Below are 57,363 nucleotides of genomic sequence, written 5' to 3' on the forward strand. Positions count from 1 at the left end.
GATTGCAGGACTGCAGGATGCGCTGGTCGAGACCTGGGATGCGCTCGGCATTCCCTACGGCTCCGCCGGACGGCCCGCTGTCGCCAAGAGCGACCGGATTGTTCCGCTGTTGGTGCCGAAGTCGGGCGGCTGAAGCCGCCGCCTGCTCAAACGGTCTTCATCCACCCCGCCAGCCGGTGTGCCGCTTCCTCGAGCTGATCGAGGCGGCGGTGGAAACACAGCCGCAAAAACGCTTCGCCGCCCGGGCCGAAGGCCGTTCCCGGGGCCAGGCCGACATTGGCCTTGTCGACGATGTCGAAGGCGGCCCGGCGCGGGTCCGTAAGGCCGTCGACCGTGAAGAACAGATAAAACGCGCCCTGCGGTACGGTGAACCGTGCCTTGCCGGTGGCGCCGATTATGTCGCAGACGAGATCGCGCGCCGCGTGCGCGCGCTCCACCTGCTCGACGATGAAGGCATCGCCGTGGTCGAGGGCGGCGACCGCGCCGCGCTGCATGAACTGAGCGACACCCGAGGTCGAATACTGGATCAGGTTCTCGAACACCTGCTGCAGGTCGGGATGGGTCTTGATCCAGCCGATGCGCCAGCCGGTCATCGCCCAATTCTTGGAAAAGGAGTTGACGAACAGGATGCGGTCTTCCGCGGCCGAAATGTCGAGGAAGGACGGCGCGCGGCCGTGGCCGTAGTGGAACAGCGAATAGATCTCGTCGGCGATGATCCACAGGCCCTTTTCGCGGGCGAGGTCGAGGATCGCCTGCAGCGTTTCCCTGTCGGCGGTCCAACCAGTCGGGTTGGACGGCGTGTTGACGAACAGGGCTTTGGTGCGCGGTGTCACCGCGGCAGCTATCTTGTCGACATCGCAGGACCAGCCATTGCCGGACTGGTCGAGCGTGACAGCTACGGGAGTAGCGCCGGAGACACCGGCGGCAGCGGCGAAATTCGGCCAGGCCGGCGACAGATAGACAACCTCGTCGCCACTGCCGGCGACGGCGGCAAGCGCCAGCTGGATGGCATGCATGCCGGAGCCGGTGGCGATGAATTCCTCCTCGGCGAAATTCTTGCCGAAATGCCTGGCATAGTAGCGCGAAAGCGCTTGCCTGAGCTCCGGAATGCCCTTCTGCCAGGTGTAGAAGGTCTCGCCATTGGCGAGCCCCTTGGCAGCAGCCTCCGAGATGAAGGCAGGCGTCGGCAAATCGCCTTCGCCGGCCCAGAGCGGGATCATGCCCTCGCGCGTACGGCCGTAATTGACGACGGCGACAATGCCGCTTTCGGGTGCGGCCACGGCTTCGGCGCGCAAGCTATCGATCAGGGTCATGGACAGGTCCGTTTTGATATCGAGCGAGTGCTCATAGAGCGGTTCATCGTCTGAAGGAACGCCGAACCGCTCCATGTCTTTGTTTTTACGCAACTCCGGACGGAAAACCGTTTCACACTTTTCCTGGAATTGCTCTTAGCAGAAGCGAAAACAGAAAACCCCGGCCGCGGACGACCGGGGTTTTGGTCCAGGAGCCTGCCTCGCAGCTATTTCCTGGCGAGGAGATCGCGAATTTCGGTGAGCAAAGCGACATCGGCCGGCGGTGGAGCAGCCGGGGCGGCGGGCTTCTCGCGCTCAAGCCGCTTGCGCAGGTTGTTCACCGCCTTGACCATCAGGAAGATGATGAAGGCAAGGATGAGGAAGTTCAGCGTCGCGGTGATGAAGCTGCCATAGGCAAGGACCGCGCCCTGCCCCTTGGCCGCATCCAGAGTCGGGGCGTTGACGGCCGAGGAAAGTCCCAGGAAGTAGTTGTTGAAATCCAGTCCGCCGAAGATCGCGCCGACGATCGGCATGATGACGTCGTCGACCAGCGAAGTGACAATCTTGCCGAAGGCAGCGCCGATGATGACGCCGACGGCCAGGTCCATCACATTGCCCTTGGAAATGAATTCCTGGAATTCTTTCAGCATTCGACCCTCCTTGTCATGGCAGGCCGCGTCCTCCGGCGCCGGCCCGCGCATACCATAACAAAAACCTGCGGTTGCAACAGAAGCAAAAGCCGGAAAACACCGCTTTCTCCTTACCTTAGGTCACGAGCTCCACCGGGCGGCTCGTCTTAGCCATGCGCCGAAAGCCGCGATGGACTCGACCCCAAAGCTGTGATTGCGTCAGGCCAAGTTGCATGAATACTGGCTGGAGGAGGACTTTCGAGCCGTGCAGGGCTGGTTCATCGTCATCATTGCCGTCGCCTATGTGACGCTGCTGTTCGTCATCGCCAGTCTCGGCGACCGGCGTTCGGCGGCTTCCGGGCCCGGTCGTGCCCGGCCCTTCATCTACGCGCTCAGCCTTGCCATCTACTGCACGTCATGGACCTTCTTCGGCTCGGTCGGCCTGTCCTCCGAGCGCGGCCTCGAATTCCTCGGCATCTATACCGGCCCGGTGCTGGTGTTCGTGTTCGGCTTTCCGCTGCTCAACCGCATCGTGCGGCTGGCCAAGAGCGAGAAGATCACCTCGATCGCCGACTTCCTCGGCGCCCGCTATGGCAAGAGTTTTGCCGTCTCGGCGATCGCCACGCTGATCGCCACCATCGGCGCTGTGCCCTATATCGCGCTGCAGTTGAAGGCGATTTCCGGTTCGGTCGGCCTGATGGTCGAGCACTATACGGGATCGCCGCCGTCCTTCGATCCGTTCGTCAGCGACATCTCGCTGGTCGTGGCCATGCTTCTGGCACTGTTTGCGGTGCTGTTCGGCACCCGCCACGCCGATGCTACCGAACACCAGGATGGACTGGTGCTGGCCGTGGCGGTCGAGACCGTGGTCAAGCTCGCCGCCTTCCTGGCGATCGGTCTGATGGTCACCTTCCTGATCTTCGGCGGACCGGGCGACATGATCGACAAACTGGCCGAAAACAACCAGGTGCGGCAGGCGATGGGCTACAACACTTCGCTCGCCACCTGGCTGGTGCTGACCTGTTTGAGCGGCTTTGCCATCATCATGCTGCCGCGCCAGTTCTACGTCACCATCGTCGAGAACCGCGGCGAGGCCGAATTGCGCACTGCGACCTGGGTGTTTCCGCTCTATCTCGTGGCGATCAACCTGTTCGTGCTGCCGATTGCCTTCGCCGGCCTGGCGCTGGTCGGCACCAGGACCAGCAGCGATCTCTATGTGCTGTCGCTGCCGCTGTTCAGCGGCCATGACGTGCTGGCCATGGCGGCCTTTATCGGCGGCCTGTCGGCGGCGACTGCCATGGTCATCGTCGAAAGCGTGGCACTGTCGATCATGATCTCCAACGATCTCGTCATCCCGCTGTTCGTGCGCCGGCTGCTCAAGACCACGACGTCTGAGAACGAGGACTGGTCGACGCTGATCCTCAATGTGCGGCGCGGCGCGATCTTCATCCTTCTGTTCATCGCCTTCCTCTACTACCGCGAGAGCACCAACGCGGCGCGGCTGTCGTCGATCGGCCTGATGTCGTTCGCGGCCATCGCCCAATTCGCGCCGGCGCTGATCGGCGGGCTGATCTGGCGCGGCGCCAACGGCCGTGGCGCTGCACTCGGCATGGTCGCCGGCATCCTCGTCTGGGGCTACACGCTGCTTTTGCCTTCGCTGTCGGCGCCCGATGCCGACATCGTCGTGCAAGGGCTGTTCGGCTTCGAGGCGCTGCGGCCGCAGGCCTTGTTCGGCACCGTCGCCGAGCCGTTGAACCACGGCGTGCTCTGGAGCCTGTCCGTCAACACGCTGTTTTTTGTCCTCGGCTCACTGTCGCGCGCGTCGGTGCCGCTGGAGCGCATCCAGGCGTCAATCTTCGTGCCGCGCGAGTCCGGCCCGATGCCCAGCCTGCGCCGCTTCCGCACCGCCATTACCGTCAACCTCCTCAAGGACACCATATCGCGCTATCTCGGCGTCGAGCGCACCGAGCGCTCCTTCCAGTCCTTCGAGAAAAGCACCGGCGTCTCGCTGCACGGCAATGAGCAGGCCAGCATGGATGTCATCCGCTTTTCCGAGCAGCTGCTGGCGAGCGCGGTCGGCTCGTCGTCGGCGCGGCTGATCCTGTCACTTTTGTTTCGCCGCAACGACCGCGAATCCAAGGATGCCTTCCGCCTGCTCGACGACGCCACCGAGGCGTTGCAGCACAATCGCGACTTGCTTCAGATCGCGCTCGACCAGATGGAACAGGGCATCACCGTCTTCGACCGGGATTTCCGCCTGATCTGCTGGAACAGACAATATCGCGCGCTGTTCGACCTGCCCGACGAGATGGGCCAGGTCGGCGTCTCGCTCGACCTTATCCTGCGCCACCTTGCCGAGCGCGGCGATATCCCGGCCGACCAGCGCGTGGCGATGCTCAACCGGCTGACCAGCTTCGTCAGCCCGTGGCAGATGGAATTGAAGACCAGCGGCCGCATCATCGAATTGCGCTCCAACCCGATGCCGGATGGCGGCATCGTCGCCACCTATGCCGACATTTCGGGACGCGTCGAACAGGATCTGGCGCTGAAGCGGGCCAATGAATCGCTGGAGCAGCGGGTCAAGACGCGCACCATCGAACTGACGCGCGTCAATGAGGAGCTGGCGCAGGCGCAGATGCTGGCCGAGGAGGCCAATCTCGGCAAGACGCGCTTCCTCGCCGCCGCCGGCCACGACATCCTGCAGCCGCTCAACGCCGCCAGGCTCTACTGCTCGTCGCTGATCGAAAAGGCCGGCAAGGGCCCGGCCGGCAAGGCCGCCGTCAACATCGAATCCTCGCTGGAATCGGTCGAGACGATCCTGGGCGCCGTGCTCGACATTTCGCGCCTCGACGCCGGCGCCATGAAGCCGGATAACAGCGCCTTCCGCCTGGACGGGCTGCTGCGCCAGATCGGCAACGACTTCCAGCCTCTTGCCGCAGAAAAGAAACTCGACCTGACGATCATGGCCTCGTCGCTCAGCGTGATGACGGACCGCAACCTGTTGCGCCGGCTGATCCAGAACCTGGTCTCCAACGCCATCAAATACACGCGCCATGGCCGCATCCTCGTCGGTGTGCGGCGGCGCGGCGAGCTCGCCGAAATCCAGGTGATCGACACCGGCATCGGCATTGCCGGCGACAAGCTGAACACGGTCTTCAACGAGTTCACCCGGCTCGACGAAGGCGTGCGCGAGGCTGAGGGCCTCGGCCTCGGCCTCTCCATCGTCGACCGTATCGCGCGGGTGCTCAGGCTCGAGATCCGGATCTTTTCCAACCCGGGCAAAGGCACGCGCTTTTCCGTCATCCTGCCGGTTGCGGCGGTTGAGGCGCCGCGGCGCGAAGTTGAGCCCAAGGCGCCTTCTCGCGTCGCGAACTCGCTGGCGGGGCTGCGCGTCATGTGCATCGACAACGACGCCCGCATCCTCGACGGCATGCGGCTTTTGCTCGAAGGTTGGGGCTGCAGCGTCGGCACGTTTTCCGGCTCGGAGGATTTCGCCAGGGCCGACATCCATCGTCCCGACATCGTGCTTGCCGACTATCATCTCGACGGCAGGAGTGGTCTCGACGTGATCGCCAGGCTGCGTGACATCCACGGCCGGGACCTGCCGGCCGTGCTGGTCACCGCCGACCGCTCCACCGAGGTCCGCGCCGCCGCCGCGGCGCTTGACGTGCCGGTGATCAACAAGCCGCTGAAGCCGGCCGTGCTGCGCTCGATGATGGCCAGGGTCAGGCCGCTGGCTTCGGCGGCCGAGTAATCGCGGCGACCAGTCTCAGCTATGTCCAAGGCTCGCAATATAGGCGCAGAACATGTCGGCCATCGCATCGGCATAGGCTTCGATCTCCGCGTCGGTGCGGGGGCTGCTTGAAAAATCCTTTCCCACCGAACTCAGCGTCGCGCCGATCAGGCCGCCGGCCAGTGCACGGACGGTTTCCGGGGCCTCGGGCAAGGCTTCACGCAGGAAGTTCTGAATGGTGCGCTCGCCGGCGTCCCTTGCCTCATGCGCCTCGGGCGCGTCACGGTAGAGCGGAGCGGCGTCATTGAGCGCCCCGCGCACGGCAGCCTCCTCGCACTCCGAGCGGATGAAGGCGTGGACCAGTCTGCGCAGCCGTTCGAGCGGCGGCCGCTGGTTGTCCTCGAGTATGGTGCGCAGCAGGCCGCCCGTCTGCTGCCACTCGTCGCTCTGCAGCCGGAACAGCAGAGCGGCCTTGTTGGGGAAATACTGGTAGAGCGAACCGACGCTCACGCCGGCCCTTTCGGCCACGCGCGTGGTGGTGAAACGCTGCGCGCCTTCGCTCGCCAAAACCTGAACAGCAGCTTCCAAAATCGCCGAGATAAGCTCGACCGCACGTGCCTGCTTGGGCTGTTTTCGCGAGGAAATAGAAAGGCTTGGACATTCGGCCATGGTGCTGTCCGGCAATGCGAATTGGAAACCTGAAGGACTATTCGTATTTTTGGCACGACACAAGAACGCAATGATTTTTGATTGGAAACTTCGATGACCACCCTCACCAGCGCCCCACTCGCACCTCTGCTTGCCCGCCTGTTCAAGGAAGCCGAGGCAGCGACCAGCCCGGCAGCAGCCGGCCTCTCGCCTGACGAACGAGCACGCCTTCTCGGCAGCAAGACCGAGTATGTCGACTTCTACGGACGGCTGAAGGACCTCTGGCTCGCGGTTTCGCCGGAGACCGGCACGCTGCTCTACATGCTGGCGCGCAGTTCAGGGGCCCGCGTCATCATCGAGTTCGGCACCTCGTTCGGCATCTCGACGCTCTATCTGGCGGCAGCGCTGAGGGACAATGGCGGCGGCCGCCTGATCACCACCGAGTTCGAGCCATCCAAGGTGATGCGGGCCAAGGCCAATCTGACCGAGGGCGGCCTCATCGACCTGGTGGAAGTCCGCGAGGGCGATGCACTGCAGACGCTGGGCGACGATCTTCCTGAAACGATCGATCTCTTGCTGCTCGACGGCGCCAAAGCAATCTACCCGGAGATATTGAGCCTGGTCGAAAGCCGGCTCAGGCCCGGCGCGCTGGTGATCGCCGACAACGCCGATTTCAGCCCCGAATATCTGGAGCGCGTGCGCTCCCCGGCATCGGGCTACATGTCGACGCCTTTCGGCGACGACGTCGAACTGTCGGTGCGGCTGAGCTGAAGCCGCCGGCGGACTGGTTGCCCGCAACCGAACAAAGCTGAGCGCTCCGGCGCTCAACTCACCGGCTGCAGCGGGTCGTTGCCGATCTTGGACAGCTGGATCACCGCCTGGGTGCGGCTGTCTACGCCGAGTTTTTGCAGGATGGCCGAGACATGCGCCTTGACCGTCGCTTCGGAGACGCTGAGCTCATAGGCGATCTGCTTGTTGAGCAGGCCTTCGGCCAGCATGCCGAGCACGCGCGTCTGCTGCGGCGTCAGCGCCTGCAGCCGCTTGATCAGGTCCGATATCTCGGGGTCGCGCTCGACGCCGAGATCGATGCCGACGGGCGCGGCGATATCGCCGGCCAGCACCGTCTGCACAGCGCTGCGGATCTCCTCCATGCTGGCCGATTTGGAGATGAAGCCGGAGGCGCCGAGATCGAGCGCGCGTCGGATGGTCACCGGGTCATCATGCGCCGACACCACCATCAGCGGCACAGCCGGATGAATGCCACGCAGCGAGATCAGGCCGGACAGGCCGCTGGCGCCCGGCATCGACAGGTCGAGCAGCACCAGGTCGACATCCTCATTGGCCACGACCAGCGCCTTGGCGCTCTCGAAATCGCCGGCCTCATGGATGGCGGCAACATCGCCGACGCCGGCAAGCGCCTCTTTCAGCGCGCCGCGGAAAAGCGGATGATCGTCGGCGATGACGAAGGTGTAGCCCGACGGCAAATATTCCTCCCCAAATCCCGCTGTTGATTATCGGCTTCTACGGGACCGGACGATTATGCGGCGAAGCGTTCTGTTTTCAAGCGGCAATGGCCGGATGCGGCTCAGGTCTTTTGCGAATTGAGCTTGGCGCCGTCGCCATTATCCTTATCCATCTCCTTGACGATGCCCATGAAGCCACGCAGCATGCGCTCCATGTAATTCATCGTCTTGTCGAAATCCTCCTCGCTCGGCAATTTCGATTCGAGGCGGGCGGACAGCGAGTTCTCCAGCTTGGTGACGCGCTCATCCATGGCCTTCATCGAGGCCTGCAAACGATCGACTTCGTCCTGGAAGGCGGCGCGCTCGTCGGCCGCCATCTTGCAGACGAGCTGGCCGGAGCGTTCCTCGCAGATCGACATGGCGCCGGTCTGGGTGTCCATGCGGACATAGCCGTTGGCCGATTTTTCCAGCCGGTAGCGATCGGTCTCCTCGGACCAGGCCGATGCCGCGACCAGCGAGACCAGTGCGGCGGGGATCAGTATGTGCTGCAGACGCATGTTCCATCCTCCACGAGCCAGTGTACGTGAATCTATCACAGCTTTGCGCCATAAATGCGGAAGAGTTGCCCTTCCCCGCATGAGCCATCCGGATTATAGCGCAGCCATGTCTCAGATTATCTACAAGATCGCGCCCGAAGCGCTTTGGCGCGAGGCCGAGAAAAACGGGCGCTTCACCGGCGCTCCGATCGACATCGCCGACGGCTTCATCCATTTCTCGACGGCCGACCAGGCCAGGGAAACGGCGGCGAAGCATTTCGCCGGTCAGACCGGGCTGCTGCTGGTCGCTATCGACGGAGACCGGCTGGGCGAAGCGCTGAAATACGAGGTCTCGCGCGGCGGCGCGCTGTTCCCGCATCTCTATGGCGCGCTCGACATGAACACCGTGCTGTGGGTGCAGCCATTGCCGCTCGGACCCGACGGCGCGCATCAATTCCCGGCGCTGGAGGCCGAATGAGCGTGCTCGACCGCATCGCCCAGAAACTGCTGTTCAGCTTCGATCCGGAAACGGCGCATGGCATGTCGATTGCGGCATTGCGCTGCGGCCTGCCGGTCGGCGCGCGGGCAGTACGCGACGACAGGCTGAAGGTCAGCCTATGTGGCCTCGCCTTTCCCAATCCGCTCGGCATGGCCGCCGGCTATGACAAGAATGCCGAAGTGCCCGACGCGCTGCTTGGCCTCGGCTTCGGCTTTGCCGAGGTGGGCACCGTGACGCCGCTGCCGCAGGCCGGCAATCCGAAGCCACGCATCTTCCGGTTGACCGAGAATGACGCGGTGATCAACCGGCTGGGCTTCAACAATGAGGGCCACGACGCGGCGGAAAAGCGCCTTGCCGCGCGCAAGGGACGCGGCGGCATTGTCGGCGTCAACATCGGCGCCAACAAGGACAGCGCCGATCGTGTCGGCGACTATGAATTGGGCGTCTCGCGCTTTGCGAAATATGCCAGCTATCTCACGGTCAATATCTCGTCACCCAACACGCCAGGCCTGCGCACCATGCAGGCGCGCGAACAGCTCGGCGAGCTTTTGGCGCGCGTCGTTGCCGCGCGTGCGGCAGCTTCGGCAAAGCCGCCGGTCTTCCTCAAGATCGCGCCTGACCTGGTCGAGGCCGAGCTGGAAGACATCGCCGCCGAAGTCAGCGAAAAACAGATCGACGGCGTCATTGTTTCCAACACGACGCTGGCGCGGACGGGATTGCGCAGCACGACCGGCGCAGGCGAGACCGGTGGTCTCTCGGGAAAACCGCTGTTCGAGCGCTCGACCATCGTGCTGGCGAAGATGCGCAAGTTGCTTGGTCCGGAGCGCGCCATCATTGGCGTCGGCGGCGTCGATTCTGCCGAGACGGCGCTGGAGAAAATCCGCGCCGGCGCCGATCTGGTGCAGCTTTACACCGGCATGATCTATGCTGGCCCGGCGCTACCCGGCCGCATCCTTGCCGGCATGGTGCGGTTTACGGACAAGGAGCGGCTGAAGGCGCTGCGCGAACTACGCGATGCCGGCCTCGACCGGTGGGCTGTCAAGCCGCTCTAAAACGCCTCCCGTACCCTCACCCGCAAAATCGTCAGCAGGCTGAGGCCGCGCACCAGCAGGAAGACGTGCAGCGCCGCCCACAGGCCGTGATTGCCCAGGGACGGCGCCAAGGTGAACAATGCGGCGCTGAAGGCCAGGAAAGACAAGAGCATCATGTTGCGCATGTCGCGCGACCAGGTCGCACCGATGAAGACGCCGTCCATCTGGAAGGCCAGCACGCCGCTCAACGGCGTCAGCGCCGCCCATGGCAGATAGACATCCGCGACGTCGCGAACGTCCTGCGACGTGGTGATCAGGGCGACCAGGCCGGAGCCGCCAAGCCAGAAGATCAGCGTCGCGGTTCCCGCCAGGCCGAAACCCCAGAACAGGGTCAGCCGCACCGCCCGGCGAAACGAGGTTTCGGCGCGCGCGCCAATGGCGCGTCCCGCCAACTGTTCGGCCGCAGTGGCAAAACCGTCGAGGAAATAGCCGGCGACAAGGAAGAAGTTCATCAGAACGGCATTGGCTGCCAGCATCAGCGTGCCGAACTGCGCGCCCTGGCGTGTAAACAGCGCGAAGGCGGCAAGCAGCGAGAACGAGCGGATCATGATATCGCGGTTGAGCGACAGCATGCGCAGGAAGGCGCCCATGTCGAGCAGGCGATGTCGCGGCAGGCGCGGTGCGGCCCGGAACCGCCAGATGATGATAGCGAGGCCCAGCAGCATGGCCAGCAATTCGCCGGTGACCGTCGCCCAGGCGACGCCGGCGACGCCCCAGCCGAGCTTCAGGCCGAGCAGGATGCAGAGCACGATGTTGATGCCGTTGAGCACCGCCTGCAGCATCAGCCCGAGCCCGCCCTCGCCGCGCCCCAGCACATAACCGAGAATGGCGTAGTTGATCAGCGCAAAGGGGGCGGCGAGCATCCTGATGCGGATATAGACGCCCATCGCCTCGCTGACGCGCGGTTCGCCGCCGATGAATTTCTGGCCGGCGATGGCTATCAGCGGCGCAAGGGCGACAAGCGCGATGCCGGCGGCGACCGCGATCAGCACGGCGCGCCAGAACACCGCCTGTTCTTCCAGTTCGTCGCCGGCTCCGAAAGCCTGGGCGACGAGGCCGGTGGTGCCGGAGCGCAGGAAATTGAAGGTGTTGAAGACGACGTCGAAGACCAGCGCGCCGGCCGCCAGGCCGCCGAGCAGGGCGGCGTCGCCAAACTGCCCGACCACTGCCGTGTCGACGATGCCGAGCAAGGGCGTCGTCAGATAGGCGAGCGTCATCGGCACGGCGATGGCAAGCACCGAACGGTTGGTGACGGCGAAGGGCTTCGCGTCGGCTGGTGTTGCACCCGTGTCCAGGGATTTCTGCCTTGCTGATTGCGGCTTGATCGAACAGCCGATGTGCCCCATTTTCCGGCCACCGCGCAATGACCTTTGCCCCGACGGCCAACCGAAATCCCGGTCTGGCGAGCTCGCCGGATCCAGCCCATGCCCCTGCAGATCGTCCACCATTCCGACTATGACGCCGGCTTTGCCGTCAATCATCGCTTTCCGATGAGCAAATATCCGCTGCTGATGCAGGCCCTGCACATCAGGGGTCTGATCCAGGCCGAGGCGCTGTCGATGCCCGAGCCGGCGCCGGCCTCCTGGCTGAAGCTTGCCCATGCGGCTGATTATGTCGACCAGGTCATCACTTGTTCGGTGCCCGAAAAGATCGAGCGCGAGATTGGCTTTCCCGTGGGTCCGCGCGTGTCGCTCAGGGCGCAGCTCGCCGCCGGCGGTACGGTGCTGGCGGCGCGGCTGGCGCTAGTCAACGGCATTGCCTGCAACAGCGCCGGCGGCAGCCACCATGCGCGGGGCGCACAAGGCGCGGGCTTCTGCACGTTCAACGATGTTGCCGTCGCTACGCTGGCGCTGCTCGCCGAAGGTGCCGCCCAAAACATCCTGATCGTCGATCTCGACGTGCACCAGGGTGACGGCACCGCGGACATTCTGAAAGACGAACCACGCGCCTTCACCTTCTCCATGCATGGCGAGCGCAATTATCCCGTGCGCAAGATCGCCTCCGATCTCGACGTCGCGCTGCTGGACGGCACCGGCGATGCTGCCTATCTCGAACGGCTGGGCGCCATCCTGCCGGAGCTCTCGGCCAAGGCGCGCTGGGACATCGTCTTCTACAATGCCGGTGTCGACGTCCATGCCGAGGACCGGCTTGGCCGGCTCTCGCTCAGCGATGATGGCTTGCGCGCCCGCGACCTGATGGTGATCGGCCATTTCCGCGCGCTGGGCATTCCGGTCTGCGGCGTCATCGGCGGCGGCTATTCAACCGACGTGGCAGCACTGGCGGCGCGCCACGCCATCCTGTTCGAGGTGGCGGCGACCTTCGCCTGAGGAACGAAAGTTACTTCCGGTAGTTGGCAATCCTCAAGAAGATAAAGACCGGCACGACGATCGCGGCCCCAAGCAAGATATAGCCGAGGAAGCGGTCAATGGCGTGGAAACCCAGGTTCCACAGGTCGATGAAGAATTTCTGGACGCCATAAAAGACGTCCATCGGCGTCCAGCCGAACGCGTTCATCACCAGGCCGACGAGGAACGATACGACCAGCAGCTTGACGATCACCCTGACGGGCGAGTCGCCGAGAAAGCGCGTCACTGCGGACAAGGGCCTGCCTCCAGATTCGTGTGCCCGGATTCGGGGTACAGGTCCACGAATACGCACTTGCTGCGCCCGTATCAAGGCAGGCGGGACGGTTCGTGGCGCGGCGCACGCGTGCGCATGGAACTGCCCGTGCGGCATTGATACCGCCGCCAATCGGTTTCCAACAGCCGTTTCCGAAGAGCTGTCCAAGAGCGATTGCCCGAAGCGGGCCCATCATGATATCGAGGGGCCGACGCGGGTATGATGTAATGGTAGCTTGTCAGCTTCCCAAGCTGAACGCGCGGGTTCGATTCCCGCTACCCGCTCCAGCAAAAATCAATGATCTAGACGGAGTTCGCCGGCGCCTGCCGCAGGCCTGCGCATTGCGACCCTATTCATGCCTGCACCTCGGCGCAGATGGGAACGTGCATTGCCACCTCATCGGCGTCCATCCGCATCAGGGTGTGCGACAGGCCGCCATGCTCGTCGATCCACTGCCGCACCCAAGCGGGGTATTGAGAGAGCAGGTAGTTGGCAGCGACGGCGTTCTCATGAGCGCCGACGCCGTACGGCAGATGGAAGCCGAAGGATGCACGCGGGGTAACGCAAAGCTGCTCGACGGGCAGGGACAGATAGAGCGTGCAGGCGCTGTCGCGAACGAGATCCCCTCCACCCGCTCCAACCTGGGGCGCAGGGCTGGGCGCTTGACCCGTTGTCCAATTTTCTTGGGGGCCGCAAAGGATCACATTGGCGGGCCACGCCAATGCCGCCCCATCAGTGTGGCCGCACCAGGTCCGGCTATAGTCCCGTTCCGCGCAAGCATGGAGTTCCCGGCCGCTATCCCACTTCGCGCAGGATGAAGTCGTGCAGCATTTTGGCGGCAGGCGACAGCGCGCGGTTCTTCACCGTGATCAGGCTGTAGGGGCGGACCTCGATGTCGAACTCGGTCTGGACGACGTCGATGGCGCCAGCGAGACCGTCGGGGTTCTGGATGAATTTTGCCACCTGGATCGACACCGGGGCGATGGCATCGGACTGGGCGACCATGACCAGGGTCAGCAGCAAAGAGCTGGTGTTGAGGATGCGGTCCGGCAGCGCGATATTGCGGTTCAGGAAATTGCTTTCCATCGCCTGGCGCAGCGGCGAACCGCCGGACTGGAAGACCCAATCATAGGCGGCCGTATCCTCGAGCCGCACCGCCTTGCCATTGCTCAGCGGATGGCCGCGGCGCACGATCAGGCAAGCCTTCTCGACGCCGATGACGCGCGATTCGAACAGCCGCGGATTGAGGTCGTCGGGGACGCGGGCAATGATGAAATCATGGCGCGTGGCGATCAGTTCGCGTGCCAAAACGTTCGACGTTTCGACCTGCATGGTGATCTCGATGCGCGGATAGAGGCGGCGGATTTCGCGGATCGCCGGCACCGCCAGTTCGATCGCCGGCGCGGTCACCGCGCCGAGGAACACTGAGCCGCCCTTGCCCGCCTTGAGCTCTGAAATCTCGCGGTCGGCCTCGCGCATCTCGAGCAGGATAGAGCGCGCGCGCCTCGCCAACGCCTTGCCGTAAGGGGTGAGCGTGATCCCGCGCGGCAGCCTTTCGCAGAGCTTGACCTCGAGCACCGCTTCCATCTCGGAAATCATGCGCGAGGCCGCCGGCTGCGAGATATTCATCACCTGCGCCGCCGCACTCACCCGACCGTGATCGTCGAGGGCCGCGATCATGCGCATGTGGCGCAGGCTGAGCCCACTGCGCAGAAGTGTTTCGCCACCGCCCGGCAATTCATCGTAACTAACTGAAATTTCTTGAGGATTTTGCAATGCCGCCATGCTTGCACCCGCTCCCGCCAATGTCCCGGCCTGCTCTAGTCATATACCGGTTTCGGTATAGCAACCACCGAAGATCGCATTTGACAGTTATGGCAAAGCGACACACCCTTCGCGCGTCCTCAAGACTTGACGGTCGATGACGAGCAGAATCGTATCGATTGAAATCAGGCGACTGAGGGCCGATTGGGAGGATACCGGAGATCGATATGACGGCGGCGGCGCTTTGGCGCTTCCGCCCGACTGCGCGGCCCGCGAAGCCCCGAGGTGTCGCGTCCATCAACCAGGGAGAGTTTTACGTGAAAATCATCAAGACACTGGCCGCCGTCGCGGCCCTTGGCATCGCTGCCATGACCTACTCGGCGCACGCAGCCGACAAAGGCCTTGTCGGCGTGCTGATGCCGACCAAGACCTCGCAGCGCTGGATCAATGACGGCGACGCCGTCAAGTCCCAGCTCGAAGCTCTCGGCTACACGGTCGACCTGCAGTACGCGCAGGACGATATCCCCAACCAGCTCAGCCAGCTGGAAAACGAAATCACCAAGGGCCCGAAGGCGCTGATCATCGCCTCGATCGACGGCACCACGCTGTCGGACGCGCTGCAGAAGGCCGCTGACGCCGGCGTCGTCGTCGTCGCCTATGACCGCCTGATCAAGAAGACCGCCAATGTCGACTACTACACCACCTTCGACAATTTCGGCGTCGGCGTGATCCAGGCGAACTCGCTGGTGAAGGGCCTCAAGGAGCGCTTCCCGAACACCAAGCCGTGGAACGTCGAGCTGTTCGGCGGTTCGCCGGACGACAACAACGCCTTCTTCTTCTACAACGGCGCCATCTCCGTCCTGCAGCCGCTGATCGATGACGGTTCGATCAAGATCAAGTCCGGCCAGACCGGCATGGACAAGGTCGGCACGCTGCGCTGGCTCGCCGCCACGGCCCAGGCCCGCATGGACAACCTTCTGTCGGCCAACTACTCGGACGGCAGCCGCGTCGATGGCGTTCTGTCGCCCTATGACGGCCTGTCGCGCGGCATCACCGCCTCGCTGCGCGCTGTCGGCTACGGCACCGACGCCCAGCCCTGGCCGATCGTGACCGGCCAGGACGCCGAGACCGCCTCGGTCAAGCTGATCATCACCGGCGAACAGTACTCGACCGTGTTCAAGGACACCCGCGAACTGGCTAAGGCCACCGTCGAACTCGTCGACAAGGTGCTCTCGGGCGGCAAGCCGGAAGGTCTCGATGAAAAGACCTACAACAACGACGTCAAGGTCGTTCCCTCGATCCTGCTGACGCCGCATGACGTCGACAAGTCGAACTACCAGGCGCTGGTCGTCGACTCCGGCTACATCAAGGCCGACGAGCTGAAGTAAATTCGGTTGTAAAATCAGGGGTCCTGCGCAACGCAGGGCCCCTTTTCGTTCACCAGCGAGCCCGGTATTGTTGCCGACCTCGCCGGCAGTGTTTGCCGACCTCTCAAGGAGCGGTAGTTCCCATGGCCTCGACAATTTTGGAGATGCGCGACATCACCAAGACGTTCCCCGGCGTGAAGGCGCTGTCGAACGTCAACCTCCGTGTCGAGGAAGGCGAGATCCATGCCGTGGTCGGCGAGAACGGCGCCGGCAAATCAACGCTGATGAAGGTGCTGTCGGGCGTCTATCCTGCAGGCACCTATGACGGCCAGATCATCTTCCAGGGCCAGGAATGCCAGTTCAAGGGCATCCATGACAGCGAACACAAGCGCATCGTCATCATCCACCAGGAGCTTGCGCTGGTGCCGATGCTGTCGATCACGGAAAACATCTTCCTCGGCAACGAAAACGCCCGGTATGGCGTCATCGACTGGGATGCCAACGAGGCGCGCACCGCCGCCCTGTTGAAGAAGGTGGGCCTCAAGGAGGACCCCAAGACACTGATCACCAATATCGGCGTCGGCAAGCAGCAGCTGGTCGAGATCGCCAAGGCGCTGAGCAAGGACGTCAAGCTTCTGATTCTCGACGAGCCGACCGCGTCGCTGAGCGAGAAGGACAGCCAGGCGCTGCTCGACCTGTTGCTAGAATTCAAGCGGCAGGGCATGACCTCGATCCTCATCTCGCACAAGCTGAACGAGATCAACCGGGTCGCCGACAAGGTCACCGTCATCCGCGACGGACGCACCATCGAGACGCTGGCCAAGAAGGACATCTCCGAAGACCGCATCATCACCTCGATGGTCGGCCGCTCGCTCGACGACCGCTATCCGCCGCGCGAGCCCAATATCGGCGAGGTCGTGTTCGAGGTGAAGAACTGGTCGGTCTATCACCCACTCCATGCCGAACGGCAGGTGATCAAGGGCATCGACATCAATGTCCGCAAGGGCGAGGTGGTCGGCATTGCCGGGCTGATGGGCGCCGGCCGCACGGAATTCGCCATGAGCCTGTTTGGCCGCTCCTATGGCCGCCGCATCACCGGCGAGGTGCTGCTCAAGGGCAAGCCGGTCGATGTCACATCGGTGAGCAAGGCGGTCCAGCACGGCATCGCCTACGTCACCGAGGACCGCAAGACCTATGGTCTCAACCTCATCGACCATATCAAGCACAACATCACGCTCGCCAATCTCGGCGGCGTGTCGCGTCACAGCGTGATCGACGATATGCGCGAGCTTGCCGTCGCCAACGACTATCGCAAAAAAACCAACATCCGCGCCTCCAGTGTGTACCAGATGACCGGCAATCTTTCCGGCGGCAACCAACAGAAGGTGGTGCTGTCGAAATGGCTGTTCGCCGACCCCGAAGTGCTGATCCTCGACGAGCCGACACGCGGCATCGATGTCGGCGCCAAATACGAAATCTACACGATCATCGCGCGTCTTGCCTCGGAGGGTAAGGCGATCGTGGTCATCTCGTCGGAAATGCCGGAATTGCTTGGCATTACCGACCGCATCTACGTGATGAATGAAGGGCGCATCGTCGGCGAAATGCCGGCGGCGGAAGCAAGCCAGGAAAAAATAATGCGCGCCATCGTTCGGGGAGAAGGAAAAGCAGCATGAGCACCGAAATTGCCCCCGCCCCGCAGGGCAACGTCGCCGAAGAACAGCGTCCACGCATCGCCGTCTCTGCGCTGACGACGAACCTGCGCGAATACGGCCTGATCATCGCGCTGATCGTCATCATGCTGTTCTTCCAGTTCACCACCTCTGGAACGCTGTTCAAGCCGGTCAACCTCAGCAATCTGGTGCAACAGAACTCCTTCATCATCGTGATGGCGCTGGGCATGCTGCTGGTGATTGTCTCCGGCTATATCGACCTCAGCGTCGGATCGGTCGCCGGTTTCATCGGCGCGCTGGCGGCAAACATGATGGTCATCTGGCAGCTCGGGCCGCTCAGCAATCCGCTGGTGGTTTCGATCGTCTGCCTGATCATCGGTGGTGCGATCGGCGCCGCGCAAGGCTACTGGATCGCCTACCATCGGATACCGAGCTTCATCGTGACGCTTGCCGGCATGCTGATCTTCCGCGGCATCTGCCAGGCGTTGCTGGGCGGCGGCTCCTCTGTCGGCCCGCTTCCCGACGACTTCAAGATGCTGAGCTCCGGCTTCATCCCTGACATCATCGGCCCGCTGACGCTCGTCCCGCCGGTAGTGAACGCGGCCGGCAAGACCATCCTGGGCAGCGGCGTGACCCTGCACATGACGACGGTCGTGCTGGGGCTGATCGCCGTGCTGGCCTATGCCTATTTCGGGGTGAGGACGCGGCGCAAGCGCGAACGCCACGGCTATGAGGCCGAGCCCTTCCCTCTGTTCATCGTCAAGACGCTGGTCGCCAGCGCGCTGGCGCTGTTCCTGGTCTATGAGTTCGCCAGCTACAGGGGCCTGCCGGTGGTGCTGCTGGTCATGGGCGTGCTGATCACGCTGTTTGTCTTCGTCACCAAGCGCATGACCATCGGCCGGCGCATCTACGCCATGGGCGGCAACCCCAAGGCGGCGCAGCTGTCGGGCATCAACACCGAGCGGCTGACGCTGATGGTGTTCATCAATATGGGCGTGCTGTCGGCGCTGGGCGGCCTGATCATCGCGGCCCGCCTTGGCCAGGCAGTGCCGGCGGCAGGTCTCGGGTCAGAGCTCGACGTCATCGCGGCCGTCTTCATCGGCGGCGCTTCGGCGATGGGCGGCGTCGGCCAGGTCATCGGCGCGGTGGTCGGCGGGTTCATCATGGGCGTGATGAACAACGGCATGTCGATCATGGGCGTCAATGTCGACTGGCAACAGGTGGTCAAAGGCCTGGTGCTGCTCGGCGCTGTGATCTTCGACGTCTACAACAAGAACAAGGCCTGACAGGCCGGCGAGGCAACGAGGAAGGCATACGATCGCGGCGCTGCCGGCATAAGAAGTTCCCTCAGGGGAACGGGCCCGCGAGCGCAATCCGGACGAAGAGTTCAACCCGTGGCACGGCGAGGTCCGAGCCGCGCAGGTCAAGGTTTGCCAAGACGCAACCGGGCCAAGGCACATGAGAGAGGGTTTCATCATGCTGATTTCCCAGATCCTCGACGACGCCGAGACGATCCGCGTCGTTGCCCGCAATGGCGGCGGCAAGACCAGGGTCATCAACGGCGCCCGCAGCGTCTATTCGCTGGCGATGGAAGCCGCGCGCACCGGCACCGGGCTGGCCGCACTGATCGAGCGCAAGGGATACGGTGAGGCCGTCGACCTCGACGCCGCCTACAAAAAGGGCCGGCTGGTGTCGCCGATCAACCATCCCGATCCCGCGCATCTGCATCTGACCGGCACCGGGCTGACCCATCTCGGCTCGGCGGCGACGCGCGATTCCATGCACAAGAAGCTCAGCGACGGCGGCGAGGAACAACTCACCGATTCCATGAAGATGTTCCGTATGGGGCTCGAAGGCGGCAAGCCGGCCAAGGGCCAGACCGGCGTGCAGCCGGAATGGTTCTACAAGGGCAACGGCACCATGGCGGTGGCGCCGGGCGCGGCGCTGATGTCGCCGGCTTTCGCGCAGGACGCCGGCGAGGAGCCGGAAATCGCCGGCATCTATGTCATCGGCGATGACGGTGCGCCCTTCCGCGTCGGCTTCACGCTGTCGAACGAGTTTTCCGACCACGTCACCGAGCGGGTGAACTATCTGTTCCTGGCGCATTCCAAGCTGCGCAACGCCTCGTTCGGACCGGAGATCCTGATCGGCGATCTGCCGGCCGACATCAGAGGCGCTTCGCGCATCCTGCGCGACGGCAATCTTTTGTGGGAAAAGCCGTTTCTGTCGGGCGAAGCGAACATGTCGCACACCATCGCCAATCTCGAGCACCACCACTTCAAATATTCGGCCTTCCGCCAGCCCGGCGACGTGCATGTGCACATGTTCGGTACGGCGACGCTGTCCTTCGCCGACGGCATCAGGACGCAGGCCGGCGATGTCTTCGAGATCGAAGCCGGAGACTTCGGCCTGCCGCTGCGCAACCCGCTGGAGATCGAGCAGCCGGTGAAGGTGGCAGTGAAGGCGTTGTGAGCGTGATCTCCCCCTTGTGGGGAGATGTCGCCGAAGGCGACAGAGGGGGTCGTCGCGCGTGGAGCGCCGACGTCTTCCGCGGGCACCAGACGGCGTTGGCGTTCTACGCGCAGCGACCCCCTCTGGCCTGCCGGCCATCTCCCCCTCAAGGGGGGAGATTAGCAGCCTCAATAAATATCAAAATCGAAATACTTCGCCTGGATCTTCTTGTAGGTGCCGTCGGCAACAATCGCGTCTATCGCCGCGTTGAGCTTGTCGCGTAGCGCCGTGTCTTCCAGGCGGACGGCAATGCCGGCTTGCGTCTCGGTGCCCTTGACGTCGCCGACCAGCTTGCAGCAGCCGTCGCTCGCCTTCTTCAGCCAGTCCATCAGCACGAACTTGTCTGAAATCACCGCATCGAGACGGCCATTCTGCAGGTCGGTGATCGCCTCCTCCTGGGTCGGATAAAGTTTTGCCTCCGCACCGGCCTTGCCGTAGGCATTCTGGGCGTAGTCGGCCTGGGTGGTCGACGCCTGCGCGCCCACCGTCTTGCCGGCAAGGGCGGCCGGTTCGGTGGACGTGAGGTCGCTGTCCTTCGGCGCCACCAGCGCCAGCGGCGTGGTGTAGTATTTGTTGGTGAAGGCGACCTGCTTCTTGCGCTCCTCGGTGATGCTCATCGAAGCGATGATGGCGTCGAATTTCTTCGCCTGCAGCGCCGGGATGATGCCGTCCCAGTCCTGGGTGACGATCTCGCACTCGACCTTCATTTGCGCGCACAGCGCATTGGCAATGTCGATGTCGAAGCCTTCGACCTTGCCGTCAGATGTAATGGTATTGAAGGGCGGATAGGCGCCTTCGGTGCCGATCTTCAATTTCTCCTGCGCCTGCGCCAACGAGCCGGCCGCCATCACCAGCATGGCAGCGCTGGCTGCCGATATGATCCATTTTGACATCTGCATCTTCTGGTTCCCCTTACGCGCCGGTCTGTTGCCGGCCACCAACAGGCAGCCAAGCATGGCAGGCCAATACAGGCAAGTATTTTGCCTGACCGTGATCGCGGTTCAGCCGGCGGTGCGGAAATGCTTGGAGAGTTTCAGGCCTTGCGCCTGGTAGTTGGAGCCGAGATCGCTGCCGTACAGCGCCTGCGGCCGCTTCAGCATATGCTCGTAGACCAGCCGGCCGACGATCTGGCCATGGTCGAGAATGAACGGCACTTCGTGGCTGCGCACTTCGAGCACTGCCCGGCTGCCCGTACCGCCGGCGGCTGAATGGCCGAAACCCGGATCGAAGAAGCCGGCATAGTGGACGCGGAACTCTCCGACCAGCGGATCGAAGGGCGTCATTTCGGCGGCGTAGAGCGGCGGCACATGCACCGCCTCGCGGCTGACCAGGATGTAGAACTCGTCCGGGTCGAGCACCAGTTCGCCGGCGCCGCTCTTGTGGAGTGGCTCCCAGAAATCGACGGCATCCTGGGCGGCGCGCTTGTCGACATCGACGAGGCCGGTGTGATGCTTGCCGCGATAGCCGACCAGCCCGTTGTGATCGCCGTCGAGGTCGATGGATAGCGCAATGCCGCCGCCGGAAATGTTGGGGGGCTCGGTGGCGACCAGCATCTCGGCCCGATGCAATTCATTCAGCTCTGCCTCCGACAACAGCGCATTGCCGGTGCGGAAGCGGATCTGCGACAGGCGCGAGCCGGCGCGCACGACGATCGGGAAGGTGCGCGGGCTGACCTCGAGGTAGAGCGGTCCGTGATAGCCGGCGGCGATCTTGTCGAACTCGTGGCCGCGATCGGTCATGACGCGGGTGAAGATGTCGAGCCGCCCGGTCGAGCTCTTCGGATTGGCGGAGGCGGAAATATTGGCCGGCAGGGCGAGGCTCTCGAGCAGCGGTACGATGTAGACGCAGCCGGTCTCCAGCACCGCGCCTTCGGTCAGGCTGATCTCGTGCAGCTTCAGCCGCTCGAGCTTCTCCGACACCTTATGGTTGGGGCCGGGCAGGAAGGAGGCGCGGACGCGAAAAGCCTTGTCGCCGAGCCTAAGATCGAGGCTGGCCGGCTGTACCTGGTCGGAATCGAGCGCGCGCGGCGACTTCAGCGCGCCGGACTGAAACAGCGCGGAAATATCCTGATCGGGAAGAATGCCTGTCTGCCGCAAAGGCTGGCTCCGTTCCAAGGCCGCTCTTTGAGGCAGGTTCTTGCCCGCAAAACCGCTGGACACTTTTGCGGAACCTGCCTTGGTACAAACCTCTTAATGAAGCCGGCAATTGACGCAAGCATGGCTGAGGTCTAAAGGGTCGTTATCCCGTGGTGATTTGGCCGGTCGGCTTGCAGCCACGTTAAACAAGTCGCTAAAGGACCGTCGGGCCGCAAGGCCGTATGGACCGGTTGCGACTTTCGCGGCCGGTTTTTTTGTGTCTGGAACAAAAGCGATGAGCACCAAGAAGCGTAACTGGAAGCCTCAGACCGCACTCGTGCACGGGGGAACGCTGCGTTCCCAGTTCGGCGAAACGTCGGAAGCGATGTACCTCACCCAGGGCTATGTCTATGAGACGGCGCAGGCCGCCGAAGCCCGTTTCAAGGGCGAGGAACCGGGCTTCATCTATTCGCGCTACGCCAACCCGACCGTCGACATGTTCGAAAAGCGCATGTGCGCGCTGGAAGGCGCGGAAGACGCGCGCGCCACCGCGTCCGGTATGGCTGCGGTGACGGCGGCCCTGCTGTGCAGCGCCAGGGCCGGCGACCACATCGTTGCGGCGCGCGCGCTATTCGGTTCCTGCCGCTGGGTGGTCGAGACGCTGGCGCCGAAATACGGCATCGAGGCGACGCTGGTCGACGGCACCGACATCGCCAACTGGGAAAAGGCGGTCAGGCCGAACACAAAGCTGTTCTTCCTGGAGAGCCCGACCAACCCGACGCTGGAAGTGGTCGACATCGCCGCCGTCGCATCACTGGCCACTTCGATCGGCGCCAGGCTGATCGTCGACAATGTCTTTGCCACGCCCTTGCAGCAGAAGCCCTTGCAGCTCGGCGCCCACATCGTCGTCTACTCCGCGACCAAGCACATTGACGGCCAGGGACGCTGTCTCGGCGGCATCATCCTGTCGGACAAGAAGTGGATCGACGAGAATCTGCACGACTATTTCCGCCACACCGGCCCGAGCCTGTCGCCGTTCAACGCCTGGACGCTGCTGAAGGGCCTGGAAACGCTGCCGGTGCGGGTGCGCCAGCAGACGGAAAGTGCCGGCAAGATCGCGGATTTCCTGGCCGGACAGCCGCAGATCGCCCGCGTCATCTATCCCGGCCGTGCCGATCATCCGCAGGCCGATATCGTCAAGAAGCAGATGACGGGGGGCTCTACGCTGATCTGCCTCGACGTCAAGGGCGGCAAGCAGGCGGCTTTCGCCTTGCAGAACGCGCTCGACATCGTGCTGATCTCCAACAATCTCGGTGACGCCAAGAGCCTGATCACCCATCCGGCAACGACAACACACAAGAACCTCAGCGACGAGGCACGTGCCGAGCTCGGCATCGGGCCGGGAACGCTGAGGCTGTCGGTCGGTCTTGAGGATACGGACGATCTGCTCGAGGACGTTGCACAGGCGCTGAAGGCGGCGAAGTAGCGGCCTGCGAAAGCAAGGCAAAGGCCCGGGCGTCGATCAGGCGCCCGATGAGGCCTCTTCCAGTTCCGTCATCGCCTTGGTGCGGATGGTCATGGCATTGCCGCGCCATTCGACCGCGCCGCCGAGCCAACCGCGCGACCAGATGGCGGGAAGCATCACATCGCGCACGATCATGGCGGTGACGATGCGCGGTGACAAATACCAGCCCTTGACCCAGGCGAGCAGGCATTCCGGCACATAGGCAAAGGCCAGGACGCACAAAGCCGTGGTGGGCATGCTGACGCCGGCGCTTGCCGCCGCGACCAGCGCCAGCAGCAGCGGCACCGCCACACCCGTCAGGATCTCGGGCGTGTAGAACAGCGGGAAGGTGACGCGGCGCAGCCGCGACCAGCGCGTCTGGCGCGACCAGATCTCGGCAAAGGTGCGCTGGCCGAGCGGCTGTTCGAAGGGCGAGGCGACGAGATTGACGCGCAGGCCGAGCCCATTGACCAGCTTGGTCGCGGCGGCATCCTCGGCGATCTCGGCGGCAAGCGCCTCGATGCCGCCATTGGCGTCGAGCATCGGCTTGTTCCACAGCATGCTCTTGCCCTGGGCAAAGCCGAGACCAAGGGCTTCGCCGGCATATTGCCAGCGCGCCTGCAGCGTGTTGAGGAAGGCGCATTCGACCTCGGCCCAAAAACCGTCCGGCCGCGAGCCGATCGGGGTCGAGCAGACAAGCGCGGTGTCCGGCCGCCAGGCCGCCATCAGATGCTGGACATAGTCGACAGGCATCAGCACGTTGGAATCGGCCAGGATGACCCAGTTGTGCTGCGCCGCCACCCAACCCTTGACGCAATTGTTGAGCTTGGGGTTGGCGCTGACCCGGTCATCGCCGATCAGCAGTTGCGCCGGCACCTTTGGAAACCGGGCAATCGCCCGGTTTATCAGTTTGACCACCGGATCGTCGGCATGGGCGACGCAGAAGATCAGCTCGTAGCGCGGCCAGTCGAGCGAGAAGGCACGGGCAAGCGTCTCCTCGGTAAACGGTTCGACGCCGCGCGACGGCACCACGATCGACACCGGCGGCGCCTTTCTGGCCGGCGGAGCAATCTGGCGCGGCCGCCTCAGGCTGAGCGAAGCGAGCACAGTGCTGGCGAGATTGGAAAGAAGCAGGAGTGTCGAAAGCAGCGCTGCTATGACTGTCAGTTCCATCGAGATCTGGTCACTCCGGGAAAAAGCGGCCAGGAATGGCCGTTTTCAACAGTTCGACAGAGCGCTGAGTCGCCCGACACGGTTTGTGCACACCACCATTGTCATGTGTCACTTAAATGACATTGTTGTTCGGCACCTGCGCATGAGACCCTAATCGGGAGTAGAGCAAGAGCGCCGACAGGTCCGTTGGTGTCGTTTGGAGCAGCCTATGTACCGCGCCGTCACGCGCAATATCGAAGTGCAGGTCAGACCGTTCTATCTGGAGGATCGCTCCGATCCGTCGGAGAACCGCTATGTCTGGGGCTACCAGGTGACGATCGACAACCAGTCGGACGAGTTCGTGCAGCTTATGTCGCGCTACTGGCACATCACCGACGGCAGCGGCCGGGTCGAAGAGGTGCGCGGCGCCGGCGTTGTCGGCGACCAGCCCGAGCTCAATCCCGGCGACAGCTATCAATACACGTCCGGCTGCCCGCTCTCGACACCGTCGGGCTTCATGGTCGGGCATTACACCATGCGCAACAAAAGGGGCGAGACGTTCGACATCGCCATTCCCGCGTTTTCGCTGGATCTGCCGGGAACGAGGCGGACGGTGAACTAGCGTCTTTCTCCCCCGTTTACGGGGAGTTGAGGAACGGTCCGCAAAGCGGGCGAAAAGCTAATTGCTTGGCTTTTCGAGTGACGAACGCCCGGCAGCGCAATGAGGAGCGGCGCTGGCTCGTGAGGTTATCTTCTACGCATATGACGGAGACTAGGCGCGCGACCATTCACCAATAGTCGCGCTGCCCCTCATCCGCCCTTCGGGCACCTTCTCCCCATGAAACGGGGAGAAGGAAGAGGCCTTACTGAGCCGCGAACTCCGCTGGGTCGAAGTCGTACTGCGTCGAGCAGAACTCGCAGGCGACGTGGATACCGCCATCCTGGGTGCTCTCCTTGATCTCTTCGGCGGAAAAGCCTTCGAGGATGCCGCGGATCTTGTCGCGCGAGCATGAGCACTGATCAGTGACCGGCACACCGCCGAAGACGCGCACGCCATGTTCGTGGAACAGCCGGTAAAGCAGCCGCTCGGCGCCGATGGTCGGATCGATCAGTTCGGTCGGCTCGATGGTGCCGAGCAGCGCCACCAACTCCTGCCAGGAATTGTCGGCCGGTTCATGCGTCACGTCGCGCGGATCGCCGTCGCCGCCCGAAATGTCGGGCACGCGCATGCGCTCGGGCGACTGCGGCAGGAACTGCGCCAGGATGCCGCCGGCGCGCCACTGTTCGCGCGCACCGCCAAGGCCCGGCGTCAGAAGCTTGGCCACCGAAAGCCTGAGATCGGTCGGAATCTGCTCCGACTGGCGAAAGTAAGTGCGCGCGGCGTCTTCCAGCGTCTCGCCGTCGAGCTGGACGATGCCCTGGTAACGCTGGGTGTGCGCGCCCTGGTCGATGGTCAGCGCCAGCACGCCGCTGCCCAGCAGCGTCTGCTGCGAGGTCTCGCCGGCGGCCACAAGGGCTTCCAGTCGATCGGCGTCGAAGCGGGCATAGGCGCGCAATGCCGAGGGCGTGGAGAAGTCCGCCACCAGCATGTCGACCGGCCCGTCGGTGCGGGTCTGCAGGATGAACTTGCCCTCGAACTTCAGCGAGGTGCCGAGCAGCACCGTCAGCACACAGGCTTCGGCCAGCAGGCGGGCAACCGGCTCGGGATAGTCGTGACGGCCGAGGATGGCGTCGAGCATCGGCCCGAGCTGCACGGTGCGGCCGCGAACGTCGAGCGGGCCGACCTCGAACGGTACGACGTGATCGTCGCCGGCATAGCCGAACTCGCCGAGTTTGGGGTGATGTTCAGTCACTTGATGCGTTTCCAACATGACAAAGCTCCAGGGCGCGGCCATGCCGCCCTCTGGGGTGCATGCGTCCAAACGCGCTTGATTTGCGTGATGCGGCGCAGATAGGCATCTCGCCGCCCCAGATCAAGCGCGCAAGCACGTCAGGCACCAAGGCACTTCAAGCTCCAAGACACCAGGCGAGCACGGCCTTCTGCGCGTGGAGCCGGTTCTCGGCCTCGTCGAACACCACAGAATGCGGCCCGTCGATGACCTCGTCGGTCACCTCCTCGCCACGATGCGCCGGCAGGCAGTGCATGAACAGGGCGTTGGGCTTGGCCCTTGCCATCAGCGCCGCATTGACCTGATAGGGCGAGAAGACATTGTGGCCGCGGGCGCGATGTTCCTGGCCCATCGACACCCAGCAGTCGGTGACGATGCAATCGGCTTGATCGACGGCTTCCTCGGGCGAGCGGGTGAAATGCAGCTTGCCGCCATTGGTCTTCGACCAGTCGATATGCTTCTGCGCCGGCTCGCTGCCTTCCGGCACGGCGACATTGAGGTTGAAGCGGAACCGCGCCGAGGCTTCGAGCAGCGAATGCAGCACATTGTTCCCGTCGCCGGTCCAGGCGATGGTCTTGCCGGCAACCGGACCGCGATGCTCCTCGAAGGTCATGATGTCGGCCATCAGCTGGCAGGGATGGGTGTCGTCGGTCAGGCCGTTGATGACGGGAATGGTGGCGTTCTCGGTCAGCTCCAGCAGCCGGTCATGCGACGTGGTGCGGATCATGATGGCGTCGACATAGCGCGACAGCACCTTGGCGGTGTCGGCGATGGTCTCGGAGCGGCCAAGCTGCATCTCGGTACCGGTCAGCATGATGGTCTCGCCGCCGAGCTGGCGCATGCCGACGTCGAAGGAGACGCGCGTGCGCGTCGACGGCTTGTCGAAGATCATCGCCAGCACCTTGCCTTCGAGCGGCCTGGTGCGCTCGCCGGCCTTGAGGCGCGCCTTGCGCACCACCGCGTCGTCCAGCATGAACCGCAGATCGCCTTCGGAAACGGCGGAAAGATCGGTGAAATGGCGAAGTGACATCAGGAATGGTTCCGGGGTTACTTCGCGGCGGCCGCGGTGATGGCGTCGGCCAGGCCCTTGGCGCCGGCGCGGATGCGGTCGAGCGCCTCGCCGATTTCGGCATCGGTGACGGTCAGCGGCGGCAGCAGGCGGATGACGTTGTCGCCGGCCGGTACCGCCAGGAGATGCTGGTCGCGCAGCGCCATATTGACCTTGGTGTTGGGCATGGCGCATTTCAGGCCGAGCATCAGGCCGGTGCCCCTGATGCCTTCGATGACATCGGGAAATTCGTCGGCGACGGCCGCCAGGCCCTGTTTCATCAGCAATGCCTTGCGCTGGACGTCTTCCAGGAAGCCGTCTTCCAGCACCACATCGAGCACGGCGTTGCCGACCGCCATCGCCAGCGGATTGCCGCCGAAGGTGGTGCCATGCACGCCTGCCGTCATGCCGACGGCAGCTTCGTCGGTGGCCAGGCACGCGCCCATCGGGAAGCCGCCGCCAATGCCCTTGGCGATTGCCATGATGTCGGGCGTCACGCCGGTCCATTCATGCGCGAACAGCTTGCCGGTGCGACCGATGCCGCACTGGACCTCGTCGAAGATCAACAGCAGGCCGTGCTGGTCGCAGAGCTGCCGCAGCCGCTTAAGAGATTGCGTCGGCACCGGGCGGATGCCGCCCTCGCCCTGCACCGGTTCGATCAGGATCGCGGCGGTCTCTGATGTGATGGCCTTCTCGGCGGCGTCGATGTCGTCGAAGCCGACCTGGTCGAAACCCTCGACTTTGGGGCCGAAGCCTTCGAGATATTTGTACTGGCCGCCCGCGGCGATGGTCGCCAGCGTACGGCCATGGAAGGCGCCCTCGAAGGTGATGACGCGGAAGCGCTCGGGGTGGCCCTTGACGAACTGGTAGCGCCGCGCCGTCTTGATCGCGCATTCCAAGGCCTCGGCGCCGGAATTGGTGAAGAACACCTTGTCGGCGAAGGTGGCCTCGACCAGCCGCTCGCCCAACCGGGTCTGAGCCGGAATCTCATAGAGATTGGAGACGTGCCAGAGCTTGGCCGCCTGTTCGGTCAGCGCCGAGACCAGATGCGGATGGCTGTGGCCCAACGAATTGACCGCGATGCCGCCAGCAAAATCGAGATATCGCTCGCCCTTGTCGGTAACCAGCCATGTGCCTTCACCGTGGTCGAAGGCCAGGGGTGCGCGAGCAAAGGTCTCGTAAAGCGCCGAACCGCTCATTATATGCGTCTCCGGTACCGGAAAATCAAAAAAGCCGCCCAAGCGGCGGCCTTGTGCGGCTTATCGTGTTTTTCGGCCATGAAGTCAACGAAAACGTCGTGCAAAGGCGCGCGGCAAGCTCCCGACGAGACGCCGGCTCATAAGCGACCGGGCAAGTTGGGGAAAACCGAAAAAACCGATTCGTGTTGCACCTGGGACTCTTGTCACCGAGTCAACACATGAGGTAATTGTAGTCGGGAAATAACTAGATTTCGTGCGGCGGACCTAATCACCTAATATATGTGGTGTCTGCCCCGGCAAAGGTTGCCGGGCCAGGAATGGATTCCGGCTGCCGCACGCTTAGCAGGAGCGCGGTCTCATGAACTGGACTGACGAGCGGGTCGAACTTCTCAGAAAACTGTGGTCGGAGGGCTTGAGCGCAAGCCAGATCGCTGCCCAACTCGGCGGGGTCAGCCGCAACGCCGTCATCGGCAAGGTGCATAGGCTGAAGCTGTCGGGCCGTGGACGCTCGACCGCAACGCCGGCGCGCCAGAAGAAGACGGCGCAGGGATCGTCCATCCAGAAGTCGGTGTCGCGCGCCGCAACCACGCAGCGCCACGTCACCACCTCGATCGGCGCCACAGCGTTGCAGACGCAGTTCGACGCCGAGCCAGTGGCTCGCCACTACATCCGCCCGGTCGAAAACGTCGTCGTACCGATCTCGCGTCATTTGCAGCTCACCGACCTCACCGAGCGCACCTGCAAATGGCCGAATGGCGACCCGCTGTCGGAAGACTTCAACTTCTGCGGCAATGAGGCCGCCGAAACCGGCCCCTATTGCAAGTATCACGCAAGGGTTGCGTTCCAGCCGGCTTCGGAGCGGCGGCGAAGCAGGTAAGGTATTAGGGGAATAGGGCAGTAGGGCAGTATGTTTTTGAACTGCGCTCGTGAGGCGTCGTCTTAACCTACTGCCCTACTGCCCTACTGCCCTACTGCCCTACTGCCCTACCCTCACAGCCAGCCATTCTTGCGAAAACGCCAATACAAAAACGAGCAGATGCAGGCGATCGCGACCAATACGACGGGATAGCCGTATTCCATCTTCAGTTCCGGCATGTCATCGAAATTCATGCCGTAAATGCCGGCGAAGGCCGTCGGCACCGCCAGGATGGCGGCCCATGAGGCCAGCTTCTTGGAGATTGCCGTTTCCTGGCTCTGGCCGACCAGCAGGCTGGCTTCGAAAGCGAAGGCCAGCACCTCGCGCAGGCTGTCGATCTTTTCCTGGACGGTGCGAATGTGGTCAGTCACATCGCGAAATAGCGGGTGCATGGCGGTATGGATCTGCGGCAGGTCGGCGCTGGTCAACCGGCGGCACACCTCGACCAGCGGCAGCGCCGCATTGCGCAGGCGCAACAGGTCGCGGCGCAGCATATAGAGGCGCTCGATGTCGGGGCCGGTCATCGGCTTCAGCAGAACCCTATCCTCGATCGCCTCGACCTCGTCCTCGATCTGCTCGAGCACCGGCATGTAATTGTCGACGATGAAGTCGAGAATGGCGTAGAGGACGAAGTCCTCGCCCTTGGCCAGCGAATGCGGGCAGCTTTCCCAGTGCTGACGGACGGCAGCATAGGAGGTCGAGGGACCATGCCTGACGCTGACGATATAGCCTGAACCGACAAACAGATGGGTTTCGCCGAAGGTGACGCGGCCGTCGATCAACTGGGCGGTGCGGGCGACGATGAACAGGGCATCGCCATACTGCTCGATTTTCGGCCGCTGGTGCGGATGCTCGGCGTCCTCGATCGCCAGTTCATGCAGATGGAACTGTGCCTTGACGCGCAGCAACAGCTCGCGGTCGGGCTCGAGCAGGCCGATCCAGACGACATGTCCCGATTTCCTAGCCCATTCGCCGGCCTCTTCGATCGGGATGTCGGCGATGCGCTTGCCGGCGGTGTAGACGCTCGACGCGATGATGCCGGACGATGCCGGCGCCGGCTTGAACTCTCGGACATATTCCATCGCAGCCTCCGGAGCAGAACCTGAGAAGCTTAATGCTGCGATAGTTTAGCGCAATATGATTAAGCGTTCGAGGGGCGCGCGATCACTTCACCGGCAGCGACGGAAGCGCCACCTTGTCGGTCTTGTCGCCTTTGGGACGCTCGGCCGGCATCTGGTCGCCGGTGACGATGTAGTAGATGGTCTCGGCGATGTTAGTGGCGTGGTCGCCGATGCGCTCGATGTTCTTGGCGCAGAACAGCAGATGGGTACACGGCGTGATGTTGCGCGGATCTTCCATCATGTAGGTCAGGAGCTCGCGAAACAGCGAGGTGTACATGGCGTCGATCTGGTCATCGCGATCGCGCACGAAGCCTATCCTGTCGACCGAGCGCGAGGCATAGACGTCGAGCACTTCCTTGAGCTGGGTCAGCGCCAGATCGGCGAGAGCCTCGAGGCCGCGAAACAGGCTGGTCGGCTGGCGTCCGTCGATGACGCTCACCACTCGCTTGGCGACATTCTTGCCGAGGTCGCCGATTCGTTCGAGGTCGGCGGAAATACGGATCGCGCCGACAATCTCGCGCAGATCCGTCGCCATCGGCTGGCGTTTGGCGATGATCACTATGGCCTTGTCGTCGATTTCGCGTTGGCCCTCATCAAGGACAATGTCGTCGCGGATGACCTTCTGGGCGAGGCCGGGATCGGCATTGACCAGTGCCTGGATCGCCTGCTCGACCATGCGCTCGGCGTGCCCGCCCATCGCAGCGATGCGTTTCGACAGGTATTTCAGCTCTTCGTCATAGGCGCTGACGATGTGTACGGACTGCATGGATGAAATGCCTTCCTAGAATCCTTGGCCTTTTGAGTCGTTTCCTCGAATCCTGTGCTGATACGCTAACCGGATGACAGAAAGAAGAAACAGGCAGTTAGCAAATAGTACTGCCTCAGCGCGCTGGCAAATGGACCGTGAACGCCGCGCCCTTGCCGACTTCCGACTTGATCGAAAGCCTGGCGTTGTGACGCGTCAGTATGTGCTTGACGATGGACAGGCCGAGGCCGGTGCCTTTCTGGGTACGGCTGCTCTCGACGTCGATGCGGTAGAAGCGCTCGGTGATGCGCGGAATGTGCTCTTCGGGAATGCCTGGACCGTAGTCCCTGATGGTGACGTCGATGCCCGGTTCGGGACCGGCCTCGCCGCGCGCAATCGACACCGTGACACGTCCGCCCGGCTGGCCGTATTTGCAGGCGTTTTCCACCAGGTTCTCGAAAACCTGGAACAGCTCATCGCGGTCTCCGGGCACGTCGAGCGGCCCTTCGGCATAGTCGCGCTCGATGACGACGCTGTTCTCCCTGGCAAGCGGCCCTAGCGAGTCGATGACGCTGTCGATGGTCTGGCGCAAATCGACCTCGGTTCCCGGCTTCAGATAGGGCTTCATTTCCAGCCGCGACAACGACAGCAGATCGTCGATAAGGCGCGCCATGCGGCCGGTCTGGTTCTGCATGATCTGCAGGAACTGCTCGCGCGCCGCCGGGTCGTTGCGGGCCGGGCCGCGCAACGTCTCGATGAAGCCCGAGATCGAGGCCAGCGGGGTGCGCAACTCATGGCTGGCATTGGCGATGAAGTCGGCGCGCATGCGGTCGATGCGGCGCGTCTCGCTCTGGTCCTTGAACACCAGCACAAAGAGATCGGTGGCGTGGCCGACCGAGGACGCACTGACCCGGTAGGCCCGTTCGACCGGCAGTTTCTCGGTGTAGTCGACGGCATCGGAGGCGACCGTTCCCGACAGCACGCTGTCCAGAAGTGCTTGCATCTCAGGGGCGCGGAATTTCAACGACAGCGACAGGCCAGGTGCGATCCCGCCAAAGGCGGCGAAGGCGGCGGCGTTGGCATGGACGATGGTGGCGGTGCGGTCGAAGATGATCAGCGGATCGGCAACGGCGGCCGCAAGATATTCGCCGGAAAGCCGCTGCAGCCCGCTCGCCTCGATCGCGGCATCGCTTTGGATGGACTGGCTTGCGCCGCCGGTCGGCAGCATCGCGGCAGCAAGCAGCACCGCACAGGCGAGCAGAACGACATAGACGGACATGCCAGCGAAAGCATAGACGGCCGCCACCGCAACGACACCGGCCGCAAGCAGCCAGCGGCCGTTCCACACCCTGGCCCTTAGCGCCTGCGCCGTGGTTATCCGCTCTGGGCCGGTGTCAGCCATTCGCGCGTCCCGCACCTTGCGCCGGCCGAACGAAACTTCCGCTGGACCGGCTTCAGGGCCCCCCATAGCATGAGTCCGCAAGCTGAAAAGGTTCGTCTCGATGAAAAAAACCAAGGAAAGCCCCGCCGCAGAGCCGGCAAAGGGTCCGCTGAAGATCAGGATCGACGGCAAGGAGCGGGAGTTCGATATCGAGAATCCCGAGCTTCCGGCCTGGATCGAGGACAACAAGCTGACCGCCGGCGGCTATCCCTACGACAAGAAAATGAAGGGCGAGGAGTATGACGAGACGCTGGAGCGGCTGCAGATCGAGCTGGTCAAGGCGCAGGCATGGCTGCAGGCGACCGGCAAGCGGGTGATGTCGCTGTTCGAAGGGCGCGATGCCGCCGGCAAGGGCGGCACCATCTTCGTGCTGCGCCAGTATCTCAATCCTCGGACCGCGCGCAATGTGGCGCTGACCAAGCCGACGCCGACCGAAGTCGGGCAGTGGTACTTCCAGCGCTATGTCGACCATTTCCCGACGTCGGGCGAGTTCGTCACCTTCGACCGCTCTTGGTACAATCGCGGCGGCGTCGAGCCGGTGATGGGCTTCTGCACGCCGGAACAGCAAGAGAAGTTCCTCGACGAGACGCCGCATTTCGAGCGGATGATCTCCAACGAGGGCATCTATTTCTTCAAATTCTGGCTGAACATCGGCCGCGAAACCCAGCTCGAACGGTTTCACGACCGTCGCTGGTCTCCGCTGAAGAACTGGAAGTTCTCGCCGATCGACATTGCCGGCATCACCAAATGGGACGACTACACCAAGGCCCGCGACCAGATGGTCGAACGCACGCACAAGGAATTTGCGCCCTGGATCATCGTGCGGGCGAACGACAAGCGGCGCGCGCGGCTGGCCGTCATGCGGCGCATCCTGCTGTCGTTGCCTTATGATGGGCGTGATCTCGACGCCATCGGCAAGGAAGACAAGAAGATCATCGGCGAAGGGCCGTCATTCCTCGAGAAGTAGACGCCGAGGCACAGAGCCCACCCCTGATATCGGGATGGGCTCTGTTTTCTTCATCGTCCGCGACTATACGGCTGCCGTCATGCCGCCAGGCGGGCGATCCGCTGCAGGCGCTTCAGCGTGGTGTCGTCCTGCAGCGCCTGCTGGAACAGCGTGATCTCGCGATCGATGCGGTCGCAGAGCACACCCGTATCGCCCTTGAGCAGGCCTCGCGTCTGCAGAAGGGCTGCAACCGGCTTCTTGGCCAGTTGCCTTGCCCTGCCGATCGCTGCCTCCTCGGCACTGCCGTCGGCCACGATCTCGGCGACGAGGCCAAGCGCCTTGGCGTCTTCGGCGCCGAGCGTATCGCCCAGGCAAAAGAAGCGGAAGGCTCCGGCATAGCCGAGTTTCTGCGGCGCCAGGATCGAGGTTGCCGCATCCGGCACCAGGCCGAAATCGACAAACGGCACCCGGAAGGTGCTGTTGCTCGAGGCGATCACCATGTCGCAGTGGAACAGGATGGTGCAGCCGACGCCGACGGCATCGCCGTCGACACAGGCCAGCACCGGCTTGGGGAACGTCGCCAGCGTGCGGAACATGTCGGTGACGGCGGCGATCAGCTGCTGGTGCTTGGTGGAGTCGAGGAACTCGGAGAAATCGCCGCCGAGGCAAAAGCAGCCGGCCAGGCCACGCAGCACCACGACACGGACATTGTCGTCGACGGCGGCTTCATGGAAGGTCCTGGCCAGGCTTGCATAGGCGCGCCTGTCCAGAACCGGCCGGCCGTCATGCGACGACACGGTGACGACCAGCGTGTGGCCACGCAATTCGGGTTGGGGGTCAAAGCTCATTTGTCGTCTCCGATCTCACGACGCCTGCCGCATGCCGAGCATGTCGGGGGTGCCCCTGGCCAGCACGGGGGCGTGATGGTTGCGGCGCGAGCGCACGACATCGAGCGTGTGCGCGTTGAAGGTCAGCAAGGTTGCGACGACCTGCTGGTTGCCATAGGTGCGCTGATAACCGAGCGGCGTTGCCAGGAAATGCAGCTGCAGCGCCCGCAGCACCCACATCGGTTCGAACTCGATGATCACCTGGTTGACGTCGCGCTTCAGTCCCCACTCGACGAAGCCGGCGATCAGCTCGGTGCCGACCGTCGACACGCCGCGCTTGCCGTCGCGATAGCCGGGCGCCACCGCGTAGCGGGTCAGCTCCCAGACCCTCGGTCCGGAGGGTGGCGTGCCTTCATAGAGATCGGCCAGCACCTCGGTCAGCAGATGTGGCCGCGTCGTCGGCAACATGCGCTGGTAGCCGGCGAGTTCGCCGCCGCGGATGACCAGTTGGTGCACCGCCTCGTCATGATCGAACTGATCGATCTCGAGGCCGTCGGGGCGCTTCAGATCTGTCCAGCCCATCTCTTCGACGAAGATCTTGTAGCGAAGACGATGGACAGCCTCCCAAAGGTCGGGACGTTCCATCAATTCCTGTGTTGTAAGAGCGAAAAGCATTAGCCGTCTCCTGGGCTCAAGAGGAAGATACGGCCGCACGTTCCAGATAAAATTGCGTGATCACGCAGGCAGGAATTTTCTAGGTCGGCACGGCCGACCTAGCTAATATAGCCGCGCCTAATCGCTTCGGCGACGGCTTGCACCCTGTTGACGGCACCGAGTTTACTCTTAGCGTTAAGGAGATGTTTTTCGGACGTGTGCTCCGAGATGCCGAGTATCTGCGAAATCTCCCATTCGGACTTGCCGACGGCTGCCCATTTCAGGCATTCGCGCTCACGCGGGGTCAATTCGATGTGATCGATGGTGTTGGCCGCCATCGTGTGCAGTTGCATGGCGCGGCCGACCGCATAGGTCGACACCAGCGACACCAGTCCGAACTCGGCGCCCGACAATTCGACGGCCTCGCCACCCAGCGAGACCATGACGATCTGGCCTTCGAGCGTCACCAGCGGAAAGGCCAGGCCGTCGCGCAGCTTGAACTCTCTGGCGTCGCCCATCACCTCGCCGCTGCTCCTGTCGACGCGGATGCCGCGCGACGCCTCGCGCCATTGGAACGGCGCCTGCAATTCCTTCATGTGGCTGACAACGGGATCATGGTCGACATAGTTGCGCGCCACATAGCGCTCCAGCCATTCCACAGGCCAGTCGCACAAAAGCACGTGGTCCTTTTGCTGGGCACGCGGCGTGCCGGGTTGCGGGACCGTTCCCGCCATCAGCGCCGTCAGGCCAAAATGCGAGGTGACGCCAAGCAACGTTTCACAAACCGCAGCCGCCGTGTCGGCATGCTGCAGCTGGTCCATGTATTCCAGCGTGCGATCGAACTGACTCATCGCAACATCTACCCCATGTTGCCTACCGCTCTTGAGACCGATGCTACGCGCCTAATCCGCACTTCGCCATCAACCCCGGATTGCAAGCCGCATGCTTGGTTTTTCTAGCGCAGCGACCGCTTGCCCTCGGACCGAATCTGCGCGCCTATTTGCAACCTCATAAAAGCATAACCCGAAATTTGCCCTTTGAAATCAAAAACAATTGTGCCTGCGCCGTTTTCGTATCAAAAGCCAACGGCCAAGACGCGCGGAGTTCTTTCGTGACATCTCGCTGGATAGCCATCGCCTTGCTGTCGCTGCTGGTCGGAGCGCAGCCTTTTGCCGGCGTCGCACGGGCGGCGGAACCTCAGGTTCCGGTGCTTTGGGACGCCAAGGAACGGCTGCCGAAACCGGATCTCTCGGCGCTGCCGAGGCTCCGATTCCTCACCACAACCGATTTCCCGCCCTTCAACTTTCTCGACGGCGCCGGCCGGCTGTCCGGCTTTCACATCGACCTGGCGCGGGCGATTTGCGCCGAACTCGACATCGCCGACAAATGCCAGATCCAGGCGCTGCCCTGGGCCGAGCTCGACGACGCGCTGCAGAAGGGCGAAGGCGAGGCGATCATCGCCGGCATCGCCGCGACGCCGGAAACGCGGGCGAAATACAGTTTTTCGCGCTCCTATCTGCAGTTTCCGGCGCGCTTCATCATGCCGAAAGCCAAGGCCTTCGCCGAGCCGATCCTCGACAAATTGCGCAGCAAGCGGGTCGGCGTGCTGGCCGACTCGGCGCATGAAAGGATGCTGCGCGATTATTTCGGCACAGTGCAGATCGTCCCCTTCAACAGCCCTGAAGACCTCTACACCGATCTGAAAAGCAGCAAGATCGACGCCGCCTTCGGCGACGGCATGCGCTTCTCCTTCTGGCTGGGCGGCACAGACGCGGCAGGCTGCTGCCGCTTCGCCGGTGGCCCCTATCTCGCGCCGGAATATTTGGGGTCCGGCATGACGATTGCCACAAGGGCCGGCGACCCGGCGCTGGCAGCGGCCATGGACTACGCGCTGCAGGAAATCTCGGTGAAGGGCACCTTCGCCGAATTCTATCTACGCTATTTCCCGGTCAGTTTCTTCTGATCCGGTCCTGGTCAGCTTTTTCTAGGGGCTACCGGCGAGACTTTTAGGTCAACGTCCGCAGCCGCGCCTTCGCGCCGCGCGCGATGGCCGCGGCGGTCAGCGCGTCGAGATCGAGTTGGCGGCGGATCAACTGCAGCACCCGCAATTCCTCCATGCGCATTTCGAGATCGACTGCGGCAACCTCAAAGGCGGCGGCATAGGCGGTGTCGTGCAGCCGCTCGGGCAAAGCCTCGGCGACACGTTCGAGAACGCCTTCCAACCCATCCTTTTCATGCAGCATCTTCTGGCAGTCCTGCGCAACGGCGATCAGCCTGTCCTGCTTGAAATCCTCGAACACCAGCCAGCTGCGGACGACGTCGCCGATGCGTGCCAGTTCGACATCGGTCATGTCGCGGTCGGACGCCGAGGTGATGACCATCAGGTAGATTAGGGCTTCATGCGTGGACGGCAACGGCATTCAAAACTCCTTGATATTGGGTTTCGAAGGTAGGGACGCGGTATCAGTGCCGCAAGGAAAAACCGCCGCGCGCGTTGACGCCCAAGGCGTGCACGCCTAGAGACCGGTTGAAAAACTCCGATCCGGCGATGCCGGTGCATGATTTGGAAGACAGCGACATGACGGGATCAAACATCGCCGATCTCAACCCCGAAATGCTTGCGGCAGCAGCCGAAAGCAAGGCCTGGCCTTTCGAGGAAGCCAAAAAGATCATCGAGCGCTACAAAGGAGCCGATTTTCCCGAGACCGTGTTGTTCGAGACCGGTTACGGGCCGTCGGGCCTGCCGCATATTGGCACTTTCGGCGAGGTCGCCCGCACCTCGATGGTGCGCCACGCCTTCCATGTGCTGACCGGAAACAAGGTCAAGACCAAGCTTCTGTGCTTCTCCGACGACATGGACGGCATGCGCAAGATCCCCGACAATGTGCCGGATCGCGCCGCACTCGAGCCGTACCTGCACATGCCGCTGTCGTCGGTGCCTAATCCGTTCGGCGGCGACTATGCGAGCTTTGCCGACCACAACAATGCGATGCTGTGCCGGTTCCTCGACACGTTCGGCTTCGACTACGAATTCGCTAGCGCGACGCAGTACTACAAGGCCGGCCGCTTCGATGCGATGCTGCTGCGCGCCGCCGAACGCTATGACCAGATCATGGCGGTGATGCTACCGACGCTCGGGCCGGAGCGCCAGGCGACCTACAGCCCGTTCCTGCCGATCTCGCCGAAGAGCGGCCGCGTGCTGTACGTGCCGATGAAGCATGTCGATGCCAAGGCCGGCACCATCACCTTCGACGACGAAGGCACCGAGACCACGCTTTCGGTGACCGGCGGCAAGGTCAAGCTGCAGTGGAAGCCGGATTTCGGCATGCGCTGGGCAGCACTCGGCGTCGATTTCGAAATGTTCGGCAAGGACCACCAGACCAATGCGGTGGTCTACGACCGCATCTGCAACATCCTGGGCGGGCGCGCCCCAGAGCATTTCGTCTACGAGCTGTTCCTCGACGAGAACGGCCAGAAGATCTCGAAGTCGAAGGGCAACGGGCTGACCATCGACGAATGGCTGCGCTATGCGCCGACCGAAAGCCTCGGCCTTTACATGTACCAGCGGCCCAGGCAGGCGAAAAAACTCTATTTCGACGTCATCCCGAGGGCCGTGGACGAGTACTACACCTTCCTCGGCGCCTATCCGCGCCAGGACTGGAAGGAGCGGCTGGGCAATCCGGTCTGGCATATGCATGACGGCAAGCCGCCTGCGATCGACCTGCCGGTGCCGTTCTCGCTGCTGCTCAATCTGGTCAGCGCCTCCAACGCGCAGAACAAGGATGTGCTGTGGGGCTTCATCTCGCGCCATACGTCCGGCGTGACGCCGGCAACGCATCCCGAGCTCGACCAGCTGGTCGGCTTCGCCATCCGCTATTTCGACGATTTCGTGAAGCCGACGAAGACGTTCCGGCCGGCCGACGACGTCGAACGCACGGCGCTGGAAGCCCTTGGCAGCGCGCTTGCTGCCCTGCCGGCCGGCGCTGACGGCGAAGCGATCCAGAACGCTTCGCTCAACGTCGCGCGCAAGATCGAACGCTATCAGGATCATTCCAAGCAGAGTCCGGACGGCGGCCCCGGCGTTTCCGGCGCCTTTTTCCAGATGATCTACCAGGTGCTGATCGGCCAGGAGCGCGGCCCGCGCTTCGGCTCGTTCGCGGCGCTTTACGGCATCGCCGAGACGCGCGCCCTCATTGAGCGGGCGCTGGCTGGTCAGCTGGCGGCGTAGCATCCGTCCCAGCCGGCGGCGTGTCTGTCGCCGGGGCATCGAGGATCGGTTGCGATGCCGTCGGTGCGGCAACCGGCGTTGGCGCCGGTGGCAGGCCGCCAAGATCGGGCGCGGCGCCGAAGATGCCCTTTTTGGCAGTGCGCGCCTTGTCGCCGGCTTCCACATAGGGGCCGCCGGCTACCGCGCGCGCCCAGCCGTTTTCGACCAGCCACTGGCCGACATCCTGCTTGCCGATGCGGCATTCGGCGGCGATCAGGTCGCGGTTGGTCTCTGGCGGTACCTTGCACGCCACGGCCCGGCCGCGCAGGAAAGATCGGAACGCGGTGCGCGCGCGAACGCCGCAAGCCCAGGACTTGCCGTCCTCGGTGCAGGTCTCGTCCTCCCTGACGATGTCGATGCCGGAAACCGCAACGGAATAACCATTGGCCTCGATCAGGCCGGCGGCGGATGCGACCGGCTGGAACAGTTTTGTCCCGCCCCAGTCGTCGACTGCTTTCGGCCGGCGCGGCTTAGGCGGTCCGGCCAGCGCCAGATCGCTCAGCGGTGCGCGCGGTTCGACCCGTTGGAGCTCCTCTGACGGCAGCGGCGGCGGTGCGATGGCCTCTGGATCGATCGCCCTCGAATGCACCGGAGGCGAATGCACCGGAGGACTGGGGGGCTGGATTTGGGGGATGGCCGAGGTCGCCGGCACTTCGGGCACGATGTCAGCAGCCGGGTCGATCTGGTCGATGACGACGCTGCTCTGCTCGGGCTTCAGGACGCGGCCACCGGCGACAACCAGGGCCACCATCGCCGGGACCGCCAGCACGGCCAGGGCCAGTTGCAGCAGCCGCACTACTGGCTTGCCCAGACGATCCGCGCCACCCATTCGACATCGCGCATCGCGATGTCGCGGTCCGGGTGGTCGGGATTGAGCGAGATCAGCACGATCGATTTCGACGTCTGACGGTCGAGCACCTTGGCCATGACCTCGCCGGCATTGGTCTTGACGACGACGCGATCGCCCTTGCGGGTGGCGGCGCCCGGTTCGACGATCAGCACATCGCCATTGCGGTAGAGCGGCAGCATGGAATCGCCCTGCACCTTCAGCGCATAGGAGGTTTCCGTCGCCCGCGCCGGAAGCTCGACCAGATCCCAGCCCTGGCCGGAGGGATAGCCGGCATCGTCGAAGAAGCCGCCGGCGCCGGCCTGGGCAAAGCCAAGCAGCGGCACCGCTGAACGCTGCGCTGTCGTGGCGCCTGCGGTCTTGGCGCGGCCTTCGACCAAGCCGGTGAATTCGTCGAGCGAGGCGCCCGTCGCCTCGATGATCTTGGCCAGCGATTCGGTCGAGGGCCAACGCGGGCGCCCATCCGAGGACAGCCGCTTGGACTTGTTGAACGCGGTCGAATCCAGGCCGGCACGCCGGGCAAGGCCTGAGGCCGACAGCGAATAACGCTCGGCGAGAGCGTCGATGGCGGCCCAAACGCGGTCATGCGAGAGCAAGTCGCTCTCCTCAAAACAGGAAAAAATACCTTTTCCTTCTAGCGCGCGACCGTCCGCTTGTCCACCGGCAGTCCCGATCACAAAAGGGTTCAGTCGCCCGACTTGGCCAGGCTGCGCAATCCCTGATGGGAGGTCATGAAAGTCCGCTCGGCCTCTGTCGGCGGCCGCGGCTGAACGGAACGGCCAAGTGCCGCCACGACCTCGTCGATGTCGACAAAGCGACGGCCGGGTCGGTCATAGACACCGCCCGTCGTCATGATCAAAGCGGCCGTCTCGCCATTGTCGAGGACGAACCGATGCCTGCCGATGACCTGTGTGCCTTCCCAGGTCTCGATCGAGGACACCACCTCAAAGCGACGCCACAGCCTGATCTCGCGCACATAGACCGACTCCAGACCGCCGATCATCGGCGCCCAGCCTTTCTTGCGCGCCAGCGCGATCAGGCCGACGCGCAGGAAGATGTCGATGCGGCCGAGATCGGCCAGCATCATGTAGCGGGCGTTGTTGAGATGGTTGTTGAAGTCGATGTCCGTCGGCAGACAGCGGAAAGCCAAGCGGCTTTCGCTGCCGACCGCGTAGGGGCCACGGCGCCTTGCCGTGGCCATCATGCGCACCAGGCGCCCCCAGACGTACATGGGGCGCTAGATCAAGCTGCCTTCTTCACCTCGCCTTTCGCATAGGGATCGAAGCGCTGGTAGAAGGTCTCGCCCTTCTCGGCCAGGTCGAGCAGCAGCTTGGGCGCCTTGAACTCGGCGCCGTATTTCTTCTGCAGGCCCTTGGCGATCTTGACGAACTCTTTGGCGCCGATGCCGTCGACATAGGACAGCGCGCCGCCAGTGAACGGCGCAAAGCCAAAGGCGAGGATCGAGCCGACATCGGCCTCGCGCGGGTCGGTGACGATGCCCTCTTCCATCACCCTTGCCGCTTCCAGCGCGATGGTGACCAGCAGGCGCCGCTGCAGCTCCTCATAGTCGACCTTCTCCGGCTTCAGCTGCGGATAGAGATCCTTCAGCCCCGGCCACAGCTTCTTCTTCGCGGGCTTTGCGGGATAGTCGTAAAAACCCTTGCCGTTCTTGCGGCCGAAGCGGCCATGGGTGTCGACCAGCGTGTTGATCAGCGCCATTTGCCTGGGGTCGACGGCCTTGTCGCCGAGGTCCCTGATGGTCTGCTTCATGATCTTCTGCGCCAGGTCGATCGCCGTCTCGTCGGTCAGCGCCAGCGGGCCGACCGGCATGCCGGCGGCCTTGGCGGCATTCTCGATCATCGGCGCCGGAACGCCCTCGATCAGCATCTTGTAGGCTTCCGACATGTAGCGCAGCACGCAGCGGTTGACGTAGAAGCCGCGCGTGTCGTTGACGACGATCGGCGTCTTCTTGATGGCGCGCACGAAGTCGATGGCGGTGGCCAAAGCCTTCTCGCCAGTCTTCTTGCCCAGAATGATCTCGACCAGCATCATCTTGTCGACCGGCGAGAAGAAGTGGATGCCGACGAAATTCTTCGGCCGCGCCGAATTCTTGGCCAGCGCGGTGATCGGGATGGTCGAGGTGTTGGAGGCGAAGATCGCCGACGATTTCAGCACCGCTTCCGCCTGTTCGGTCGCAGCCTTCTTGACGGCCGAATCCTCGAACACCGCCTCGACGACGAGGTCACAGCCGGCGAGATCGGCATAGTCTGCCGTCGGCGTGATCAGCGACAGCAGCGTCTCCTTCTCCTCGGGCTTGGCGCGGCCCTTCTTGACCTGGTCCGAGATCAGGCTGTCGGAATGTGCCTTGCCCTTCTCGGCCGACGCCATGTCGCGGTCGAGCAGCACGACCGGGATGCCGGCCTTGGCGGTGACGAAGGCGATGCCGGCGCCCATGAAGCCGGCGCCGAGAATACCGATCTTCTTGAACCTGGTTTCCGGCATGCCGGCCGGGCGGCGAGCGCCCTTGTTGAGCTCCTGCAGCGAGACGAACAGCGAGCGGATCATCGCCGCCGCTTCCTTCGACTGCATGATTTCGGTGAAATATCGCTGTTCGATCCGCAAGCCGGTGTCGAACGGCACCAGCAGGCCCTCATAGACGCATTTCAGGATGGCCGCGGCGGCCGGATAATTGCCATAGGTTTCGCGGCGCAGGATGGCGATGGCCGGCGGCCACAGATTGAAGCCGGCGGGCGAATAGATCTGGCCGCCGGGCAGCTTGAAGCCCTTCTCGTCCCAGGGTTGGACAGCTTTCAAGCCGTTCTTGATCATCGCCTTGGCGGTCTCGATCAGCTTGCTCGGTTCGGCGATCTCGTGGATCAGGCCCATGGCCTTGGCCTTCTGCGGCGACAGGTTCTGGCCTGTGGTCAGCATCTGCAGCGCCTGCTGCTGGTCGGTCAGCCGCGGCACGCGCTGGGTGCCGCCGGCGCCGGGGAAGATGCCTACCTTGACTTCCGGCAAGGCCATCTTGACCTTGTCGCTATCGGCTGCAACGCGGCCATGGCAGGCAAGCGACAGTTCGAAGGCGCCGCCCATGCAGGTGCCGTTGATGGCCGAAACCCAGGGCTTGCCCGAGGTTTCGAGCTTGCGCCAAAGCGCGCCCATACGCCCGGCATTGTCGAACAAAAGCTTTGCGGCCTTCTCTGGATCCTTGCCTTTCTCCTTGGCGAAAACCGTCAGCATCTTCTGCAGCATGGTCAAGTCGGCGCCGCCGGAGAAGCTATCCTTGCCCGAGGTGATCACCGCACCCTTGATGCCGGCGTCGGCCACCACCTGGTCGATGATCTTGTCGAGCTCGTTCATCACCTCTTCGGTGAAGACGTTCATCGAGCGGTCCGGCATGTTCCAGGTGACCAGCGCAATGCCGTCTGCGTCGGTGTCGACCGTGAAGTTCGTGTAGGTCATGTCTCTCTCCTTCCGGCCGAAAATCAGACGCGTTCGATGATCGTTGCGGTGCCCATGCCAGCGCCGATGCAGAGCGTCACCAAAGCGGTGTTCAGGTCGCGCCGCTCCAGCTCGTCCAGCACCGTGCCCAGGATCATCGCGCCGGTGGCGCCGAGCGGATGGCCCATGGCAATGGCGCCGCCATTGACGTTGATCTTGTCGTGGGGGATGTCGAAGGCCTGCATGTAGCGCAGCACCACCGACGCGAAGGCCTCGTTGAGCTCGAACAGGTCGATGTCCGACAGCTTCATCTTGGCGCGCTTCAGAAGCTTCTCGGTGACATCGACCGGGCCGGTCAGCATCAGCACCGGCTCGGAGCCGATATTGGCGAAGGCGCGGATGCGCGCGCGCGGCTTCAGCCCCATCGTCTTGCCGGCCTTCTTGGAGCCGAGCAGCACGGCGGCCGCACCGTCGACGATGCCGGACGAATTGCCGGCATGGTGGACGTGGTTCACCTCTTCGACTTCCGGATGCTTCTGCACGGCCACCGCATCGAAGCCGCCCATTTCGCCAGGCATGACGAATGACGGGTTGAGCGAAGCCAGCGACTGCATGTCCGTCGTTGGCCGCATGTGCTCGTCATGGTCGAGGATGATCAGGCCGTTCTGGTCCTTGATCGGGATGACGGAGTTCTTGAAACGGCCGTCGGCCCAGGCCTTGCCGGCGCGCTTCTGGCTCTCGACCGCATAGGCGTCGACATCGTCTCTGCTGAAGCCGTATTTGGTGGCGATCAGGTCGGCCGAAATGCCCTGCGGCACGAACCAGCCGGGCAGACCGACGGACGGGTCCATGAACCAGGCGCCGCCGGAGGCGCCCATGCCGACGCGCGACATCGATTCGACACCGCCGGCAATGACGATCTCGTCGGCGCCCTGCGCGATCTTGGCGGCGCCGAAATTGATGGCGTCGAGACCCGATGCGCAGAAGCGCGAGATCTGCATGCCCGGAGCCTTGTTGTCGTAGCCGGCCTCGAAGGCGGCGGCGCGCGGAATGACCGAGCCGGCCTCGCCGACCGGATCGACGCACCCGAAGATGATGTCGTCGACATTGCCGGTGTCGAGCCCGTTGCGGTCGCGCAGCGCCTCGAGCGTCCTGGCAGCAAGCCGCACCGCCGGCACTTCGTGCAGCGAGCCATCGTTCTTGCCCTTGCCGCGCGGCGTGCGCACGGCGTCATAGACATAAGCTTCGGCCATTTTCTTGCTCCTTGGGTTTGCCGGTCGTGGCTCTCAGAGAGAGCGGCCGATCAGCAATTTCATGATCTCGTTGGTGCCGCCGTAGATGCGCTGGACGCGGGCGTCGCGGAACATGCGGGCGATCGGATATTCATTCATGTAGCCATAGCCACCATGCAATTGAAGGCATTCGTCGACGACTTTTCCCTGCAGGTCCGAGAGCCAGTATTTGGCCATCGATGCCGTCACCGGGTCGAGGCCGCCATTGATGTGGCGAGTGACGCAATCGTTGTAGAAGACGCGGCCGATGGTGGCCTCGGTCTTGAGTTCGGCGAGCTTGAACTGGGTGTTCTGGAACTCGATGATCGCCTTGCCGAAGGCCTTGCGCTCCTTGACGTAATCGATGGTCAGCGCCAAAGCGCGCTCGATCATGGCGATGGCGCCGGTGCCGATCTGCAGGCGCTCCTGCGGCAATTGCTGCATCAGCTGGATGAAGCCCTGCCCTTCCTCGTGGCCAAGCAGGTTCGAGGTCGGCACGCGCATGTCGTTGAAGAACAGCTCCGAGGTATCGTTGGCCTTGAGCCCGATCTTGTCGAGGTTGCGGCCGCGCTGAAAACCTTCGACCTCGTCGGTCTCGACGACGATCAGCGAGGTGCCCTTGGCGCCCTTGGCCGGATCGGTCTTGGTGACGACGATGATGAAATTGGCGAGCTGGCCGTTGGTGATGAAGGTTTTCGAGCCGTTGATCTTGTACTGGTTGCCGTCCTTCTCGGCGCGCGTCTTGACACCTTGCAGGTCGGAGCCGGCGCCCGGCTCGGTCATGGCGATGGCGCCGATCAGTTCGCCGGTCGCCAGCTTCGGCAGCCATTTCTTCTTCTGCTCTTCCGAGCCGTAATGCAGGATGTACGGGGCGACGATGGCATTGTGCAGGCCGATGCCGAAGCCGTCGACGCCGACATGGCCGATCGCCTCGATGATGGCGCTCTCATGCGCGAAGGTGCCGCCAGAGCCGCCATACTCCTCCGGCATCGAAGCGCAGAGCAGGCCGGCGGCACCCGCCTTGCGCCAGCTCTCGCGGTCGACCATCTCGTTCTTCTCGAACTCGTCGTAGCGCGGCGCGATCTCCTCCGACATGAAGCGATGCGCCATGTCGTAGAGCATGCCGACCTCTTCCGCCGCCCAGGCGGGCTTCGGCAAAGAGAGCACTTCGGCTGGATTTGTCATGCCGTTTCTCCCGCGTCGACGTCCCCCTCCCCCTTGAGGGGAGGGTGGCCGCGAAGCGGCCGGGTGGGGTCGCCGATGACGTGTTCGACCTTGTCCTTCAACACTTGTACCGAATGCATTTGCGATCTTCCTCCTGCCAGCGCTCCCATAGGAGGCCAGCGCACTTCACGCAGGACCCCTCCCGGCCCTTCGGGCCACCCTCCCCTCAAAGGGGAGGGGGACGCTGGCCATTTTTAGAACGCTTCCGCCGGCAGCGCCATTAGCGTATCTGCACCACTGGATATGCGGGCGAGATGTGCCGACGTCTCGGGCATGATCCGCTCCATGAAGAAGCGCGCCGTCACCACCTTGTTGTCGTAGAAGGGCTGCGAGCCGTTGGCGCCGGTCTTACCTAGCGCGGCCTTGGCCATCTGCGCCCACATGTAGCCCAGCGCCACCAGGCCGAAGAGATGCATGTAGTCGGTCGAGGCGGCACCGGCATTGTCGGGCTTGGCCATGCCGTTCTGCAGCAGCCACATGGTCGCCGCCTGCAGATCGTTGAGGCCTTTCTTCAGCGCCTTGGTGAACGGCGCCAGCTTTTCGTCGGCACGGTTCTCCTCGCAGAATTCGCCGACGTCCTTGAAGAACGCCTGGATGGCGCGGCCGCCGTTCAGGCCGAGCTTGCGGCCGACGAGGTCGAGGGCCTGGATGCCGTTGGCGCCTTCATAGATCATGGCGATGCGGGCATCGCGCACGAACTGGCTCATGCCGTGCTCTTCGATATAGCCGTGGCCACCGAACACCTGTTGCGCCATGACGGCGTGGTCGAAACCCTTGTCGGTGAGCACGCCCTTGATCACCGGCGTCAACAGGCCGGTGTAGTCGTCGGCGGCCTGGCGGTCCTTGTCGTCGGCGGAGCGGTGGGCGATGTCGGACTTGATCGCCGTCCACAGCGCCAGCGCGCGGCCGGCCTCGTTGAAGGCCTTCATGGTCATCAGCGAGCGGCGGATGTCGGGATGGACGATGATCGGATCAGCCTTCTTATCCGGCGCCTTGGCGCCCGAGAGCGAACGGCCCTGTAGCCGGTCCTTGGCGTAGGAGACCGCGTTCTGGTAGGCGATTTCCGACAGCGACAGCCCTTGCAGGCCGACGCCGAGGCGGGCTTCGTTCATCATCGTGAACATCGCCTTCAGGCCGCCATTCTCCTCGCCGAGTAGCGTGCCCTCGGCCTCGTCATAGTTCATGACGCAGGTCGAATTGCCGTGGATGCCCATCTTCTCCTCGATCGAACCGCAGGAGAGCGTGTTCTTCTCGCCCGGATTGCCCGACGCATCGAGCTTGAGCTTCGGCACGATGAACAGCGAGATGCCCTTGACACCTGCCGGCGCACCTTCGATGCGGGCCAGCACCAGATGGACGATGTTTTCCGACATGTCGTGTTCGCCAGCCGAGATGAAGATCTTCTGGCCGGAAATCTTGTAGGTGCCGTTGCCGTTGGGCACCGCCTTGGTGCGCAGCAGGCCGAGATCGGTGCCGCAATGCGGCTCGGTCAGGTTCATGGTGCCGGTCCAGGAACCCTCGACCAGCTTCGGCAGCCAGGTCGCCTTCTGCTCGTCGGTGCCGTGGGTGATGATCGCCGCGATCGCGCCTTGCGTCAGGCCGGGATACATCATCAGCGCCATGTTGGCCGAGACCATGTATTCAGCAACCGCAGTGTGCACCGCATAGGGCAGGCCCTGGCCACCGAATTCTACGGGCGCCGCCAGTCCCATCCAGCCGCCTTCGCGATACTGGTCGTAGGCCTCCTTGAAGCCTTTCGGCGTCGTCACCGAGCCGTCGTCATGCCGCACGCAGCCTTGCATGTCGCCGACGCGGTTCAAGGGATGCATGACGTTTTCAGCGAGCTTGGCGCCCTCGGCGAGGATCGCCTCGACCACATCGGGCGTCGCGTCGGCAAATCCGGGAAGATTGGAATAGCGCTGGTAGCCCAGCACCTCATTGAGCACGAACAGCGTGTCCTGGACGGGAGCCCTGTAGATCGGCATGTGTTTCCTCCACCATGCGGGTCTTTGGCCGCGAGATCAGGTCCCGAAAACGAGGTCGGGGCAGCATGCAGACCAATGTTGAAAGCGAGATAGCAAAAATTGACGTTTGCGTAAACGTCAATTTTATTGCCGCGACAAAATTTCCTTGTGCCAGCCTATCGGCACGAGGTGACAGACACCAGCGGCCCATGGGTTGACCAAGCGAAGAGGGCGGCAAAACGAAAAGAGCCGCGCGGTCGGCCCGCGCGGCTCTTTCAAACGTCTCGGCGGAGCGAGATCAGCTGGCGGCGCTGGCCGGGGCGGTGCGCTCGGACAACATCTGGCGCACGGCCGACATCGAGCCGCTCAGTTCGCTGATCGCGTCGTCGATCAGCGCGCGCTGCTTCTGAAGGCGGGCAAGCTGCTTCTCCGACTTGTCGAGAGCCAGCCGAAGCTGCTTGGTGTTGGATCCCGTCGGTTCGTAGAGATCCATCATCTGCTTGACGTCACGCAGCGAGAACCCGACCTTGCGGCCGAGCAGGATCAGCTTCAGCCGCGCCTTGTCACGACGCGTGTAGAGGCGGGTTGCCCCGTCACGCTTCGGATTGAGCAGGCCCTTGTCTTCATAGAAACGCAGCGTGCGCAGGGTCACGCCGTACTTCTTGGCCATCTGGCCGATGCGCACGAGTTCCTCGCCGGCTTCGACAGACATATTGTTGGTGTTGGCCGCGGCTTCGCCGGGCGAAACAAGTTTCATGGTCACTGGCTTTCCCCTGTAGTGGCGTGGCGGTCTCGGACCTTGCAACGCCTGAGTGGAAGCGGGGGCATGCTTCCAGTCGTGGGTTTCAACGAATTCATCGCAAAAGGCACGAACAGCGCCCCTCTTACGTTTACGTCAATTCTATATCGATAGCCGCCTCATGACGCAAGGGCGTTCTGGGATTGCGAAACCTTATGCCGCACCCCCGGTACCGGGTCCGAACGGACGCTGCCTGTATTTCAGCAATGCCACAACTTCTTAAGCTTGGTTAACGCCTTGTTTACCACGATGGGTGAAATGTGCGCATGTCGGTCATCCGTGTTTATCCTGTAGCGAATTTTTCACGGTTTTTCGGAGCGCGGGCCTGGCCCGGGAAGCTCGTCTTCCGCCGCAGCATAGCCGCGCGGCCGCCTTCGTTCCCGACAGGGACTTTGGGGAAAACTGGCAGCAAGCCGGCCATTCTGAAAAACGGACGCATCGATGAACAGCAAGCGGTCCTATCTCGATACACTCAATGCCGGCAGGCCGCGCAGGCCGAACACCACGCTTGATGAATTGAACCGCTCGCTGGAAACGCTGGAACAGCGGCTGGAGCGCAAGCGCGAGGACGTGGGAGAGCGCTTCGATCCGCGCCGGCCACCGGTCGAGCCGCGCTACGCCGGCGCCCAGCCCTACGCCCCGCCGCGCTGGTATGAGGATCCGCAGCCCACGCCGCGACCGAAAAGCCCGGCGCCAGCCGGCTTCGACCAGAACTATCAGGCGATCGCGCGCGACATCGACCGTGTGCGCGGCCAGGAAGACAGCGTCGCCGTGGTCGGCAAGATCGCAGGCGAATTGCGCGGCCTGCGCGAGGAACTGCGCCATCAGATGACCGCCGGCCTGCAGCGTGAATTCGCCGCGCTGCGCAAGGACATCGAACGGGCGTTCCAGGCGAGCAACCAATCAGGCGGTCAATCAGGCGGCTTGCCCGGCAAGGGCAGCGCCGAACTCGGCCTCGAATTCGAGCGGCTGTCCGGCGCCATCCAGACGCTGGCCGAAAAGAGCGACGACAGAAGCGTCAACATGCTGCGGCTCGAACTCGAGCAGGTAAAGACCGCGCTCGACACGCTGGCGCGCGAGGAGAGCGTGCTGAAGGTCGACCGCCGCTGGGACGATTTCGACCGCCGCTGGAGCGCGTTCGAGGACCGCGTGGACGCCGACCAGCGCAGCCGCGCGGACGGCACCGGATTTTCGGCCCTGACCGATCGGCTCGAGCAGATCAGCAATGCCGTCAACAATCTGCCGGAATCACTATCGCTGCGCTCGATGGAGGAAAAGGTCCGCACGCTTGCCGGCGCCGTCGATCACTTCGTCAGCCAGCAGAACAATCGCGGCGGCGACACGCTTGGCCTGATCGACGAACGGCTTGACGAGATTACGCGCGCCATCGTCGCCTCGACCGTCGCCGCCCAGGCCAATTCCTTCGACCCCGAGCCCTTCGAGCGCATCGAGAAGCGGATCGCCTCGCTGGCGCAGCAGATCGAGGAAGTCGTGCAAGTTCGTCCGAGCGGCGAGGTTCTCGACCGTCTCAGCATGCTGTCGAACCGGGTCGACGACCTCGCCGGCCGTGCCAATCTGCCGGAACAGGCGATGGAGCGCCTCGGCAACCAAATCGCGATGATTGCCGACAAGATCGACCGCGCCCCGGCCATGCCGGACGTCGACTATATTTTCCAGGGCCTGGAACAGCGCTTCGACGTGCTGTCGGGCATGATGGAACGCCGCCAGGGCGACGCCATCGAACAGGGCAACATGCTGTTTCGCGATCTCGAGCGGCGGCTGGACGAGGTCGCCGACCGGCTGGACCAGCGTCAGCCGCAAGCCGACAGCGCCGAAATCATGGACGCCATCGACGCCCGCTTCACCGCGCTTGCCAAGCGCATGGAGACGCGTGTCCCCGATCCTGCCAACGAGGCGGCGATCCGCGGCCTGGAAAGCCGGCTCGAAGACATTTCAAGCCGGCTGGAATCGTCGGCCGCGCAGGTCGCCGGCATCGATCCGGCACTGATCCGCAGTCTCGAGGCTCAGGTCTCCGGCCTGTCGGCGCATCTGTCGAAGCCCGGCACGCCGCTGCCGGAATTCGAGGACATCAGCCCGCGCCTCAACGAAATCGAGAAGTCTCTGGCCGGCACCCGCGAGTCCATCATGGGCGCGGCACGCGAGGCCGCCGAGAGCGCCGTGCGCTCACTGGCCGATTCCAACGCCAACACCGCGGCCGTCACCGGCCTTGCCCAGGACCTGAAGACGCTGGAAGCGCTGACGCGCCGTTCGGACGAGCGCAATTCGCGGACATTCGAGGCCATTCACGACACGCTGCTCAAGATCGTCGATCGCCTGGGCTCGCTGGAAACCAGCGAACCGGTCGAGGCGGTGAGCGAACTTCTGGATACGCCGGCCGAGCCGACGCGGCGGGCCCGCGCTGCCCGCGCCTCCAAGATCGCGGTGCAGGACGCGCCGTCGATGGATATCGACCAGCCGCTGCCCCTGACCGGAGACATGGCCGACCTCGACGGCCGCGCCGCCGCGATCATGCGCAACGAACCCGATATGCGCGCCGAACCTGACATGCGCAGCGAGCCGGTACGCCGCTCGCCGGCAGAGGCTGCCGCGGCCGCTGCCCAGGCAGCGCTCGGTTCCGATACGATTGCCGAGAAAGGCGAAGGCACGGCCAAGAAGTCGCTTTTCGGCGGATTGGCGCGCGCCTTCAGGGGCAAGAAGCAGGCTGACATGCCGCCGCTTGCCGGTTCGGCGCCCAATGCCGACATGCCGAGCGTCGATCTCGATGAACCGCTCGACCCCAAGTTCGCCAACCGGCCGCTGGAGCCGGGCTCCGGCGCGCCCGACCTCAACGCCATCATGAAGCGCGTGCGCGATGAGCGCGGCCCGCCGGCGCGCCAAAACACCGGCGACGCTTCGAAATCCGACTTCATCGCTGCGGCTCGGCGCGCCGCGCAGGCCGCGGCCGCCGAGGCCGACGCCCTAAAACGCCAGTCCACCATGAAGGGTCCGGTGAAAGCGCTGCGGATCGGCGACCTGCTTAAGGCGCGGCGCAAGCCGATCCTGATGGGAGCGATCGCGATCATGCTGGCGCTGGCCGGCCTGCAGCTGGGCAAGGCCTTCTTCGCCGACCCGGTCGAGGTCGCAAGCAACGATACCGCGCCGATTGTCGCATCGCAGCCGGTCGAGACCGCCTCGGTCAACGCTCCCAGCCAACCCAAGGCAGACACGCCGGCAACGGTGCAGGATGCACCAGCCCGGATGGTCAGGCAGGCGGAGCCATCGCAGCCGCCGGCCAAGGATGACGCGCCGATCGAGGCTGCTTCGACAAGTTCTGTTGGCGCTGACGTGCCAGCAGCCGAATCCACGCCAGCACCAATGGCTTTGGCCGATCCGGCCCCGGCGCCAGACCCAACATTGCCGACGACCGCCACTGCGGAACCGGCGGCTGACGCGCAACCTGCGGCCGCTGTCGTGGCGCCATCGGCATCGGATACGACCGGCGCCGTTCCGCCTGCTGACACCGCGGCAACGCCTGTCGTCGCCAAGATCGACGTTCCGGCCGATGCCGGCCCGCAAGCCTTACGCGACGCGGCCGCCGGCGGCGACGCCAAGGCGCTGTTCGAGCTCGGTTCGCGCTATGCCGAATCGCGCGGCGTCAAAGAAGACATGGCGGCAGCCGCCAAATGGTACGAAAAGTCGGCCGAACTCGGCTTCGCGCCGGCCGAGTACCGCATCGGCAATTTCTACGAAAAGGGTATCGGCGTCACGCGCGACATCAAGAAGGCAAAGACCTTCTACCAGCTCGCCGCCGCGCAAGGTAACGCCAGCGCCATGCACAACCTCGCCGTGCTCTTTGCCATGGCCGCGGACGGCGTGACCGACAATGAATCGGCCGCGCACTGGTTCCAGGCGGCGGCCGATGTCGGCGTCAAGGACAGCCAGTTCAATCTCGGCATCCTGGCGGCCAAGGGCGTCGGCATGAAGCAGAGCCTGGAGGAATCCTACAAATGGTTCGCACTCGTCGCCAAGACCGGCGACAAGGATGCGGAGGCCAAGCGCGACGAAGTCGCCAGTGCGCTGCGGCCCGAACAGCTCGAGCGGGCGCGCGCCGCCACCGAACTGTGGAAGCCGAAGCCGCTCGACCCGGCGTCCAACTCGGCCGACATTCCTGAATCCTGGCAGGAAGGCACGCCGCAGACGACCGCCAGCGTCGACATGAAGAAGGCGGTCAAGAACATCCAGCTGATCCTCAACAAAAACGGCTACGATGCCGGCGGCGCCGATGGCGTGATGGGCGGTAAGACCAAGACCGCGATCATGGCTTTCCAGACCGACAACAAGATGCAGGCGACCGGCGAAATCGACGAAAAGCTGGTGAAGGCGCTGCTGGCGCACAAATAACGGCAGATGCGTCGCTAACGCGACGCCCTTGCCACACATTTGCCTGTTAACTGATTGAGATGTTTTTTGTTTCGGCAGGGCGGCGGGGTTTGACCCGACCGCCCCGTCGGCGCAAGGAAAAATTGGCTTTTCGGTGCGACAATGCCCGCGAAGGGCTGCAATCGCCGACAGGCAAACTGATCGAGACTGACGGGTGGGCATCTATCTCCCGATCGCGGAAATTTCCGTCAACGTCTTCGTCCTGCTGGCGATGGGCGCGGCTGTGGGTTTCCTGTCGGGCATGTTCGGGGTCGGCGGCGGTTTTCTGATCACGCCGCTCCTGATCTTCTACAACATCCCGCCGGCGATCGCGGTCGCCACCGGCGCCAACCAGGTCATCGCCTCCTCCTTCTCCGGCGCGCTGTCGCACATGAAGCGCGGCACGCTCGACTTCAAGCTCGGCGGGGTGCTGTTGGCCGGCGGCATTGTCGGCTCGACCGGCGGTATCTTCGTCTTTGCCTTCCTGCGCCGGCTCGGCCAGCTCGATTTGTTCATTTCGCTGCTCTACGTCGTGCTGCTCGGCACGGTGGGCGGACTGATGCTGGTCGAAAGCGTCAATGCGCTGCGCGCAACGCGCAGCGGTGCTGCCCCGGTGTTGAAGAAGTCCGGCCAGCACAACTGGATCCACCGGCTGCCGCTGAAGATGCGCTTCAGGGCCTCGAAACTGTTCGTCAGCGTCATTCCGGTGCTGGGGCTCGGTGCGGGTATCGGCTTCCTGTCGTCAATCATGGGTGTCGGCGGCGGCTTCATCATGGTGCCGGCGCTGATCTACCTGCTGAAAGTGCCGACCAACGTAGTCATCGGCACCTCGCTGTTCCAGATCATCTTCACCTCGGCCTACACCACGCTGGTGCACGCCACCACCAACCAGACGGTCGACGTCATGCTTGCCTTCCTGCTGATGGCGGGCGGCGTCGCCGGCGCGCAATATGGCGCCAAGGCAGGCCAGAAGCTGCGCGGCGAACAGCTCAGGGCGCTGCTGGCGCTGCTGGTGCTGGCGGTCGCGATCCGGCTGGCCATCGATCTCTTTGTCACGCCGCCAAACCTCTATTCGCTGACCGCGGCAGGCCTGAACTGATGCGGGAATGGAGGATTTTTTCGGCCGCCGCTTTGCTTTTCGCTCTCGCCCTGCCGGCGACAGCACAGGCGCCGAACCCGCTGCCGGAAGGCATCCAGATCGGTCTCTCCACCGACGCCGTGTCGATCACGGCCGGTTTTTCCGGCGCCGACCTGACCATTTTCGGTTCGCTGGAAAACCCCGATCCGCTGGTCGCGCGGCAGGGGCGCTATGACGTCATCGTCGTGCTCGAAGGGCCGCCCCGCCCTGTGGTTGTGCGCCGCAAGGACCGGGTGCTCGGCGTCTGGGTCAATCTGGAATCCGAAACCTTCGAGAATGTTCCGGTGTCCTATTCCGTCGCCACGACGCGGCCGCTGCAGGACATCACCGAACCCAACAGCTACAAGCAGCTGTCGCTCGGCCCTTCCAACCTTTACATGAAGCCGGCCGACGCCACCGACAATCCGGCGACGATTGAGGAATTCACCATGGCGCTGCGCGAGCGCAAGGCGGCGACCGGCCTCTACAGCGAGAATGTCGGCGGCGTGCAATTCCTATCGCAGAACCTATTCCGCGCCACGGTGCGGCTGGCGCCGAATGTCCCGGTTGGAACGCATAAAGCCCGCGCGTTCCTGTTCAAGAGCGGCCTGTTCCTCAAGGAAAGCTCGGCCCAGCTCGAAATCCGCAAGTCGGGTTTCGAACAGTCGATCTTCCGCGTCGCGCACGACTATTCCTTCCTTTATGGCGTCTTCGCCGTATCGCTGGCCATGATTACCGGCTGGCTGGGCAGGCTGATCTTCCGCAAGGATTGACGCCTGGAAGCTCATTTTACCGGAAAACAGGGTTCCCCTTTTCGCGTTTATGCGATAGATCGCCGCCTCCCAACCCTCGGGCAAATACGCACAATCAATTCGGCAAGCGGTCCGGACATCCGGATGGTAGTGCTTTTCAGCGCCGGCCACCGCGACCCAATGACAGGAGGCTGCAATGCATCAGGCATTTGGCGGCATCGATTTCGGCACGTCCAATTCCACGGTGGGCGTGATCCGGAACGGCCAGGCACGACTGGTGGCGCTGGAAGGGGAACAGCCGACATTGCCCAGCGCTGTGTTCTTCAACTTCGAGGACGGCCACACCTATTTCGGCCGCCGCGCCATCGCCGACTACACCGACGCCATCGAAGGCCGGCTGATGCGGTCGCTGAAGAGCGTGCTCGGCAGTTCGCTGGCGCATGAGAAGACGCGCATCAAGGCGCGCCAGATCGGCTTCATCGACATTGTCGGCATGTTCGTCGGCCATCTGAAGAAGCGGCTCGAGGAAGATGCCGGCGCTCCAGTGGAGAGCGTCGTACTCGGCCGACCCGTGCAGTTCGTCGACGATGATGCGGAAGCCGATGCCAAGGCGCAAGGCGAGCTTGAAAAGGCAGCGCGCGCGCAAGGCTTCAAGCACATCGCCTTCCAGTTCGAACCGATCGCCGCTGCACTCGATTACGAACAGGGTGTGGCACGTGAGGAGCTGGCGCTGATCGTCGACATGGGTGGCGGCACGTCCGACTTCTCGATCGTGCGGGTTTCGCCGCAGCGCGCCCGCTCAGGCGATCGCAAGGACGATATCCTGGCCAACCGCGGGGTCCACATAGGCGGCACCGATTTCGACCGGCTGCTCAGCATCGCCCATGTCATGCCCAAGCTCGGCTATCTCTCACCGACGAAAGACGGCAAGCGCAACCTGCCGGCGAGCTACTTCATCGATCTGGCGACGTGGCAGCGCATCAACCTGGTCTACACCGCCAAGGCGATGACGGACCTCAGGCAGATCCGCTTCGAGGCCAAGCGCGCCGACCTGGTCGAGCGCTTCATCCACATTGTCGAGCATCGCTACGGCCATGCGCTGGCCGGGCTGGTCGAACGAGCCAAGATCGCACTGACAGATCAGGCTTCGGCTGATGTGACGGTGGCACTGCCCGGAGTGCATTTTGCCGCCGAAATCACGCGCACGGGTCTGGAAGAGACTGTCGCCGCCGACATCGAACGGGTGTCCGCGACGGTGCGGCAGACGATCACTGACGCAGGCGTGAAAGCGTCCGACATCACCGCCGTGTTCCTCACCGGCGGCTCGACCGCGATCCCGCTGGCGCGGCGAGAAATCCTGTCGCTTGTGCCACAGGCAGCCGTGATCGAGGGCGACATGTTCGGCTCGGTCGGGCTTGGCCTGGCGCTGGATGCAAAGCGGAAGTTCAGCTAATCGCCTTAACCGTGGTCTGCCGAGGCGCCGAGATGCGCCTTGAGCGCCATTTGCGCCAGGCTTGCCTGGCGGTCGCGATGGGTGATCATGGCAAAGTCGCGCTTCGGCAGTTCGAGCGGCACGGAACGCAGGCTGCCCTCGGCCACGGCGCGTCCGACGACGAGGTCCGAGATGATGGTGGCGCCGGCGCCGGCCTCGACCGCCTGGCGAACCGCTTCATTGCTCGGCAGCACCAGAAATATCTGCAGGTCGGCGAGCGATATCCCCTCGCGGCGGGCCAGATCCTCCAGCACCTCACGCGTGCCCGAACCGCCCTCGCGAATTATCCAGCGCAGCCCCCTGATGTCGGGGCGGCCCGGCGCGATTTCGACGATCTCGGGATGCGAGGCGGCGACGACCAGCATCAGTCTGTCGACGTCGACCTTGGTGCGGCGGAGGATGTCGGATTCGGTGCGCCCCTCGACCAG

General features: G+C 63.6%; 50 protein-coding genes, 1 tRNA gene, 1 pseudogene and 1 riboswitch (1 of these 53 only partly in view). Of the genes and pseudogenes, 21 read left to right on the forward strand and 31 right to left on the reverse strand.

Translation table 11 applies throughout. The annotated features are described in order from the left end of the window. A pseudogene (locus tag AC04SH_RS08140) lies at positions 1–133 on the forward strand (5-aminolevulinate synthase); the annotation flags it as partial. 13 nt (positions 134–146) lie between these two features. On the opposite strand, the gene AC04SH_RS08145 reads toward AC04SH_RS08140, so the two are convergent. Together AC04SH_RS08145 and mscL are read right to left on the reverse strand one after the other, a co-directional pair. Further along, complete coding sequence (locus tag AC04SH_RS08145; protein ID WP_488574640.1) at positions 147–1,313, reverse strand: pyridoxal phosphate-dependent aminotransferase; 1,167 nt, start codon at positions 1,311–1,313, stop codon at positions 147–149. Between the two features lie 206 nt (positions 1,314–1,519). After that, complete coding sequence (gene mscL, locus AC04SH_RS08150) at positions 1,520–1,942, reverse strand: large conductance mechanosensitive channel protein MscL (RefSeq protein ID WP_023669649.1); 423 nt, start codon at positions 1,940–1,942, stop codon at positions 1,520–1,522. Between the two features lie 244 nt (positions 1,943–2,186). On the opposite strand from mscL, the gene AC04SH_RS08155 reads away from it, so the two are divergent. Continuing rightward, positions 2,187–5,675: a hybrid sensor histidine kinase/response regulator gene (locus AC04SH_RS08155; protein ID WP_488574901.1), complete on the forward strand. Its 3,489-nt coding sequence runs from the start codon at positions 2,187–2,189 to the stop codon at positions 5,673–5,675. Positions 5,676–5,690: 15 nt separating this feature from the next. Here the strand turns inward: AC04SH_RS08155 and AC04SH_RS08160 are convergent, their stop codons facing one another. Further along, on the reverse strand, positions 5,691–6,323 hold the full coding sequence (locus tag AC04SH_RS08160; RefSeq protein ID WP_488574641.1) for a TetR/AcrR family transcriptional regulator: 633 nt from the start codon (positions 6,321–6,323) through the stop codon (positions 5,691–5,693). A gap of 93 nt (positions 6,324–6,416) precedes the next feature. Here AC04SH_RS08160 and AC04SH_RS08165 point away from each other — a divergent pair, with 93 nt between their 5' ends. Then, positions 6,417–7,073, forward strand: a complete 657-nt coding sequence (locus tag AC04SH_RS08165; RefSeq protein WP_488574642.1) for an O-methyltransferase — start codon at positions 6,417–6,419, stop codon at positions 7,071–7,073. Positions 7,074–7,126: 53 nt separating this feature from the next. On the opposite strand, the gene AC04SH_RS08170 is transcribed toward AC04SH_RS08165, so the two are convergent. Continuing rightward, complete coding sequence (locus tag AC04SH_RS08170; RefSeq protein WP_488574643.1) at positions 7,127–7,786, reverse strand: response regulator; 660 nt, start codon at positions 7,784–7,786, stop codon at positions 7,127–7,129. 101 nt (positions 7,787–7,887) lie between these two features. Beyond that, positions 7,888–8,322 carry a hypothetical protein gene (locus tag AC04SH_RS08175; RefSeq protein WP_436258014.1) on the reverse strand — a complete coding sequence of 145 codons (435 nt, stop codon included), beginning with the start codon at positions 8,320–8,322 and terminating at the stop codon, positions 7,888–7,890. 106 nt (positions 8,323–8,428) lie between these two features. Here AC04SH_RS08175 and AC04SH_RS08180 point away from each other — a divergent pair, with 106 nt between their 5' ends. Then, entirely contained in the window at positions 8,429–8,779 is a 351-nt protein-coding gene (locus AC04SH_RS08180; RefSeq protein ID WP_488574644.1) for a DUF952 domain-containing protein, read from the forward strand. Further along, complete coding sequence (locus AC04SH_RS08185) at positions 8,776–9,852, forward strand: quinone-dependent dihydroorotate dehydrogenase (protein ID WP_488574645.1); 1,077 nt, start codon at positions 8,776–8,778, stop codon at positions 9,850–9,852. Before AC04SH_RS08180 ends, AC04SH_RS08185 begins: the two co-directional genes overlap by 4 nt. Here the strand turns inward: AC04SH_RS08185 and AC04SH_RS08190 are convergent. Continuing rightward, positions 9,849–11,186: an MATE family efflux transporter gene (locus AC04SH_RS08190; protein ID WP_477233746.1), complete on the reverse strand. Its 1,338-nt coding sequence runs from the start codon at positions 11,184–11,186 to the stop codon at positions 9,849–9,851. The two genes, AC04SH_RS08185 and AC04SH_RS08190, sit on opposite strands and share 4 nt — an antisense overlap. Before the next feature lie 129 nt (positions 11,187–11,315). Here AC04SH_RS08190 and AC04SH_RS08195 point away from each other — a divergent pair, with 129 nt between their 5' ends. Then, complete coding sequence (locus tag AC04SH_RS08195) at positions 11,316–12,218, forward strand: histone deacetylase family protein (RefSeq protein ID WP_488574646.1); 903 nt, start codon at positions 11,316–11,318, stop codon at positions 12,216–12,218. 10 nt (positions 12,219–12,228) lie between these two features. On the opposite strand, the gene AC04SH_RS08200 is transcribed toward AC04SH_RS08195, so the two are convergent. Then, positions 12,229–12,492 (reverse strand): DUF6460 domain-containing protein, encoded by a 264-nt coding sequence (locus AC04SH_RS08200; protein ID WP_477233724.1) that lies wholly within the window; start codon positions 12,490–12,492, stop codon positions 12,229–12,231. A 231-nt stretch (positions 12,493–12,723) separates the two neighbouring features. Between AC04SH_RS08200 and AC04SH_RS08205 the strand changes: the two genes are divergently transcribed. Next, positions 12,724–12,797, forward strand: a tRNA-Gly gene (locus AC04SH_RS08205). Positions 12,798–12,863: 66 nt separating this feature from the next. Here AC04SH_RS08205 and AC04SH_RS08210 read toward each other — a convergent pair. Both AC04SH_RS08210 and AC04SH_RS08215 read right to left on the reverse strand, forming a co-directional pair. Further along, positions 12,864–13,232, reverse strand: a complete 369-nt coding sequence (locus AC04SH_RS08210; protein ID WP_488574647.1) for a hypothetical protein — start codon at positions 13,230–13,232, stop codon at positions 12,864–12,866. A gap of 73 nt (positions 13,233–13,305) precedes the next feature. Further along, entirely contained in the window at positions 13,306–14,295 is a 990-nt protein-coding gene (locus AC04SH_RS08215) for a LysR family transcriptional regulator (RefSeq protein ID WP_488574648.1), read from the reverse strand. A gap of 296 nt (positions 14,296–14,591) precedes the next feature. Here AC04SH_RS08215 and chvE point away from each other — a divergent pair, with 296 nt between their 5' ends. The 4 genes from chvE to araD1 all read left to right on the forward strand — a co-directional run bounded on the left by chvE (position 14,592) and on the right by araD1 (position 19,786). Further along, complete coding sequence (gene chvE, locus AC04SH_RS08220; RefSeq protein WP_488574649.1) at positions 14,592–15,662, forward strand: multiple monosaccharide ABC transporter substrate-binding protein; 1,071 nt, start codon at positions 14,592–14,594, stop codon at positions 15,660–15,662. Between the two features lie 122 nt (positions 15,663–15,784). Further along, complete coding sequence (gene mmsA / locus AC04SH_RS08225) at positions 15,785–17,317, forward strand: multiple monosaccharide ABC transporter ATP-binding protein (protein ID WP_488574650.1); 1,533 nt, start codon at positions 15,785–15,787, stop codon at positions 17,315–17,317. Further along, positions 17,314–18,600, forward strand: a complete 1,287-nt coding sequence (gene mmsB / locus AC04SH_RS08230; RefSeq protein ID WP_477233720.1) for a multiple monosaccharide ABC transporter permease — start codon at positions 17,314–17,316, stop codon at positions 18,598–18,600. The genes mmsA and mmsB overlap by 4 nt, the downstream gene beginning before the upstream one ends. A 190-nt stretch (positions 18,601–18,790) precedes the next feature. Beyond that, entirely contained in the window at positions 18,791–19,786 is a 996-nt protein-coding gene (gene araD1, locus AC04SH_RS08235; protein WP_477233719.1) for an AraD1 family protein, read from the forward strand. Positions 19,787–19,953: 167 nt separating this feature from the next. On the opposite strand, the gene AC04SH_RS08240 is transcribed toward araD1, so the two are convergent. Beyond that, positions 19,954–20,724 (reverse strand): ABC transporter substrate-binding protein, encoded by a 771-nt coding sequence (locus tag AC04SH_RS08240; protein WP_488574651.1) that lies wholly within the window; start codon positions 20,722–20,724, stop codon positions 19,954–19,956. Positions 20,725–20,826: 102 nt separating this feature from the next. After that, the gene (locus AC04SH_RS08245; protein ID WP_488574652.1) at positions 20,827–21,921 is read right to left on the reverse strand and encodes a 2'-deoxycytidine 5'-triphosphate deaminase; all 1,095 of its coding nucleotides are present in this window, start codon (positions 21,919–21,921) and stop codon (positions 20,827–20,829) included. A 139-nt stretch (positions 21,922–22,060) separates the two neighbouring features. Then, positions 22,061–22,138, forward strand: a riboswitch (SAM riboswitch). Between the two features lie 57 nt (positions 22,139–22,195). On the opposite strand from AC04SH_RS08245, the gene AC04SH_RS08250 reads away from it, so the two are divergent. Further along, entirely contained in the window at positions 22,196–23,386 is a 1,191-nt protein-coding gene (locus AC04SH_RS08250) for an O-succinylhomoserine sulfhydrylase (RefSeq protein WP_488574653.1), read from the forward strand. 36 nt (positions 23,387–23,422) lie between these two features. Here the strand turns inward: AC04SH_RS08250 and AC04SH_RS08255 are convergent, their stop codons facing one another. Then, a complete protein-coding gene (locus AC04SH_RS08255; RefSeq protein ID WP_488574654.1) occupies positions 23,423–24,577 on the reverse strand; it encodes a ceramide glucosyltransferase in 1,155 nt (384 codons plus the stop codon). Between the two features lie 208 nt (positions 24,578–24,785). Here AC04SH_RS08255 and apaG point away from each other — a divergent pair, with 208 nt between their 5' ends. Continuing rightward, a complete protein-coding gene (gene apaG, locus AC04SH_RS08260) occupies positions 24,786–25,178 on the forward strand; it encodes a Co2+/Mg2+ efflux protein ApaG (RefSeq protein WP_112565540.1) in 393 nt (130 codons plus the stop codon). A gap of 241 nt (positions 25,179–25,419) precedes the next feature. Here the strand turns inward: apaG and AC04SH_RS08265 are convergent, their stop codons facing one another. The 3 genes from AC04SH_RS08265 to AC04SH_RS08275 all read right to left on the reverse strand — a co-directional run bounded on the left by AC04SH_RS08265 (position 25,420) and on the right by AC04SH_RS08275 (position 28,692). Continuing rightward, a complete protein-coding gene (locus AC04SH_RS08265) occupies positions 25,420–26,451 on the reverse strand; it encodes an Hsp33 family molecular chaperone (protein ID WP_477233714.1) in 1,032 nt (343 codons plus the stop codon). 112 nt (positions 26,452–26,563) lie between these two features. Further along, positions 26,564–27,475, reverse strand: coding sequence for an ornithine carbamoyltransferase (gene argF / locus AC04SH_RS08270; protein ID WP_488574655.1), 912 nt, complete (start codon positions 27,473–27,475; stop codon positions 26,564–26,566). A 17-nt stretch (positions 27,476–27,492) separates the two neighbouring features. Next, positions 27,493–28,692, reverse strand: a complete 1,200-nt coding sequence (locus AC04SH_RS08275) for an acetylornithine transaminase (RefSeq protein ID WP_488574656.1) — start codon at positions 28,690–28,692, stop codon at positions 27,493–27,495. Between the two features lie 358 nt (positions 28,693–29,050). Between AC04SH_RS08275 and AC04SH_RS08280 the strand changes: the two genes are divergently transcribed. Beyond that, the gene (locus AC04SH_RS08280; protein ID WP_477233711.1) at positions 29,051–29,569 is read left to right on the forward strand and encodes a GcrA family cell cycle regulator; all 519 of its coding nucleotides are present in this window, start codon (positions 29,051–29,053) and stop codon (positions 29,567–29,569) included. Between the two features lie 113 nt (positions 29,570–29,682). Here the strand turns inward: AC04SH_RS08280 and AC04SH_RS08285 are convergent, their stop codons facing one another. The 3 genes from AC04SH_RS08285 to AC04SH_RS08295 form a co-directional block, all read right to left on the reverse strand. Beyond that, complete coding sequence (locus tag AC04SH_RS08285; protein ID WP_488574657.1) at positions 29,683–30,690, reverse strand: magnesium and cobalt transport protein CorA; 1,008 nt, start codon at positions 30,688–30,690, stop codon at positions 29,683–29,685. A gap of 82 nt (positions 30,691–30,772) precedes the next feature. Then, positions 30,773–31,495, reverse strand: a complete 723-nt coding sequence (gene phoU, locus AC04SH_RS08290; protein WP_352555202.1) for a phosphate signaling complex protein PhoU — start codon at positions 31,493–31,495, stop codon at positions 30,773–30,775. Between the two features lie 115 nt (positions 31,496–31,610). Continuing rightward, positions 31,611–32,876: an ATP-binding protein gene (locus tag AC04SH_RS08295; RefSeq protein ID WP_488574658.1), complete on the reverse strand. Its 1,266-nt coding sequence runs from the start codon at positions 32,874–32,876 to the stop codon at positions 31,611–31,613. A gap of 100 nt (positions 32,877–32,976) precedes the next feature. Between AC04SH_RS08295 and ppk2 the strand changes: the two genes are divergently transcribed. Further along, entirely contained in the window at positions 32,977–33,882 is a 906-nt protein-coding gene (gene ppk2 / locus AC04SH_RS08300; protein WP_488574659.1) for a polyphosphate kinase 2, read from the forward strand. Positions 33,883–33,959: 77 nt separating this feature from the next. Here ppk2 and AC04SH_RS08305 read toward each other — a convergent pair whose 3' ends face one another. From AC04SH_RS08305 to AC04SH_RS08315, 3 genes are all read right to left on the reverse strand, one after another. Beyond that, positions 33,960–34,709, reverse strand: coding sequence for an enoyl-CoA hydratase-related protein (locus AC04SH_RS08305; protein WP_488574660.1), 750 nt, complete (start codon positions 34,707–34,709; stop codon positions 33,960–33,962). Between the two features lie 15 nt (positions 34,710–34,724). Next, complete coding sequence (locus tag AC04SH_RS08310) at positions 34,725–35,363, reverse strand: acyl-homoserine-lactone synthase (protein WP_436257998.1); 639 nt, start codon at positions 35,361–35,363, stop codon at positions 34,725–34,727. A 98-nt stretch (positions 35,364–35,461) separates the two neighbouring features. Next, entirely contained in the window at positions 35,462–36,193 is a 732-nt protein-coding gene (locus AC04SH_RS08315; protein WP_477233706.1) for a helix-turn-helix transcriptional regulator, read from the reverse strand. Between the two features lie 290 nt (positions 36,194–36,483). On the opposite strand from AC04SH_RS08315, the gene AC04SH_RS08320 reads away from it, so the two are divergent. Beyond that, a complete protein-coding gene (locus AC04SH_RS08320) occupies positions 36,484–37,305 on the forward strand; it encodes an ABC transporter substrate-binding protein (protein WP_488574902.1) in 822 nt (273 codons plus the stop codon). A gap of 43 nt (positions 37,306–37,348) precedes the next feature. Here AC04SH_RS08320 and AC04SH_RS08325 read toward each other — a convergent pair whose 3' ends face one another. After that, a complete protein-coding gene (locus AC04SH_RS08325; protein WP_488574661.1) occupies positions 37,349–37,762 on the reverse strand; it encodes a tellurite resistance TerB family protein in 414 nt (137 codons plus the stop codon). Between the two features lie 158 nt (positions 37,763–37,920). Here AC04SH_RS08325 and AC04SH_RS08330 point away from each other — a divergent pair, with 158 nt between their 5' ends. Then, the gene (locus AC04SH_RS08330) at positions 37,921–39,570 is read left to right on the forward strand and encodes a lysine--tRNA ligase (protein WP_488574662.1); all 1,650 of its coding nucleotides are present in this window, start codon (positions 37,921–37,923) and stop codon (positions 39,568–39,570) included. Here the strand turns inward: AC04SH_RS08330 and AC04SH_RS08335 are convergent. The 8 genes from AC04SH_RS08335 to AC04SH_RS08370 all read right to left on the reverse strand — a co-directional run bounded on the left by AC04SH_RS08335 (position 39,533) and on the right by AC04SH_RS08370 (position 49,113). Further along, positions 39,533–40,405: a thermonuclease family protein gene (locus AC04SH_RS08335; RefSeq protein ID WP_488574903.1), complete on the reverse strand. Its 873-nt coding sequence runs from the start codon at positions 40,403–40,405 to the stop codon at positions 39,533–39,535. The two genes, AC04SH_RS08330 and AC04SH_RS08335, sit on opposite strands and share 38 nt — an antisense overlap. Then, entirely contained in the window at positions 40,405–41,052 is a 648-nt protein-coding gene (locus tag AC04SH_RS08340; RefSeq protein ID WP_477233702.1) for a S24 family peptidase, read from the reverse strand. The genes AC04SH_RS08335 and AC04SH_RS08340 overlap by 1 nt, the downstream gene beginning before the upstream one ends. 89 nt (positions 41,053–41,141) lie before the next feature. Further along, positions 41,142–41,687 carry a thioesterase family protein gene (locus AC04SH_RS08345; protein ID WP_488574663.1) on the reverse strand — a complete coding sequence of 182 codons (546 nt, stop codon included), beginning with the start codon at positions 41,685–41,687 and terminating at the stop codon, positions 41,142–41,144. Between the two features lie 11 nt (positions 41,688–41,698). Then, positions 41,699–43,918 (reverse strand): 3-hydroxyacyl-CoA dehydrogenase NAD-binding domain-containing protein, encoded by a 2,220-nt coding sequence (locus AC04SH_RS08350; RefSeq protein ID WP_488574664.1) that lies wholly within the window; start codon positions 43,916–43,918, stop codon positions 41,699–41,701. A gap of 23 nt (positions 43,919–43,941) precedes the next feature. After that, positions 43,942–45,150, reverse strand: coding sequence for an acetyl-CoA C-acetyltransferase (locus AC04SH_RS08355; protein ID WP_488574665.1), 1,209 nt, complete (start codon positions 45,148–45,150; stop codon positions 43,942–43,944). 33 nt (positions 45,151–45,183) lie between these two features. Next, positions 45,184–46,353, reverse strand: coding sequence for an acyl-CoA dehydrogenase family protein (locus AC04SH_RS08360; RefSeq protein ID WP_488574666.1), 1,170 nt, complete (start codon positions 46,351–46,353; stop codon positions 45,184–45,186). A gap of 233 nt (positions 46,354–46,586) precedes the next feature. Next, on the reverse strand, positions 46,587–48,377 hold the full coding sequence (locus AC04SH_RS08365) for an acyl-CoA dehydrogenase (protein ID WP_488574667.1): 1,791 nt from the start codon (positions 48,375–48,377) through the stop codon (positions 46,587–46,589). 277 nt (positions 48,378–48,654) lie between these two features. Next, positions 48,655–49,113, reverse strand: coding sequence for a MerR family transcriptional regulator (locus tag AC04SH_RS08370; protein WP_488574904.1), 459 nt, complete (start codon positions 49,111–49,113; stop codon positions 48,655–48,657). A 483-nt stretch (positions 49,114–49,596) separates the two neighbouring features. Between AC04SH_RS08370 and AC04SH_RS08375 the strand changes: the two genes are divergently transcribed. From AC04SH_RS08375 to AC04SH_RS08390, 4 genes are all read left to right on the forward strand, one after another. Further along, positions 49,597–53,556, forward strand: coding sequence for a peptidoglycan-binding protein (locus AC04SH_RS08375; protein ID WP_488574668.1), 3,960 nt, complete (start codon positions 49,597–49,599; stop codon positions 53,554–53,556). Positions 53,557–53,749: 193 nt separating this feature from the next. After that, positions 53,750–54,673, forward strand: coding sequence for a sulfite exporter TauE/SafE family protein (locus AC04SH_RS08380; RefSeq protein WP_023669608.1), 924 nt, complete (start codon positions 53,750–53,752; stop codon positions 54,671–54,673). Next, the gene (locus tag AC04SH_RS08385; protein WP_488574669.1) at positions 54,673–55,464 is read left to right on the forward strand and encodes a TIGR02186 family protein; all 792 of its coding nucleotides are present in this window, start codon (positions 54,673–54,675) and stop codon (positions 55,462–55,464) included. The genes AC04SH_RS08380 and AC04SH_RS08385 overlap by 1 nt, the downstream gene beginning before the upstream one ends. A gap of 175 nt (positions 55,465–55,639) precedes the next feature. Beyond that, positions 55,640–56,896, forward strand: a complete 1,257-nt coding sequence (locus tag AC04SH_RS08390; protein ID WP_488574670.1) for an Hsp70 family protein — start codon at positions 55,640–55,642, stop codon at positions 56,894–56,896. A gap of 5 nt (positions 56,897–56,901) precedes the next feature. Here the strand turns inward: AC04SH_RS08390 and AC04SH_RS08395 are convergent, their stop codons facing one another. Further along, positions 56,902–57,363 carry the 3' portion of a LysR substrate-binding domain-containing protein gene (locus AC04SH_RS08395; protein WP_488574671.1) on the reverse strand. It continues 432 nt past the right edge of the window, so the window shows 462 of its 894 coding nt (coding positions 433–894); its start codon lies beyond the right edge, outside the window — the gene reads right to left on this strand; the stop codon is at positions 56,902–56,904.

It is taken from the genome of Mesorhizobium sp. CNPSo 4688, from assembly GCF_057784295.1.

Coding starts and splice junctions, on each gene's coding strand:
- AC04SH_RS08145 (WP_488574640.1), bottom strand. CDS start 1,313: ATGACCCTGATCGATAGCTTGCGCGCCGAAGCCGTGGCCGCACCCGAA.
- mscL (WP_023669649.1), bottom strand. CDS start 1,942: ATGCTGAAAGAATTCCAGGAATTCATTTCCAAGGGCAATGTGATGGAC.
- AC04SH_RS08160 (WP_488574641.1), bottom strand. CDS start 6,323: ATGGCCGAATGTCCAAGCCTTTCTATTTCCTCGCGAAAACAGCCCAAG.
- AC04SH_RS08165 (WP_488574642.1), top strand. CDS start 6,417: ATGACCACCCTCACCAGCGCCCCACTCGCACCTCTGCTTGCCCGCCTG.
- AC04SH_RS08175 (WP_436258014.1), bottom strand. CDS start 8,322: ATGCGTCTGCAGCACATACTGATCCCCGCCGCACTGGTCTCGCTGGTC.
- AC04SH_RS08180 (WP_488574644.1), top strand. CDS start 8,429: ATGTCTCAGATTATCTACAAGATCGCGCCCGAAGCGCTTTGGCGCGAG.
- AC04SH_RS08185 (WP_488574645.1), top strand. CDS start 8,776: ATGAGCGTGCTCGACCGCATCGCCCAGAAACTGCTGTTCAGCTTCGAT.
- AC04SH_RS08195 (WP_488574646.1), top strand. CDS start 11,316: ATGCCCCTGCAGATCGTCCACCATTCCGACTATGACGCCGGCTTTGCC.
- AC04SH_RS08215 (WP_488574648.1), bottom strand. CDS start 14,295: ATGGCGGCATTGCAAAATCCTCAAGAAATTTCAGTTAGTTACGATGAA.
- mmsA (WP_488574650.1), top strand. CDS start 15,785: ATGGCCTCGACAATTTTGGAGATGCGCGACATCACCAAGACGTTCCCC.
- mmsB (WP_477233720.1), top strand. CDS start 17,314: ATGAGCACCGAAATTGCCCCCGCCCCGCAGGGCAACGTCGCCGAAGAA.
- araD1 (WP_477233719.1), top strand. CDS start 18,791: ATGCTGATTTCCCAGATCCTCGACGACGCCGAGACGATCCGCGTCGTT.
- AC04SH_RS08240 (WP_488574651.1), bottom strand. CDS start 20,724: ATGCAGATGTCAAAATGGATCATATCGGCAGCCAGCGCTGCCATGCTG.
- AC04SH_RS08250 (WP_488574653.1), top strand. CDS start 22,196: ATGAGCACCAAGAAGCGTAACTGGAAGCCTCAGACCGCACTCGTGCAC.
- AC04SH_RS08255 (WP_488574654.1), bottom strand. CDS start 24,577: ATGGAACTGACAGTCATAGCAGCGCTGCTTTCGACACTCCTGCTTCTT.
- apaG (WP_112565540.1), top strand. CDS start 24,786: ATGTACCGCGCCGTCACGCGCAATATCGAAGTGCAGGTCAGACCGTTC.
- AC04SH_RS08265 (WP_477233714.1), bottom strand. CDS start 26,451: ATGGCCGCGCCCTGGAGCTTTGTCATGTTGGAAACGCATCAAGTGACT.
- argF (WP_488574655.1), bottom strand. CDS start 27,475: ATGTCACTTCGCCATTTCACCGATCTTTCCGCCGTTTCCGAAGGCGAT.
- AC04SH_RS08275 (WP_488574656.1), bottom strand. CDS start 28,692: ATGAGCGGTTCGGCGCTTTACGAGACCTTTGCTCGCGCACCCCTGGCC.
- AC04SH_RS08280 (WP_477233711.1), top strand. CDS start 29,051: ATGAACTGGACTGACGAGCGGGTCGAACTTCTCAGAAAACTGTGGTCG.
- AC04SH_RS08285 (WP_488574657.1), bottom strand. CDS start 30,690: ATGGAATATGTCCGAGAGTTCAAGCCGGCGCCGGCATCGTCCGGCATC.
- phoU (WP_352555202.1), bottom strand. CDS start 31,495: ATGCAGTCCGTACACATCGTCAGCGCCTATGACGAAGAGCTGAAATAC.
- AC04SH_RS08295 (WP_488574658.1), bottom strand. CDS start 32,876: ATGGCTGACACCGGCCCAGAGCGGATAACCACGGCGCAGGCGCTAAGG.
- ppk2 (WP_488574659.1), top strand. CDS start 32,977: ATGAAAAAAACCAAGGAAAGCCCCGCCGCAGAGCCGGCAAAGGGTCCG.
- AC04SH_RS08305 (WP_488574660.1), bottom strand. CDS start 34,709: ATGAGCTTTGACCCCCAACCCGAATTGCGTGGCCACACGCTGGTCGTC.
- AC04SH_RS08310 (WP_436257998.1), bottom strand. CDS start 35,363: ATGCTTTTCGCTCTTACAACACAGGAATTGATGGAACGTCCCGACCTT.
- AC04SH_RS08315 (WP_477233706.1), bottom strand. CDS start 36,193: ATGAGTCAGTTCGATCGCACGCTGGAATACATGGACCAGCTGCAGCAT.
- AC04SH_RS08325 (WP_488574661.1), bottom strand. CDS start 37,762: ATGCCGTTGCCGTCCACGCATGAAGCCCTAATCTACCTGATGGTCATC.
- AC04SH_RS08330 (WP_488574662.1), top strand. CDS start 37,921: ATGACGGGATCAAACATCGCCGATCTCAACCCCGAAATGCTTGCGGCA.
- AC04SH_RS08345 (WP_488574663.1), bottom strand. CDS start 41,687: ATGTACGTCTGGGGGCGCCTGGTGCGCATGATGGCCACGGCAAGGCGC.
- AC04SH_RS08350 (WP_488574664.1), bottom strand. CDS start 43,918: ATGACCTACACGAACTTCACGGTCGACACCGACGCAGACGGCATTGCG.
- AC04SH_RS08355 (WP_488574665.1), bottom strand. CDS start 45,150: ATGGCCGAAGCTTATGTCTATGACGCCGTGCGCACGCCGCGCGGCAAG.
- AC04SH_RS08360 (WP_488574666.1), bottom strand. CDS start 46,353: ATGACAAATCCAGCCGAAGTGCTCTCTTTGCCGAAGCCCGCCTGGGCG.
- AC04SH_RS08365 (WP_488574667.1), bottom strand. CDS start 48,377: ATGCCGATCTACAGGGCTCCCGTCCAGGACACGCTGTTCGTGCTCAAT.
- AC04SH_RS08370 (WP_488574904.1), bottom strand. CDS start 49,113: ATGAAACTTGTTTCGCCCGGCGAAGCCGCGGCCAACACCAACAATATG.
- AC04SH_RS08375 (WP_488574668.1), top strand. CDS start 49,597: ATGAACAGCAAGCGGTCCTATCTCGATACACTCAATGCCGGCAGGCCG.
- AC04SH_RS08385 (WP_488574669.1), top strand. CDS start 54,673: ATGCGGGAATGGAGGATTTTTTCGGCCGCCGCTTTGCTTTTCGCTCTC.
- AC04SH_RS08390 (WP_488574670.1), top strand. CDS start 55,640: ATGCATCAGGCATTTGGCGGCATCGATTTCGGCACGTCCAATTCCACG.